At 73.7% G+C, this 57,671-nt stretch carries 46 protein-coding genes (2 of these 46 cut by a window edge); 28 read left to right on the forward strand and 18 right to left on the reverse strand.

Annotated features, from left to right (window positions below):
• Positions 1–448 carry the 5' portion of a hypothetical protein gene (locus ABZW14_RS18225; protein WP_355347427.1) on the reverse strand. It extends 152 nt beyond the left edge of the window, so the window shows 448 of its 600 coding nt (coding positions 1–448); its start codon is at positions 446–448; the stop codon falls past the left edge of the window.
• A 119-nt stretch (positions 449–567) separates the two neighbouring features.
• Between ABZW14_RS18225 and trmB the strand changes: the two genes are divergently transcribed.
• Positions 568–1,272 (forward strand): tRNA (guanosine(46)-N7)-methyltransferase TrmB, encoded by a 705-nt coding sequence (gene trmB / locus ABZW14_RS18230; protein ID WP_355347430.1) that lies wholly within the window; start codon positions 568–570, stop codon positions 1,270–1,272.
• Between the two features lie 46 nt (positions 1,273–1,318).
• On the forward strand, positions 1,319–3,823 hold the full coding sequence (locus ABZW14_RS18235) for a DUF3516 domain-containing protein (protein ID WP_355347433.1): 2,505 nt from the start codon (positions 1,319–1,321) through the stop codon (positions 3,821–3,823).
• Between the two features lie 60 nt (positions 3,824–3,883).
• Here ABZW14_RS18235 and ABZW14_RS18240 read toward each other — a convergent pair whose 3' ends face one another.
• Positions 3,884–5,512 carry an LPXTG cell wall anchor domain-containing protein gene (locus ABZW14_RS18240; RefSeq protein ID WP_355347436.1) on the reverse strand — a complete coding sequence of 543 codons (1,629 nt, stop codon included), beginning with the start codon at positions 5,510–5,512 and terminating at the stop codon, positions 3,884–3,886.
• A 158-nt stretch (positions 5,513–5,670) separates the two neighbouring features.
• Here ABZW14_RS18240 and ABZW14_RS18245 point away from each other — a divergent pair, with 158 nt between their 5' ends.
• From ABZW14_RS18245 to ABZW14_RS18255, 3 genes are all read left to right on the forward strand, one after another.
• Positions 5,671–6,318: a hypothetical protein gene (locus ABZW14_RS18245; protein ID WP_355347439.1), complete on the forward strand. Its 648-nt coding sequence runs from the start codon at positions 5,671–5,673 to the stop codon at positions 6,316–6,318.
• A 138-nt stretch (positions 6,319–6,456) separates the two neighbouring features.
• Positions 6,457–6,696 (forward strand): hypothetical protein, encoded by a 240-nt coding sequence (locus ABZW14_RS18250; RefSeq protein ID WP_355347442.1) that lies wholly within the window; start codon positions 6,457–6,459, stop codon positions 6,694–6,696.
• A gap of 26 nt (positions 6,697–6,722) precedes the next feature.
• On the forward strand, positions 6,723–7,982 hold the full coding sequence (locus ABZW14_RS18255) for an Nramp family divalent metal transporter (RefSeq protein ID WP_355347445.1): 1,260 nt from the start codon (positions 6,723–6,725) through the stop codon (positions 7,980–7,982).
• A gap of 161 nt (positions 7,983–8,143) precedes the next feature.
• On the opposite strand, the gene ABZW14_RS18260 is transcribed toward ABZW14_RS18255, so the two are convergent.
• The 5 genes from ABZW14_RS18260 to ABZW14_RS18280 all read right to left on the reverse strand — a co-directional run bounded on the left by ABZW14_RS18260 (position 8,144) and on the right by ABZW14_RS18280 (position 14,194).
• On the reverse strand, positions 8,144–9,916 hold the full coding sequence (locus ABZW14_RS18260) for an IucA/IucC family siderophore biosynthesis protein (RefSeq protein ID WP_355347448.1): 1,773 nt from the start codon (positions 9,914–9,916) through the stop codon (positions 8,144–8,146).
• Positions 9,917–9,928: 12 nt separating this feature from the next.
• The gene (locus ABZW14_RS18265; protein ID WP_355347451.1) at positions 9,929–10,486 is read right to left on the reverse strand and encodes a GNAT family N-acetyltransferase; all 558 of its coding nucleotides are present in this window, start codon (positions 10,484–10,486) and stop codon (positions 9,929–9,931) included.
• Positions 10,483–11,775: a SidA/IucD/PvdA family monooxygenase gene (locus ABZW14_RS18270; RefSeq protein WP_355347454.1), complete on the reverse strand. Its 1,293-nt coding sequence runs from the start codon at positions 11,773–11,775 to the stop codon at positions 10,483–10,485. Before ABZW14_RS18270 ends, ABZW14_RS18265 begins: the two co-directional genes overlap by 4 nt.
• 20 nt (positions 11,776–11,795) lie before the next feature.
• Positions 11,796–13,331: an aspartate aminotransferase family protein gene (locus ABZW14_RS18275; protein WP_355347457.1), complete on the reverse strand. Its 1,536-nt coding sequence runs from the start codon at positions 13,329–13,331 to the stop codon at positions 11,796–11,798.
• A 152-nt stretch (positions 13,332–13,483) separates the two neighbouring features.
• A complete protein-coding gene (locus ABZW14_RS18280) occupies positions 13,484–14,194 on the reverse strand; it encodes a siderophore-interacting protein (RefSeq protein ID WP_355347460.1) in 711 nt (236 codons plus the stop codon).
• 99 nt (positions 14,195–14,293) lie between these two features.
• Here ABZW14_RS18280 and ABZW14_RS18285 point away from each other — a divergent pair, with 99 nt between their 5' ends.
• Both ABZW14_RS18285 and ABZW14_RS18290 read left to right on the forward strand, forming a co-directional pair.
• Positions 14,294–16,348 carry a penicillin acylase family protein gene (locus ABZW14_RS18285; protein ID WP_355347463.1) on the forward strand — a complete coding sequence of 685 codons (2,055 nt, stop codon included), beginning with the start codon at positions 14,294–14,296 and terminating at the stop codon, positions 16,346–16,348.
• The gene (locus tag ABZW14_RS18290; RefSeq protein WP_355347466.1) at positions 16,345–16,896 is read left to right on the forward strand and encodes a GNAT family N-acetyltransferase; all 552 of its coding nucleotides are present in this window, start codon (positions 16,345–16,347) and stop codon (positions 16,894–16,896) included. The genes ABZW14_RS18285 and ABZW14_RS18290 overlap by 4 nt, the downstream gene beginning before the upstream one ends.
• A gap of 54 nt (positions 16,897–16,950) precedes the next feature.
• On the opposite strand, the gene ABZW14_RS18295 is transcribed toward ABZW14_RS18290, so the two are convergent.
• The 4 genes from ABZW14_RS18295 to ABZW14_RS18310 are packed head-to-tail and all read right to left on the reverse strand — an operon-like array spanning position 16,951 to position 20,865.
• A complete protein-coding gene (locus ABZW14_RS18295) occupies positions 16,951–17,895 on the reverse strand; it encodes an iron-siderophore ABC transporter substrate-binding protein (RefSeq protein WP_355347469.1) in 945 nt (314 codons plus the stop codon).
• A 41-nt stretch (positions 17,896–17,936) separates the two neighbouring features.
• Positions 17,937–18,770: an ABC transporter ATP-binding protein gene (locus tag ABZW14_RS18300; protein WP_355347710.1), complete on the reverse strand. Its 834-nt coding sequence runs from the start codon at positions 18,768–18,770 to the stop codon at positions 17,937–17,939.
• 5 nt (positions 18,771–18,775) lie between these two features.
• On the reverse strand, positions 18,776–19,822 hold the full coding sequence (locus tag ABZW14_RS18305; RefSeq protein WP_355347472.1) for an iron ABC transporter permease: 1,047 nt from the start codon (positions 19,820–19,822) through the stop codon (positions 18,776–18,778).
• The gene (locus tag ABZW14_RS18310) at positions 19,819–20,865 is read right to left on the reverse strand and encodes an iron ABC transporter permease (protein ID WP_355347475.1); all 1,047 of its coding nucleotides are present in this window, start codon (positions 20,863–20,865) and stop codon (positions 19,819–19,821) included. Before ABZW14_RS18310 ends, ABZW14_RS18305 begins: the two co-directional genes overlap by 4 nt.
• A 124-nt stretch (positions 20,866–20,989) precedes the next feature.
• On the opposite strand from ABZW14_RS18310, the gene ABZW14_RS18315 reads away from it, so the two are divergent.
• Together ABZW14_RS18315 and ABZW14_RS18320 are read left to right on the forward strand one after the other, a co-directional pair.
• Positions 20,990–21,922: a MerR family transcriptional regulator gene (locus ABZW14_RS18315; RefSeq protein ID WP_355347478.1), complete on the forward strand. Its 933-nt coding sequence runs from the start codon at positions 20,990–20,992 to the stop codon at positions 21,920–21,922.
• 4 nt (positions 21,923–21,926) lie between these two features.
• Positions 21,927–22,286, forward strand: coding sequence for a YciI family protein (locus ABZW14_RS18320; protein ID WP_355347481.1), 360 nt, complete (start codon positions 21,927–21,929; stop codon positions 22,284–22,286).
• 26 nt (positions 22,287–22,312) lie between these two features.
• Here ABZW14_RS18320 and ABZW14_RS18325 read toward each other — a convergent pair whose 3' ends face one another.
• A complete protein-coding gene (locus ABZW14_RS18325) occupies positions 22,313–22,783 on the reverse strand; it encodes a cytidine deaminase (protein WP_355347484.1) in 471 nt (156 codons plus the stop codon).
• A gap of 143 nt (positions 22,784–22,926) precedes the next feature.
• Between ABZW14_RS18325 and hrpA the strand changes: the two genes are divergently transcribed.
• Positions 22,927–26,922, forward strand: coding sequence for an ATP-dependent RNA helicase HrpA (gene hrpA / locus ABZW14_RS18330; protein ID WP_355347486.1), 3,996 nt, complete (start codon positions 22,927–22,929; stop codon positions 26,920–26,922).
• Here the strand turns inward: hrpA and ABZW14_RS18335 are convergent.
• Positions 26,889–28,271, reverse strand: a complete 1,383-nt coding sequence (locus ABZW14_RS18335) for an FAD-dependent monooxygenase (RefSeq protein WP_355347489.1) — start codon at positions 28,269–28,271, stop codon at positions 26,889–26,891. The two genes, hrpA and ABZW14_RS18335, sit on opposite strands and share 34 nt — an antisense overlap.
• A 61-nt stretch (positions 28,272–28,332) precedes the next feature.
• Complete coding sequence (locus ABZW14_RS18340; protein WP_355347713.1) at positions 28,333–29,268, reverse strand: LysR family transcriptional regulator; 936 nt, start codon at positions 29,266–29,268, stop codon at positions 28,333–28,335.
• Between the two features lie 29 nt (positions 29,269–29,297).
• Here ABZW14_RS18340 and ABZW14_RS18345 point away from each other — a divergent pair, with 29 nt between their 5' ends.
• From ABZW14_RS18345 to ABZW14_RS18370, 6 genes are all read left to right on the forward strand, one after another.
• A complete protein-coding gene (locus ABZW14_RS18345) occupies positions 29,298–30,029 on the forward strand; it encodes a succinate dehydrogenase cytochrome b subunit (RefSeq protein WP_355347491.1) in 732 nt (243 codons plus the stop codon).
• 1 nt (position 30,030) lies between these two features.
• On the forward strand, positions 30,031–31,965 hold the full coding sequence (locus ABZW14_RS18350; RefSeq protein WP_355347494.1) for a fumarate reductase/succinate dehydrogenase flavoprotein subunit: 1,935 nt from the start codon (positions 30,031–30,033) through the stop codon (positions 31,963–31,965).
• Positions 31,962–32,723, forward strand: a complete 762-nt coding sequence (locus ABZW14_RS18355) for a succinate dehydrogenase/fumarate reductase iron-sulfur subunit (protein ID WP_355347497.1) — start codon at positions 31,962–31,964, stop codon at positions 32,721–32,723. The genes ABZW14_RS18350 and ABZW14_RS18355 overlap by 4 nt, the downstream gene beginning before the upstream one ends.
• 154 nt (positions 32,724–32,877) lie before the next feature.
• Positions 32,878–34,062 (forward strand): zinc-dependent alcohol dehydrogenase, encoded by a 1,185-nt coding sequence (locus ABZW14_RS18360; RefSeq protein WP_355347500.1) that lies wholly within the window; start codon positions 32,878–32,880, stop codon positions 34,060–34,062.
• On the forward strand, positions 34,059–35,003 hold the full coding sequence (locus ABZW14_RS18365; protein WP_355347503.1) for an SDR family NAD(P)-dependent oxidoreductase: 945 nt from the start codon (positions 34,059–34,061) through the stop codon (positions 35,001–35,003). Before ABZW14_RS18360 ends, ABZW14_RS18365 begins: the two co-directional genes overlap by 4 nt.
• An 88-nt stretch (positions 35,004–35,091) precedes the next feature.
• A complete protein-coding gene (locus ABZW14_RS18370) occupies positions 35,092–36,243 on the forward strand; it encodes an MBL fold metallo-hydrolase (protein ID WP_355347506.1) in 1,152 nt (383 codons plus the stop codon).
• Positions 36,244–36,252: 9 nt separating this feature from the next.
• Here ABZW14_RS18370 and dgt read toward each other — a convergent pair whose 3' ends face one another.
• A complete protein-coding gene (gene dgt / locus ABZW14_RS18375; RefSeq protein ID WP_355347509.1) occupies positions 36,253–37,764 on the reverse strand; it encodes a dGTP triphosphohydrolase in 1,512 nt (503 codons plus the stop codon).
• Between the two features lie 154 nt (positions 37,765–37,918).
• Here dgt and ABZW14_RS18380 point away from each other — a divergent pair, with 154 nt between their 5' ends.
• Positions 37,919–40,357 (forward strand): Tex family protein, encoded by a 2,439-nt coding sequence (locus tag ABZW14_RS18380; RefSeq protein ID WP_355347512.1) that lies wholly within the window; start codon positions 37,919–37,921, stop codon positions 40,355–40,357.
• A 96-nt stretch (positions 40,358–40,453) separates the two neighbouring features.
• Positions 40,454–40,888, forward strand: coding sequence for a hypothetical protein (locus tag ABZW14_RS18385; RefSeq protein WP_355347515.1), 435 nt, complete (start codon positions 40,454–40,456; stop codon positions 40,886–40,888).
• Here the strand turns inward: ABZW14_RS18385 and ABZW14_RS18390 are convergent.
• Positions 40,851–41,858: a DUF389 domain-containing protein gene (locus ABZW14_RS18390; protein ID WP_355347518.1), complete on the reverse strand. Its 1,008-nt coding sequence runs from the start codon at positions 41,856–41,858 to the stop codon at positions 40,851–40,853. The genes ABZW14_RS18385 and ABZW14_RS18390 overlap by 38 nt on opposite strands.
• A 209-nt stretch (positions 41,859–42,067) precedes the next feature.
• Here ABZW14_RS18390 and ABZW14_RS18395 point away from each other — a divergent pair, with 209 nt between their 5' ends.
• The 10 genes from ABZW14_RS18395 to ABZW14_RS18440 all read left to right on the forward strand — a co-directional run bounded on the left by ABZW14_RS18395 (position 42,068) and on the right by ABZW14_RS18440 (position 55,141).
• Positions 42,068–43,324 carry an aminotransferase class I/II-fold pyridoxal phosphate-dependent enzyme gene (locus ABZW14_RS18395; protein ID WP_355347521.1) on the forward strand — a complete coding sequence of 419 codons (1,257 nt, stop codon included), beginning with the start codon at positions 42,068–42,070 and terminating at the stop codon, positions 43,322–43,324.
• A gap of 51 nt (positions 43,325–43,375) precedes the next feature.
• Complete coding sequence (locus ABZW14_RS18400) at positions 43,376–44,587, forward strand: glycosyltransferase family 4 protein (protein ID WP_355347524.1); 1,212 nt, start codon at positions 43,376–43,378, stop codon at positions 44,585–44,587.
• Positions 44,588–44,685: 98 nt separating this feature from the next.
• On the forward strand, positions 44,686–46,548 hold the full coding sequence (locus ABZW14_RS18405; RefSeq protein WP_355347527.1) for a nucleoside-diphosphate sugar epimerase/dehydratase: 1,863 nt from the start codon (positions 44,686–44,688) through the stop codon (positions 46,546–46,548).
• A gap of 64 nt (positions 46,549–46,612) precedes the next feature.
• On the forward strand, positions 46,613–47,296 hold the full coding sequence (locus ABZW14_RS18410) for a sugar transferase (protein WP_355347530.1): 684 nt from the start codon (positions 46,613–46,615) through the stop codon (positions 47,294–47,296).
• Between the two features lie 146 nt (positions 47,297–47,442).
• The gene (locus ABZW14_RS18415) at positions 47,443–48,090 is read left to right on the forward strand and encodes an acetyltransferase (RefSeq protein ID WP_355347533.1); all 648 of its coding nucleotides are present in this window, start codon (positions 47,443–47,445) and stop codon (positions 48,088–48,090) included.
• Positions 48,087–50,849, forward strand: a complete 2,763-nt coding sequence (locus ABZW14_RS18420) for an O-antigen ligase family protein (protein ID WP_355347536.1) — start codon at positions 48,087–48,089, stop codon at positions 50,847–50,849. The genes ABZW14_RS18415 and ABZW14_RS18420 overlap by 4 nt, the downstream gene beginning before the upstream one ends.
• On the forward strand, positions 50,846–52,042 hold the full coding sequence (locus ABZW14_RS18425) for a glycosyltransferase family 4 protein (RefSeq protein WP_355347539.1): 1,197 nt from the start codon (positions 50,846–50,848) through the stop codon (positions 52,040–52,042). Before ABZW14_RS18420 ends, ABZW14_RS18425 begins: the two co-directional genes overlap by 4 nt.
• The gene (locus ABZW14_RS18430) at positions 52,039–52,953 is read left to right on the forward strand and encodes a D-glucuronyl C5-epimerase family protein (RefSeq protein ID WP_355347542.1); all 915 of its coding nucleotides are present in this window, start codon (positions 52,039–52,041) and stop codon (positions 52,951–52,953) included. The genes ABZW14_RS18425 and ABZW14_RS18430 overlap by 4 nt, the downstream gene beginning before the upstream one ends.
• The gene (locus ABZW14_RS18435; protein ID WP_355347545.1) at positions 52,946–54,208 is read left to right on the forward strand and encodes a glycosyltransferase family 4 protein; all 1,263 of its coding nucleotides are present in this window, start codon (positions 52,946–52,948) and stop codon (positions 54,206–54,208) included. Before ABZW14_RS18430 ends, ABZW14_RS18435 begins: the two co-directional genes overlap by 8 nt.
• 18 nt (positions 54,209–54,226) lie before the next feature.
• Entirely contained in the window at positions 54,227–55,141 is a 915-nt protein-coding gene (locus tag ABZW14_RS18440; protein ID WP_355347548.1) for an NAD(+)/NADH kinase, read from the forward strand.
• A 9-nt stretch (positions 55,142–55,150) separates the two neighbouring features.
• Here ABZW14_RS18440 and pgm read toward each other — a convergent pair whose 3' ends face one another.
• Both pgm and glgC read right to left on the reverse strand, forming a co-directional pair.
• A complete protein-coding gene (gene pgm / locus ABZW14_RS18445) occupies positions 55,151–56,794 on the reverse strand; it encodes a phosphoglucomutase (alpha-D-glucose-1,6-bisphosphate-dependent) (protein ID WP_355347551.1) in 1,644 nt (547 codons plus the stop codon).
• A 31-nt stretch (positions 56,795–56,825) separates the two neighbouring features.
• Positions 56,826–57,671: the 3' portion of a glucose-1-phosphate adenylyltransferase gene (glgC, locus tag ABZW14_RS18450; protein WP_355347554.1), read on the reverse strand. It continues 387 nt past the right edge of the window; only the last 846 of its 1,233 coding nucleotides appear in the window; the start codon falls outside the window, past its right edge; it ends in the stop codon at positions 56,826–56,828.

Raw genomic sequence — 57,671 nt, forward strand, 5'->3', positions numbered from 1 at the left:
CGCGGCTCGGCTGCACCCGCTCGACCACCTGGAGCATGGTCGACGCGGTCTGCCCGGCAGGGCACTCCAGCTTGACCCGGTAGTTGCCGGGACGGGTGCGGTCCCGGACCATCGGCGAGGCGGTGAGCAGGCCGTGCTGCGGCTGCACCTGGATCCGGCCGAACGCGTCGGAGACGACGGTGGCCGGCACCGAGTTGTCCCGGCAGCTCGCCCGGATGCCGACCAGGAAGCCCGCCTCGACGGTGCTCGGGGTGACCTCCACGAAGATGACGTCGGCGGGCGACGGCTGCGTCTCCGGCTGGCCCGGCACCGGCTCGGCGGCGGGCAGAAAGGCAGCGGGCAGGTAGGCGGCGGGCGGGCCGGCCTGGGCGGGCACCGCGCCGACCAGCGGGGCGGTGCACGCGGCGGCCGCGGCCAGCAGCGCCGCACGTCCCGTGACTGACACCATGCCCCCTCCCGGCCTCAGCGGTGGCGCGCCACCCGTCCTGCCGTACGGGATGAATCCTCTCACCCCGGGCCGCCCATCACATCCGATCCGCTCCGGCGGTCGCGTACGCTCGGATCGCTGTGACCACCACCGACTTCAGCGCCGCGCCGCCGGCCCACGCCGCCCGTATCCGCACCTTCCACCCGCGTCGCGGGCGGATGAGCGACCGGCAGCGCGACGCGCTGGCCCGGCTCTGGCCCGCGTACGGCCTGGAGATCGACGACCTGGACGGGCCGTGCGATCCGGCGGCGCTGTTCGGACGGCGGGCGCCGCTGGTGCTGGAGATCGGCTCCGGCATGGGCGACGCCACCGCGGCCATGGCGGCCGCCGACCCGGACCGACACTATCTGGCGGTTGAGGTGCACACGCCCGGAATCGCCAACCTGCTCGAACTGGTCGAACGGCACGATCTGGGCAACGTGCGGGTGGCCAAGGGCGACGCGCTGGACCTGGTCCGGGCCATGCCGGAGGGCTGCCTGGACGCGGTGCACGTCTTCTTCCCGGACCCGTGGCCGAAGGCCCGCCACCACAAGCGGCGGATCATCCAGCCGGCGCACGTGGCGTTGCTGCGCTCCCGGCTGGTCCCCGGCGGGACGCTGCACTGCGCGACGGACTGGGCCGAGTACGCCGAGTCGATGCGGGAGACGCTGACCGCCGACCCGGAGCTTGTCGACGTGCACGGCGGCTGGGCGCCCCGTCCGGCGCACCGGCCGGTGACCAAGTTCGAGCGGCGGGCGCTGACCGCCGGGCGGGAGATCTTCGACCTGGTCCATCGGCGGCGCTGAACCCGGTTGGCGCGGCGGCCCATGATCCAGGCACGATGGGAGCGCCATGACTCTCACCGCCGCGCTGCCGAAGAGCGCCGACCCCGACACCCTCTACGACGCGTTCGCCGGCTGGGCGTCCGAGCGCGGTCTCGACCTCTACCCCCACCAGGAGGAGGCGGTCATCGAGATCGTCTCCGGCGCGAATTTGATCATGAATACGCCGACCGGCTCGGGCAAGAGCCTGGTGGCGATCGCCGCGCACTTCGCCGCGCTGGCCGACGACCGGACCACCTTCTACACCGCGCCGATCAAGGCGCTGGTCTCGGAGAAGTTCTTCGCCCTCTGCGAGGTCTTCGGCGCCGAGAACGTCGGCATGCTCACCGGCGACGCCAGCGTCAACGCCGACGCCCCGATCATCTGCTGCACCGCGGAGATCCTGGCCAACCTGGCGCTGCGTGAGGGCGCCCGGGCCGACGTCGGCCAGGTGATCATGGACGAGTTCCACTTCTACGCCGAGCCGGACCGGGGCTGGGCCTGGCAGGTGCCGCTCATCGAGCTGCCGCAGGCCCAGTTCATCCTGATGTCCGCGACGCTCGGCGACACCACCCGCTTCGTCGACGACCTGACCCGGCGCACTGGGCGGCCGACCGCCGTCGTGCGCTCGGCCGAGCGGCCGGTCCCGCTCCTCTTCTCGTACGCGATGACGCCGCTGCACGAGACCCTCGAGGAGCTGCTGGCCACCAAGCAGGCCCCGGTCTACGTCGTGCACTTCACCCAGGCCGCCGCGCTGGAGCGCGCGCAGGCGTTGATGAGCGTGAACGTCTGCACCCGGGCCGAGAAGGACATGATCGCCCAGGCGATCGGCAACTTCCGGTTCACCTCGGGCTTCGGCAGGACGTTGTCCCGGCTGGTCCGGCACGGCATCGGCGTGCACCACGCCGGCATGCTGCCCAAGTACCGCCGTCTCGTGGAGACCCTGGCCCAGGCGGGGCTGCTCAAGGTCATCTGCGGCACCGACACCCTCGGCGTCGGCATCAACGTGCCGATCCGCACCGTGCTCTTCACCGGCCTGTCGAAGTACGACGGCACCCGGACCCGGCTGCTCAAGGCCCGCGAGTTCCACCAGATCGCCGGCCGGGCCGGGCGGGCCGGCTTCGACACCCTGGGCCGGGTCGTCGTGCAGGCCCCCGAGCACGTCATCGAGAACGAGAAGGCCCTCGCCAAGGCGGGCGACGACCCGAAGAAGCGCCGCAAGGTGGTGAAGAAGAAGCCGCCGGAGGGCTCGATCGGCTGGGGGGAACCGACCTTCCAGCGCCTCGTCGAGGCCGAACCGGAGCCGCTGACCTCCAGCTTCCAGGTCAGCCACTCGATGCTGCTCAACGTCATCGGCCGCCCCGGCGACGCGTTCGCCTCGATGCGGCACCTGCTCACCGACAACCACGAGGACCCGGCCGCCCAGCGCCGGCACATCCGCCGGGCCATCGCCATCTACCGGGCGCTGCGGGCCGGCGGCGTGGTCGAGGAGCTGCCCGAGCCGGACGAGCAGGGCCGGCGGGTCCGGCTCACCGTCGACCTCCAGCTCGATTTCGCGCTCAACCAGCCGCTCTCCCCGCTCGCCCTGGCCACCGTCGAGCTGCTCGACCGGGAGTCCCCGTCGTACGCGCTCGACGTGCTCAGCGTGATCGAGTCGATCCTGGACGACCCGCGCCAGGTGCTCTCCGCGCAGCAGTTCAAGGCCCGCGGCGAGGCGGTCGCCGCCATGAAGGCCGAGGGCATCGAGTACGAGGCCCGCCTGGAACTCCTCGACGAGGTGACCTGGCCGAAGCCCCTGGCGGAGCTGCTGGAGTCGGCGTACGAGATGTACCGGCAGGGCCACCCCTGGGTCGCCGACCACCAGCTCTCCCCCAAGTCCGTGGTCCGCGACATGTACGAGCGCGCCATGACGTTCACCGAGTACGTCCAGTTCTACGGGCTCTCCCGCTCCGAGGGGCTGGTGCTGCGGTACCTCGCGGACGCGTACAAGGCGCTGCGGCAGACGGTCCCCGAGGACGCCCGGACCGAGGAACTGACCGACCTCATCGAGTGGCTGGGCGAACTGGTGCGCCAGGTCGACTCCAGCCTGATCGACGAGTGGGAGCGGCTGCGCAACCCGTCCGACGTCGCCGAGGTGGCCGCCTCGCTGGACGACCGGCCGCCGGCGGTCACCCGCAACGCCCGGGCGTTCCGGGTGCTCGTGCGCAACGCGCTGTTCCGCCGGGTCGAGCTGGCCGCGCTGCGCCGCTGGGACCTGCTCGGGGAGCTCGACGGCGAGAACGGCTGGCACGCCGACGCGTGGGCGGACGCGCTGGAGCCGTACTTCGAGGCGTACGACTCGATCGGGGTGGGGCCGGACGCGCGCGGGCCGGCGCTGCTGATGATCGAGCAGGGCCGGGAGCGGTGGACCGTACGCCAGATCCTGGACGACCCGGAGGGCGACCACGACTGGGGCATCAGCGCCGAGATCGACCTCGCCGCCTCCGACGAGACGGGGGCGGCGGCCGTCCGGATCACCGACGTCGGACAGCTCTGAGTCCGTACACGACGCGGGGGTGGTCCGGGGAAACCGGTCCACCCCCGCGTCGTCGGCGGATCAGTCGCGCGGGGCCTGGAAGGCGACGCGGCGACGGCGGAACATGACGAACAGCACCGCGCCGGCCGCGAGCACGGCGGCGCCGACACCGGCGAGCGCGACGGCCGGGGCGCCGGTGACCGGCAGGCCGCCACCGGAGCCACCGCTGCCGTCACCGGAGCCGCCCTCGGCACCGGTGATGACGATGCGGGCGGTGTTGTTCGCCGGGTTGGACTCGGTGGAGGAGGTGGCACCGTTGACCACGATCGTCCCGTCGGTGCCCGGAGCTGACTTGATCTTCAGCTTGACGGTGGACTTGATCCGGCCGTAGCCGGACGCGACGCTGGGGAACTCGCTCTCGAAGTTGCAGCGCAGCTTCGCCGATTCCGGCAACTGCTTGCCCGGGGTGCCGTCGGTGTAGCACCACTCGGCGGGCAGCAGCACCGTGCCGCTCGGCGCGGTGATGACGACGCCGGGGCCGCCGCCGTCCGACGGGCCGTTGTTCACGACCTCGTAGGCGAGGTCGACCGTCTGCCCGACGGTGCCCTTCACCGGCGGGGCGGTGACGGCGACGTCGAGCGTGTTCTTCTTGGTCCAGAACTGGACGTCGGCGTAGTTGTCGGACTCGTCGAGCTCACGCTCCACGACGGACCGCTTGGCGAGGCCCGCCGCCACGGCCTTGGCGTGCAGCTTCTCGGCGGCGGCGGCGAACGACGGGCCGGTGCCCTTGGTGGCGGCGACCTTCTTCGCCGCCTCCGCCTCGCCGGCGAGGGCCGTGCTGAAGGCGGCGTAGTTCTCGGCCGGACCGGGCAGGTTGCGGCCGAACGTGATGTTGAACAGCGACGCGCCGGTCTCGTCGTCGAACAGCAGCAGCCCCTCGCCGGGCTTGAGCGTCAGCGGCACCGTGCAGGTGACCTGGCTCGGCCCGTACACGTAGGGCGCGCCGATGTCCTTCGGGTAGTAGTCGACGTAGGTGCAGTCGCTGTACCGCTCGACGAAGGTGGCGCCGGTGGGCAGGTCGACCCGGACCGTGAAGTCCGTCGCGGGGCTGTCGCCCTCGTTCAGGACACCGCTGTAGAGCGGGACGCGGTCGCCCGCGCCGACCGGGTGCGCCTTGTCGTTCAGATTGTCGGCGGCGGCGACCAGGTCGGGGCCCGACGCGACCACGGTGACCGGGAACGAGGTGGTGTTGTCGCCGGGGTTGGCGTCGTCCTCCGCGCCGGCGATGGTGACCGTGACCGAGCCCGCGTCGCCCGGCGTGGCGCCCGTGCGGCTGGCCAGCGACACCGGGTAGACGTTGGTGACCTGCCCGGCCGCGAGGCTGCCGACCGCGCAGGTGACCTTTGCGTCGGCGAGCTTGCAGGTGTCGTCCCAGTCCGACACGGAGGCGGTGACCGCGTCGGACAGCTTGCTCAGGTCGAGGGTGACGGTCACCGCGGTGGCGTCGGCCTCGCCGTAGTTGTACACGTACATGCCGATGGTGGTGCCGCTGTTGTCGACCTCCGCGACCGGGTCACGGTCGAACGAGACGGAGAGATCGGGCAGCGCGTCCGCCGCGTGCGCCGGGGCGGAGAAACCGAACAGCGCGGTCGTCGCCAGCAGCGCCGCGCCGACGGCGAGGCGGGGCCAACGGGCCGTGAGGGATGTCATGTGTGCTCCGGAGAAGAACGAAGGAAGCACGCACTCTAATTGATGATCAGCAACCGCGATGTCCCGTCTGAAGAGGCGGCTCCGGACCCCTGGGCGATGTCAGACCCGTCGATTAGAATGTATGTACTAATCGAGCTGCTTGACCTGGGAGGATGCTCGTGACCGCGCCCACCTCCGCCACCCCTGTCACCCCCTACGCGACCCTCCTCGGGTTCACCCGCTACGTGGACCGCACCGGGCCCACGAAGGCCACCTTCGTGGGCGGCCTGCGCAGGCAGCGGGCGAGCCGGCACGGGTTCAATCCGCACGGCCAGTTCGTCAAGGCGCTCAAGGCCGACGTCGCCTTCCACACCGGCGGCACGCACCTGGCCCAGGTGGCCGACCTGGTCAAGCCGCGCTGGCGCCCGCTCTACGAGGCGCTGGTGCCCGGTGCGACCACGTGGCTGCACTCGCTCGGCGAGCCGGCCGGCGTCGACCTGGCGCAGACCCGCGACGCGCTGGCCATGCTGGGTGACCTGCCCGTGAAGATCAACCCCCAGTTCGGCGTGCGCTACGCCGACGGCCACGCCGAGGCGATCCGGCTGCACTTCGACGAGGCCCCGCCCAGCGAGGAGACCACCCTGGCCACGTTGCACCTGATGACCCGGCACATGGACGCGGTCCTGCCGCACGCCGAGCCGGTGCTCGTCGACGTCCGGCGCGGCGAGTCCCACCGGATGCCGGCCGACGTCAAGCCGGAGCAGGTCGAGCAGTGGCTGGCCGGCGAGGCCGCGGCGTTCCGCGCCATCTGGTCCACGGCCGCCTGACCCGACCCGCACCCCCAACGAGCGGCTGCCCCTCCCCGGGCAGCCGCTCGTTCGTGTGCAGGCGGCGCAAGTCACCTGTTCCTCCCTCTTTCGGGAAGATACGGGGCGTATGTGAGCGAATGTCGGGAAGCTTGGTTCATGAGAGTGCCTCGCGCCACGGCACGGCCGACCGCCGGCATGTCCACCGCCAACCGCGCTCGGCTGGCCGTCTTCGCCCTGCTCACGGTCGCGGCTGCGGGCGTCGGCACGCCGCTGCCCGCGGTCCTCGCGCTCGCCGCCGTCACGGCGCTGATCCCGGTCGCCGACGCGCTGGACCGGGCTCCGGTTCCCGAGCCGGAGCGCCGGTGGGAACCCGAGCGCGAGCGCGAGGCCGCCTGATCCGTCCGCCCGCCAGGGAGCACACCGTGGTCACGAACGACATCACCATCGCGTCACCGCTGCAGACCGCCCGTGCCCGCGGCCGGCTGCGGGGCCGCCTCATCCTGCTCGGACCGGCCTTCGTGGCCGCGGTCGCCTACGTCGACCCGGGCAACTTCGCCACCAACTCCACGGCCGGCGCGCGCTACGGCTACCTGCTCGTCTGGGTCGTCGTGGCGGCGAACCTGGCCGCCATGCTGGTGCAGACGCTCACCGCCAAGCTCGGCCTGGCCACCGGACGCAGCCTGCCCGAGCTGTGCCGCGAGCACCTGCCCCGGCCGGTCAACCGGATCATGTGGGTCCAGGCCGAACTGGTGGCCATGGCCACCGACCTGGCCGAGGTGATCGGTGGCGCGGTCGCCCTGCACCTGCTCTTCGGCATCCCGCTGCTGGCCGGCGGCCTGATCGTCGGCGCGGCCGCGTTCGCCGTCCTGGCGCTGCGCTCGCGCGGCTTCCGGGCCTTCGAGATCGCCATCGCCGTGCTGCTCGGCGTGATCGTCCTGGCCTTCGCCGTCAACCTGCTCAGCGCGCAGCCCGACGTGTCCGCCGCGGCCGGCGGGCTGCTGCCCCGGATGCACAGCACCGACAGCATGCTGCTGGCCGCCGGCATCCTCGGCGCGACGGTGATGCCACACGTCATCTACGTGCACTCCGCGCTGACCCCGAACCGCATCCCGGCGGCCGACGAGGCCGAGCGGCGGGTCGTGGCGAAGGGCCTGCGTACCGACGTGCTGCTCGCCCTGAGCACCGCCGGGGCGGTGAACCTCGCCATGCTGCTCGTCGCGGCGGCCACCTTCCACGGCAGCGCGATCCCCGGCACCGACACCCTGGAGGGCGTCCACGCCGGGCTGGCCGGCGCCCTCGGCGCGGTGGCGGCGCTCGGCTTCGCGGTGGCGCTGCTGCTCTCCGGGCTGGCCTCGACCAGCGTCGGCACCTACGCCGGCGAGGTCATCATGCAGGGCTTCCTGCGCCGCCGCGTCCCCCTCGCGGTGCGCCGGCTGGTCACCCTGCTGCCGGCGCTGCTGGTGCTCGCCGTCGGCGTGGACCCGACCCGGGCCCTGGTGCTGTCGCAGGTGGTGCTGAGCTTCGGCATCCCGTTCGCGCTGATTCCCGTGGTGGCCTTCACCCGCCGCCGGGACCTGATGGGCGGCCTGGTCAACCGCCCGGCCACCACCGCCGCCGCGTCGGTGATCACCGCCCTGGTGGTGGCGCTCAACCTGTTCCTGCTCTGGCAACTCGTCGCCTGACCCGGCGAGGTCGCGCCGGTGGCCCGACGGCGAAGCCGAGCGCGCTCGTCGCCGCCCAACGGTGTTGTCGAGCACCACGGTCACCTGGGCCAGGCAGAGCACGGCCAGGAGCCACCAGCGGTACCGCAGGACGGCCGGCGCGACCGGGGCCGCGAGGACGCTCATCGGGCGTACGGCGCGAGGGGGTTGGTCAGCGTCCCGACGAACTGGAGCGCCGCCGACGGGTCCGCCAGGTCGACCATCTGCTGGTTGTTGCGCAGTTGCAGCCGGTTGAGGCAGGAAAGCGCGAACTCCGGGGCGAACAGGTCGTGCCGGCCGGCCAGGTGCGGCACCGACTCCGTGTAGGCGCGGACGCACCTGGCCACGGTCCGCCAGAAGGTCTCCTCGTCGAGGATCCCCTCGGTGGCGAGGATCGCGTTGAGGTGGCGCAGGAACGAGTCGAACACGTCGGTGAAGACGCAGAGCACCTTCTCGTCCTCGGGCACGGCGGCGCGGATCCGGCGCACCGCCTCCGGCAGGTCGGCCGCCGGGTCCATCACCACGATCTCCTCGGCGATGTCCTTGAAGATCACCCGCTCCACCACGTCGCCGTGGAGCACCAGGATGACGTTCTCGCCGTGCGGCATGAACGCCAGGTCGTACGCGTGCAGCGCGTGCAGCACCGGCACCAGGTAGGCGTCCAGATAGCGGCGCAGCCAGTCGGCCGGGTCCAGCCCGGAGCCGGCGATGAGGGTACCGGCGAACGAGCGACCGGCGCGGTCGACGTGCAGCAGCGACGCCATGGTGGCCAGTCGCCGGCCCGGCTGGAGCCCGGGCACGGGGCTCTCCCGCCAGAGCGCGGCGAGCATCTTCCGGTAGGGCGAGTACCGGTCGGTGGCCGCCTCGAACTGCCGGTGCCGGTAGCCGATGGCGGCCCGCTCGCGGATGATCGACAACCCGGTACGCGCGAACACCGGGTCGGCGGCGATCAGGCCGGCCAGCCAGTCGTTGATGGCCGGGGTGTGCTCCATGTACGCGGCGGACAGCCCGCGCATGAAGCCCATGTTGAGCACCGACAGCGCGGTCTTCACGTAGTGCCGGTTCGGGTCGGTGACGTTGAAGAAGGTGCGCACCGACTGCTGGGCCAGGTGCTCGTCCGGCCCCTCCCCGAGCGGCACCAGGTGCCGGCGGGCCACCTCGCCGGCGAAGGTGACCGCCAGCTTGTGCCACCACTGCCACGGGTGCACGGGCAGCAGCAGGTAGTCGCCCGGGTCGAGGCCGAGCCCGGTGAGGGTGCGGGCGAACCCGGCCAGGGTCTCGTCGCCGAGTTCGGCCCGGACGTGGGTGTCGTAGTCCAGGTCGGCGGCGCAGGTGAACATGGTGTGGTCGCGGTGGGCGGCGAGCCAGAGCAGCCGGACCGGCCGGCCGGCCTCCGGGGCGTACCGGTGGTGGTCGTGCACGCCCCAGCCGATCCGGCCGCTGTTGGCCACGAAGCACGGGTGGCCCTCGGTCATCGCCGTCTCGATCTGCTGGAAGTCGGCATCGACCAGCTCGGCTGCCGTCGGCTCGGGCCGGGCCAGCTTGTAGGCGAGCCCGGCCAGCGTGGAGGTGATCTCCTCCAGGTAGACCGGCAGGACGGCCTCGGTGAGGCCGAGGGCGCCGCGCAGCTCCAGGCAGAGGTCGACCGCGTCCAGCGGCGCCTCCCGCCCGTCGACGTGCCGGGTCAGGCCGGCGGGGTCGATCCACCAGTGGTTCAGGCTGAGCCGCCGGGCGGCGAAGCGGTACTCGACGGCGCCGTCGTCGTCGCGTACCCGGTAGTGGCCGGAGCCCAGGGGCTCGGGGGTGATGAGCCGTTCGTGGGCGAACTCGGCCAGGGCCTTGCGGACCAGCCGGCGGTTGGCGGCGGCCCAGAGGTCGGGGGTGAGGTGGTCGACGGCGGCGGAGGGGGTGGTCACGCGGCGTACCTCTCAACGGGTGGCGAGGAACTGCTCTCGGGTGCAGACGCTGAGCAGGGCGGTCTTCTCGGGCTTGGCGATCGGGCCGACGACGCGGAAGCCGACGGCCGCGTTCAACGCGTGCACGGCGGTGTTGCGCACGTCGGGTTCGACCACCACCCGGCGGGTGGCCGGATCGGCGAAGAGCCAGTCCAGCACCGTGGTGATCACGGCGAGGGTGAAGCCGTGCACGGGCGTCTCGGCGGGCGCGCAGAGGAAGTGCATCCCGACGTCGCCCTCGGCCGCGTCGTAGAGGCCGGCCAGCTCGACCCGGGCCGGGTCGTAGCGCTCGGCCAGGAACGCGGGCCGGCCCCGCCAGCACCCGAGGTACGCTTCGTGGTGCGGGTTCTTGGCGATCCGCCGGTACTCCTCGGTCACCCGGGCCACGTCGGCGTCCTGCATCATCCAGAACACCGCCTTCGGGTGGGTGACCCAGCCGTGCAGCAGCGCGGCGTCAGCGTCCGGGCCGAGCGGGCGGAGGCTGAACTCACCGAGGCGCGGGTCGACCCGGCGGTACGGGGCCGCAGTCACGAGGCCACCCCGGCCGGCGCGCCGAACTCCTGGAAGGCGATGCTCTTCTCGATCGGGTAGTGCTCGCGGCCGGTCAGCTCGCGGATGATCCACGAGTTGCGGTAGGGGCCCATGCCCAGGTCGGGCGAGGTGACGCTGTGGGTGTGGGTGCCGGCGTTCTGGAGGAAGACGCCGCGCCCCGTGTGGTCGACGCTGTAGTTGCGGGCCACGTCGAAGCGCCCGTGGCCGTCGAAGCGGAGTCGGTCGCGGATCGGGTCGAGGAAGGCGGGCACCCGGTAGCGGTAGCCGGTGGCCAGCACCAGCCCCTCCGTCTCCAGGGCGAAGTCGCGGCCCTGCTCGACGTGGCGCAACCCCAGCGTGTACGTCCCGCGCGCCGGGTCGTACGCGGCGTCGGTCAGCTCGGTGTTGGTGAGCAGGCGGGTGGGCACCGGACCGCCGACGCTCTTCACGTAGAGCAGGTCGAAGATCGCGTTGATCAGCTCGGCGTCGATGCCCTTGAACAGCCCCTTCTGATCCGCCTCGAGGCGGTAGCGGGTGGGCTCGGGCAGGGCGTGGAAGTAGTCCACGTAGTCCGGGGAGGTCATCTCCAGGGTGAGCTTCGTGTATTCGAGCGGGAAGAAGCGCGGCGAGCGGGTGACCCAGTTCAGCCGGTAGCCGTGGGTGCCCATGTCGGCGAGCAGGTCGTGGTAGATCTCGGCGGCGCTCTGCCCGCTGCCGACCACGGTGATGCTCCGCTTGCCGCGCAACGCCGCCCGGTGCTCCCGGTACCGCGAGTTGTGGATCATGTCGCCGCCCAGCCCCGCGCAGGCCGGTGGGACGTGTGGCGGGGTGCCGGTGCCGAGCACCAGCCGGCGGGCCCGGTGGGTGACCTCGCGGCCGCCGACCCGGGCGTGCACCACGTACCGGTCGTCCGTGGGGTCGTGCTCGACGGCGGTGACCTCGTGTCCGAACCGGACGCTCGGCAGCCTCGCGGCGGCCCACCGGCAGTACGCGTCGAACTCGCTGCGCAGCGGAAAGAAGCTCTCCCGGATGTAGAACGGGTAGAGCCGGCCGGTCTCCTTGAGGTAGCTGAGGAAGGAGTACGGCGAGGTCGGGTCGGCCAGCGTGACCAGGTCGGCGAGGAACGGCGTCTGCAGGTGGGCGGTCTCCAGCAGCATGCCGGGATGCCAGTCGACGTCGTCGCGGGCCTCCAGGAAGAGGCCGTCGAGGTCGGCGATCGGGGCGGTCAGGCAGGCCAGGCCGAGGTTGTACGGGCCCAGCCCGACGGCGATGAAGTCGTGGGTCGACATGGGTTCTCCAGGGCGGGCGGTCAGCCGACCGGGCAGGTCAGCTCGTCGGCGGTGCGGGTGCGGGCGTACCAGCCGGCGTGTCCGGCGATCAGGTCGAGGACCGCGGCGACGTCGTCCCCGGTGGTCTCGGGGTTGAGCAGGGTGAACTTCAGGTGGTGGGCGTCGTCGACCCGGGTGCCGGCGACGAGCGCGGCGCCGGAGGCGGCGAGCGCCTCGCGGGCGTACAGGTTGGCGTCGTCCACGAGGTCGGCGGCCAGGCCGGCGGGGCGCCAGCGGAACACCAGGGTGCTCAGCGCCGGCCGGGTCACCACCTCGAAGCGTGGGTCGGCGTCGAGCAGGCGCCAGGCCTCGCCGGCCCGGTCGACCACCTCGTCGAAGAGCGCGCCGACCGCGTCCGCGCCCATGATCCGGAGGGTGAGCCAGAGCTTCAGGGCGTCGAAGCGGCGGGTGGTCTGGAGGCTCTTGTCGACCTGGTTGGGGATGCGCTGCTCGACGGCGCGCGCCGGGTTCAGGTAGTCGGCGTGCCAGGTGGCGTGCCGCAGCGTCCGGCCGTCGCGCACGAGCACGGCGCTGGAGCTGACCGGCTGGAAGAAGGACTTGTGGTAGTCGACGGTCACCGAGTCGGCCCGCTCGATGCCGTCGAGCAGGTGCCGGCGGGTCGGTGAGACCAGCAGCCCGCACCCGTACGCGGCGTCGACGTGCAGCCACACGCCGGCCGCCGCGCAGATGTCGGCGACCTGCGGCAGCGGGTCGATGCTGCCGAAGTCGGTGGTGCCGGCGGTCGCGACGACGGCCATCACCAGCAGCCCGTCCGCCCGGCAGCGGGCGATCTCGCGGGCGAGCGCGTCGGGGCGCATCCGCCGCTGCGCGTCGGTGTCGACGGTGCGCACCGCGTCCGGGCCGAGGCCGAGCAGGCGGGCCGCCTTCTGCACGCTGAAGTGGCCGGCGGCCGAGGTGAGCACCCGGAGCCGGGACAGCGCCTCGGGTCCGGGGCGCAGGCCGGCGCGCATCCGGGCCTCCTCCCGGGCCAGCAGCAGCGCCTGAAGGTTGGAGTGCGTCCCGCCGCTGGTGAACACCCCGTCGGCGGCGGCTCCGAGCCCGATCCGCCCGGCCGTCCAGTCGATGAGCCGGCGCTCGATGAGCGTGCCGCCGGCGCTCTGGTCCCAGGTGTCCAGCGAGGAGTTGACCGCGCTGAGCACCGCCTCGCCGAGCAGCGCCGGGATCACGACCGGGCAGTTCAGGTGGGCCAGGTAGCGGGGATGGTGGAAGTAGACGGCGTCGCGCAGGTAGACGTCGTGCAGTTCGTCGAGGGCCGCGCCGGGGTCGCCGAGCGGCCGGTCGAGGTCGACGGCCGCGACGCGCGGGGCGAGGTCGTCCGGGCCGATCCCGGTGAACGGCCGGTCCGCGGTCGCCACCCGGTGGGCCACCCGCTCGATGCCCTCGGCCAGCACGGCGCGGTAGCGGTCCAGCGAGCGGGCGGTGAACAGGTGATCCCGGGCGGCGGCCGGGCCGGCGCCGGCCGAGGGGGCCGGAACGGTTGCTCCGGGCAGGCTCATGGGCAGTCCTCAGTGGTCGGAATCGGACACGGCGGCGACGTGCGAGGGCACGGGCGGTCCGGAGTTGATCGCAGTTTAGGTTAGCCTAACCTAACTTGCCAGGTCGACAGCTCGGGTGACGTAGAGCGTGGTCAGCGCGCCCAGGCGGCCGGTCACCGGGCGCTCCAGTAGCCCAGCGAGGTCACCTGGCGCTTCCCCACACCCAGGGTGCGGCGCAGGTGCCGGGTGATGTCCCGGGTGCTCGCCGCCTCGGCGGCCACCCAGTAGTGCGCGTCGCCGGCGGCCGGCAGCGCGTCCCGGACGGTCTGCACCAGGCTCTCGCCGTCGGCGCCGCGCGGGATCCAGGTGACCTCGTGGTGATCCCGGGCGCGCGGCGCCAGCGCCCGCTCGCCGTCGTGGGCGTACTCCAGCCAGACCGTGGCCGGCACCTCGGCGGCGGCGTCGAGCAGGCTGTTCACCGCCGGCAGCGAGGCGGCGTCGCCGACCAGGTAGAGGTGGTGCGGGGCGGGCTCGGGCAGGGCGAACCCGCTGCCCTGCATCGTGGCCTCGATGGTGTCGCCGGCGGACGCGGCCTCGGCCCAGCGGGCCGCGCACCCGTCATGCAGGGCGAACTCCAGGTGGAACCGGCCGGTGGCGGGATCGGGGTCGACCAGGGTGTACGCCCGCTGGTGCGGCTTGCCGTCGTTGTCGAACCAGAGCCGGATCCACATGGTCGGGTGCACGCCGCAGGCGTCCAGCAGGCCGCCGCCGTCCAACAACAGTCGCCGGTACCGGTCGCCGACCGGCTCGGTGTCGAGCACGGTGAGCGGGAAGTTCCGCCCGCCCATGGCCCGGAGCACCAGTGCTTCCCAGTTCCGCTTCACCCTGACCCCTCCAGTAAGGTTTGCCTTAGTTAGGGGAGGGTAACCTAAGTTGATGTTCACGATGTGGCCGGCCGATGACGTGTCCGCGACGGCCCGCCCGTGACCGGCATCCGGCGTGACGCCTGGGGTGTACCCCAGCTGTGGGGGAACACCGTCGACGAACTGGCCCGGCTCCAGGGCCGGGCGGCCGCGCTGGACCGGGCCTGGCAGATCGAGGTCGAACGCTGGCGCGCCGAGGGCCGGCTGGCCGAACACCTCGGCCCCGCCGAGCTGGGCTGGGACCGGTTCGCCCGGCGGGCCCGCCTCGCCGACACCGCCGCCCGCTGCTTCCGGCGGCTCTCCCCCGCCACCAGGCGCTGGGTCACCGCGTACGCCGACGGGGTGAACACCGGGCTCGCCGAGGGCGCGGCGGGCGGACCCGAGTTCGCGGCGACCGGCTGTGCCCCCGGCCGGTGGCGGCCGTGGTCGCCGCTGGGCGTCTTCCTGGTCCAGCACATCCTCTTCGGCACCTTCCCCAACAAGCTCTGGCGGGCCCACGTCGAGGCCACCCTGGGCCCGGCGGTGAGCGGCCTGTTCGCGGTCGAGGGAGCGGGCGGCTCGGGCAGCAACGCCTGGGTGGTGCCCGGCGACCCGGCCGCCGGTCGCGGGCCGGTGCTGGCCGGCGACCCGCACCGGGTGCTGGAGCTGCCCGGCATCTACCAGCAGGTCCGGCTGGCCTGCCCCGAGTTCGACGTGCTCGGGTTCGCCTTCCCCGGCGTGCCGGGACTGCCGCACTTCGGCCACGCCGGCGAGGTGGCCTGGGCGGTCACCAACGCGATGGCCGACTACCAGGACGTCTACCGCGAACGGCTGCGCCGCGAGGGCGGGCGGGTGCTGGTCCGGGACGCCGACGGCTGGTTGCCCGCGCGCCACCACGTCGAGCGGATCCGGGTGCGCGGCGCCGCCCCCGAGCGCGTCGAGGTGATCGAGACCCCGCGCGGTCCGGTGGTCGACCACGACCGGCACACCGGTGAGGCACTGAGCCTGCGGGTCCCCGCCCGGGTCGAGGCGGACCTCGGCTTCGACGCGCTGCTGCCGCTGCTGCGGGCGCGGACCGCGGACGACGTCACCGAGGCACTGCGCGGCTGGGTCGAGCCGGTCAACAGCGTGCTGGTGGCCGACCGGCACGGCGGCGTACGCCAGCTCGTCGCCGGGCTGGTGCCGCTGCGCGACGACCGCTGCCGGTGGGTGCCGGTGCCCGGCTGGGAGCCGCGCTACCGGTGGTCCGGCCGGTACGCCGAGACCAAGCCGGTCGACGTGGCCGGGATCGCGGTGTGCGCCAACGACCGCCGCGACGACGTGGCCGACCTCGGGATCGACTTCGCGCCCCCGCACCGCGCCGCCCGGATCGGGGACCTGCTCGCCGCGGGTGTGCCGTCGGACGCCGTGCACGTCGACACCCGGCTGGCGGCCGGCCCGCTGCGGGCGGTGCTCGACCGGCTCGACCCGGCGGCACTCGACCCGGCCACGCGGGCACTGCGACGACGGCTGCTCGCCTGGGACGGCCGGATGACCGCCGACAGCACCGACGCGGGCGCCTGGGCCGCCTGGCGGACCGCGCTGGTCCGCCGGCTGCACGACCACCCCCGGCTGCGCCCGCTGCGCACCCCCGGCCGGTACGACGAACTGTTCGCGCCGTGGACCGACCCCCTCGCGCGGCTCGGCCACGCCCTCGACGGGCTGGTCAGCGGGGCGGACCGGCTCGGGGTGGACGTCGACGCGGCCGCCGCGGCGGCGCTGGCCGAGGTCGCGGCGGCCGGGCCGGTCCCGGCCTGGGGCACGCGGCACCGGCTGCACCCCGTGCACCTCGGCGCGGCGCCCGAGGTCGACGCCGCCGCGGCCGCGATGCGCGACCGGGTCGCCCTCGGTGGCGACACCGACTGCGTGCTGGCCACCTCCAGCATCCCCGGGGTCTCCGACGCCTGCCGGCGCGGCCCGGTGGCCCGCTACGTCTGGGACCTCACCGACCGCTCTCGCAGCCGCTGGGTGGTGCCGTTCGGCGCGTCCGGCCGCCCGGGCGACCCGCACTTCGACGACCAACTGCCGCGCTGGGCGGCCGGCGAGCTGATCCCGGTGCCCGGCGCGGACCTCACGCGAGAAGGAGACCCGTCATGACGTACCAGGAGAAGCTGCCCGACCTCGGCGAGCTGCGGCTCGTCCCGGTCGATCCGGCGGCGGACGCGGCGCTGCTGCACGGCTGGGTGACCCAGCCGTGGGCCCGGTTCTGGGGCATGGGCGGGCACACCGAGGCGGAGGTGCGGGAGGTCTACGTGTTCCTCGACCGGCTGGCCACGCACCACGCGTACCTGATCAGTCTGGACGGCACGCCGGTCGGCCTGTTCCAGACCTACCGGCCCGAGGCCGACCCGGTCGGCGAGCGCTACCCGGTACGCGCCGGCGACGTCGGGATGCACCTGCTGATCGCGCCCGGCCGGCAGCTCCCGGGCCTCACCTCGGCGGTCGGGCCGGCCCTGGCGCGCTTCCTCTTCACCGACCCGACGCGACTGCGCATCGTCGTCGAGCCGGACGTGCGCAACGAGCGCGCGCTGCGCCGGTTGGAGCGGGAGGGCTTCACCTTCGCCGCCGAGATCGAGATGCCGGACAAGCGGGCCCAGCTCGCCTTCCTCAGCCGCGAGCGGTTCGAGGCCGACCACCCGGCCTGACGACGGCAGCGCCCGCCCGGCACGGGGCCGGGCGGGCGCGGACGGTCGGTCGGCTCAGGCGGCCAGGTACTTCTCCAGGTCGTCCAGGATCTTGTTGGCGGCGCCGACGCCGATGCCGGTCATCCAGATCTCGTCGGAGACCACGTGCGCCTTGCCGGCCTGCACCGCGGACAGGCCCTTCCAGAGGCTGCCGGCCGTGACCTTCGCCTGCTCGGCGGCGGCCTTCTCGCCGTACGCGGTCACGAAGACCACGTCGCCGTCGACCTCGTTGACCCGCTCGGCGCTGACCAGGTCGAAGCGCTTGTCCTCCTTGCCCTCCAGCAGCTGCCGCTGGGGGCGGCCCAGGCCGGTGTCACCGATCACGATGCCGGAGAACGAGTCCGGGCCGTAGACCCGGATGTTGCCCGGGATGAAGCGCACGATGGACACCTTCCGCGACGAGGCGTCGCCGAGCTTCGCGCCGAAGTCCTTGGCCCGCTTCTCGTACGCGGCCAGCAGGTCCTTGGCCTGCTGCTCCCTGCCGAGCGCCTGGCCGTCGAGGAGGAAGTTCTCCTTCCAGGTGATGCCCACCTTCTCCGTGAACACGGTCGGGGCGATGGCGGACAGCTCGTCGTAGAACTTCTCCTGGCGGAACTTGCTGCCGAGGATCAGGTCCGGCTTGAGCGCGTTGATCGCCTCCAGGTCGGGCTCGGTGAGCACCCCGACCTCCTTGATGCCGGCGAGCTTGTCCTCGCCGAAGTAGGTGGGCCAGCTCTTCGCCTCGCCGGCGGTGGCCGCGCCGACCGGGGTGACGCCCAGCGACAGCGCGGTGTCGATCTTGTCGGTGTCGAGCACCACCACGCGCTTCGGCTCGGCGGGCACCTTGGTGGTGCCCATCGCGTGGGTGATCTCCCGGGTCTCCCCGGCGCTGGTGCCGGCGACGGGATCGCTCTCCCCGCAGGCGGTGAGGCCCACGCCGAGGGCGAGGGCCGCGGTGAGAGCGGCGGCGAGACGACGCATCAAGAGGGTCCTTTCAGTGACGGGTACGGGCCGGCGCGCGGTCAGGCGTCGCCGGCGGAGGCGCCGGCCGGGGCCGGCGTGGCGGCCGGAGCGGCCGTGGTGTGGGTGAGGGCGGGCACCACGAGCGGTGCGCCGGTGACCGGGCAGGGCACGACCACGCAGTCCAGCCCGAAGACGTCGCGGACCAGGTCGGCGGTGAGGATCTCGCGCGGCGGGCCGGCCGCGACCACCGCGCCGGCGCGCATGGCGACCAGGTGGTCGGCGTAGCGGGCGGCCTGGTTGAGATCGTGCAGCACGGCGACGACGGTCCGGCCGCGCTCGGCGCGCAGCCGGTGCAGCAGGTCCAGCACCTCGACCTGGTGCGCCAGGTCGAGGAAGGTGGTCGGCTCGTCCAGCAGCAGCGCCTCGGTGTCCTGGGCCAGGGTCATGGCGATCCAGACCCGCTGCCGCTGCCCGCCGGAGAGCGTGTCGACCGGCCGGTCGGCGAGCTCGGCCACGTCGGCCATCGCCATGGCCTCCTCGACGGCCCGGCCGTCCTCCGCGGACCACTGCCGCCACCACCGCTGGTAGGGCTGGCGGCCCCGGCCGACCAGGTCGGCCACGGTGATCCCCTCGGGCACCAGCGGGCTCTGCGGCAGCACGCCGAGCCGCCGGGCCACCTCGCGGGTGGGCAGGTCACGGATCGCCGTGCCGTCGAGCAGCACCGCGCCGCGGCGCGGGGTGAGCAACCGGGCCATGGTGCGCAGCAGGGTGGACTTGCCGCACGCGTTCGGGCCGACGATCACCGTGAACGCGTCGGCGGGCAGGTCGAGGTCCAGCCCGTCCAGCACGGTCCGGGCCTCGTAGCCGACGACCAGGTCGCGGGTGGACAGCATGGCGGTCACGACCGCCTCCCTCGGGTCCGCAGCAGCAGGAAGATCAGGTAGGGGCCGCCGATCGCCGCCGTGAGCACGCCGGCCGGGAGCTGGGTGGGGGCGAACAGCCGGCGGCCCGCCAGGTCGGCCAGCACCAGCAGCAGCGCCCCGAGCAGGGCGGCGCAGAGCAGCGGCGGCCGCTCCGCGCGGACCAGCCGCCGGGCCACCTGCGGGGCGACCAGCGCCACGAAGTCCACGGCGCCGACCTGGGCGGTGACAGTGGCGGCGGCCAGCACGCCGGTGGCGGCCAGCACGACCCGGCGGGCCACCGGGCGCAACCCGATGCCGCGGGCCGTGTCGTCGTCCAGCGCGGTGCTGCGCAGCGCCCAGCCGGCCCAGAGCAGCACGGGCAGCAGCGCAGCGAGCGTACCGGCGATCCAGGCCGCCTCGGTCCAGCCCTTGCCGGCCAGGGTGCCGATCAGCCAGAGCTGGGCGCGCAGCCCGTCGATCGGGTCGGCGGAGAGCATGACGACCTCGGTCAGCGCCCGGAGCGCGAACGCCACCGCCACGCCGGCCAGCACGAACCGCTGCGCGGCCAGGCCGTGCCGCGCGCCGAGGGCGAAGACCAGGACGGCCGCCACCAGGCCGCCGAGCAGCGCGGCCGGCGCCACCAGAACCGCTGCCGCGCCGCTGGTCAGCGCCACCGTGGCGGCCAGGCCCGCGCCCTGGGTGACGCCGATGACGTCGGGGCTGGCGAGCGGGTTGCGGGCCACACTCTGGATGAGGGTGCCGGCCACGCCGAAGGCCGCCCCGGCCAGCGCCGCGAGCACCGCGCGGGGCAGCCGCAGGTCGAGCACCACGAGGTCGTACGGGGTGCCGGCGCCGGAGAGCGCGCGCAGCACGTCGACCGGTGCCACGTAGGGCGTACCGAGCGAGAGACTGAGCACCACGGCGGCGGCGAGCAGCACGAGCAGCACGCCCGCGACCACCACCGGCCGCCGGCGCACCGGCACATGGAGCGGCCCGACCCGCAGCAGCGACCGCCCGGGCAGGGCGGTGGAGGAGGCGGTCATGCGGTCACGACCTTGGCGCGGCGGACCAGGAAGGCGAGCAGCGGGGCGCCGACCAGGGCGGTGATGATGCCGGCCGGGATCTCGCCGGGCGGGGCGACCAGCCGGCCGGCCACGTCGGCCCCGAGCACCAGAGCCGGCCCGAGCAGCCCGGCGACCAGCAGGGTCCACCGGTGGTCGGCGCCGACCAGGGCCCGGGCCAGGTGCGGCACGGCCAGCCCGACGAAGGCGATCGGCCCGGCGGCGGCCACCGCGGCGCCGGTGAGCAGCACCCCGCCGACCCCGGCGGCGAGGCGGACCAGGGCGATCCGGTGGCCGAGGCCGCGGGCGACGTCGTCGCCGAGCGCGAGCGCGTCCAGCCCGCGGGCGGCCAGCGCCGCGAGGGCCGTGCCGGCGAGGACGAACGGGAGCACCTGCCCGGCGACGCCGACGTCCCGGCCGGTGAGGCCGCCGACCACCCAGAACCGGTACTCCTCGAAGGTGCGGGCGTCGATGCTGAGCAGCGCGTACACGACGGCGCCGAGACCGGCGTCGAGCGCCGCGCCGACCAGCGCGAGGGTGACCGGGCTGGCGCCCTCGCGGGTGCGGTTGGCGACGGCGAAGACCAGCAGCCCGGCGAGCAGCGCGCCGGCGATGCCGAACCAGACGTACCCGGTGAGCGTGCTCACGCCGAAGACGGCGATGGCCAGCACCACCCCGAGGGACGCCCCGGCGCTGACCCCGAGGATGCGCGGCTCGGCGAGCGGGTTGCGGGTGACGGCCTGGAAGAGCACCCCGGCCAGGGCCAGGGCGACCCCGACGACCAGCCCCAGGGCGGTGCGTGGCAGCCGCAGCTCGCGGACCACGGTGGTGGCGTCGCCGCCGTCCGGTGAGACCAGGGCGTGCCACACCTGGTCGACGGGGAGGTGGCGGCTGCCGAGCGCCAGGCTGGCCAGCAGCGCGACGACGAGGAGGAGCGCCGCCGCCAGGGTGACCGCGAGGCGGCGGGTCGCGCCGCGGCGGGTGGGGGCGTCGGCCCGGGCGGGCCGGACGGCGACGGTGGTCACAGGGGTTGCTCGCCTCTCGGATTAGGTACGCCTTACCTTAACCGAGCTGGTTAGGCACGCCTAACTCGGCTTTGTCGATGTGCGGCTTGCAGCTCCGCCGGGGGGAGGCGGCAGGGTGGGCGGCATGGACGGTGCGACGCACTACTCGATCGGCGACCTGGCCCGGCGGACCGGGTTGCCGGTGAAGACGATCCGCTTCTGGTCCGACCGCGGGATCGTGCCGCCGACCGGCCGCGGCCCGACCGGGCACCGCCGCTACGGCACCGCCGCGCTGGCCCGCCTGGAGCTGGTCCGGACCCTGCGTGAGCTGGGCGTCGACCTGCCGACGGTGCGCCGGGTGGTGGAGCGGGAGGTCGGGCTGCCCGAGGTCGCCGCGGCGCACGCCGACGCGCTGGCCACCCAGATCCGGGTGCTGCGCCTGCGCCGCGCCGTGCTGACCGTGGTGGCCCGGCGCGGGTCCACCGCCGCCCAGGCCGAACTCCTGCACCGGCTGGCCGGGCTCGCCGAGGCGGAGCGGCGGCGGCTGGTCGACGGGTTCCTGGACGGGGCGTTCGGCGGCCTGACCGATCCGTCGTTCCCGGGGATCCGCCGGTCGCTCACCCCCGAGCTGCCCGACGACCCGAGCGACGAGCAGGTCGAGGCCTGGGTGGAGCTGGCCGAGCTGACCCTGGACCCGGACTTCCGGGCCGGCCTGCGGCGGCTGGCGGAGCAGCACGCGGCCGACCGGGCGGGCGGGCCGGGTGTCCGGCGCGACGCGGTCGCCGTGGTCCGGGAGGAGGTCATGCCGGCGCTGGCGGACGGCGTCGACCCGGCCTCGCCCCGGGCCGACGGCGTCGTCGCGGCGGCCATCGGCCGGTACGCGCGGCTCTGCGGCCGCCCGGACGACGCCGACCTGCGGCGGCGGTTGCTGGACCGGCTGGAGGCCGCCGACGATCCGCGCCGGGAGCGCTACCTGCGCCTGCTCTCGGTGGTCAACGGCTGGCCACCGGCGGAGAGCCTGGCCCCGGTGCTCGACTGGTCGATCCGGGCGCTGCGGGCCCGGCAGCCCCTACCCTGAGGGCATGCGATTCGACCAGCACACCGTGGTGCTCCTGGTCCGGCCGGACGACGCGCCCGACCTGCCTCAGGACGCGCTCGACCGGCTCCAGGACGCGCACCTGGCCCACCAGGCCGGGCTGGTGGAGCAGGGCGCCGTGCTCGCGGCCGGGCCGTTCCTCGGCGGCGACGACGAGCGGATCCGCGGGATCGCCGTGCTCTCGGTCGACCCGCAGATGGCCCGCGAGCTCTACGCCAACGACCCCGCCGTCCGCGCCGGGCGGCTGGAGGCGCAGGTGCTGAGCTGGATGGTGCCGGAGGGCAACGTCCGCTTCGAGCAGGTGCCGGTGCCCCGCTCGATGCTGGAGGCCGCCGCAGGCGACTGACCGCCCGTGATCGGTGTGCGGGGTCGTCAGTCCTCGGCCGCCTGGCGGCTGCCCGGCACCACGGGCATCGGCCACACGCCGGTGCGCGGCGGTCCGGCCGGGACCTCGACCTGGTGGTCCGACCAGACGTACGTCTCGGGCAGCAGGTCGGTCACGGGGACCGCGCGCAGGGCGTCCGGGGGGCCGACGATCACCCGGATCGACGGGAAGTAGTCGAGGAGCACCTGCCGGCACCGGCCGCAGGGCGGGATGACACCCCGCCCCCGGTCCCCCACCGCGACGATGGTCTCCAGGTCTCCCGCGCCCTGGGTGGCGGCGGCGCCGACGGCCACCACCTCGGCACACGGGCCGCCGGTGAAGTGGTAGACGTTCACGCCGGTGAAGATCCGGCCGTCGGTGGTGCGCGCGGCAGCCGCCACGGTGTGGTTCTCGCTGCGGCAGCGCAGCTTCGCGACAGCGGTGGCGGCCTGCACCAGCGCCCGGTCGGTGTCCCGCATGATCATCCCGTCCGTCGTCGACCTCGGCTCGGCGGAAACTCTATCCGGGCCCCCGCCGCCGACCGGTGAGGGCGCGCGGGCGGCGGCGGCCGCCGGTAACCCGGGAGCGCTCGGCCGGGCGCCTGCCTATCCTTGGCGTCGACATGCAGAATCCAGCCGTACCCGCCGCACCCGAGACCGTCCGCGACCTGCACCGCCGCCTCCCCGCCCTGATGTTCCGCGACCAGCGCCGGCTCCAGCGCCGGCTGGACGGGGTGCGGAAGCTGCGCGACCCGCAGCGGCGGGAGTCGGCGCTCGCCGAGATCGCGGCCGAGGTGGCCCGGGCCGAGGCACGGCTGGCCGCCCGGCGGGCCGCCGTGCCGGCGATCACCTATCCGGCGCAGCTGCCGGTCAGCGAGCGCAAGGACGACATCGCCGCCGCCATCCGCGACCACCAGGTGGTGATCGTGGCCGGCGAGACGGGCTCCGGCAAGACCACCCAGCTGCCCAAGATCTGCCTGGAGCTGGGCCGCGGCGTCACCGGGCTGATCGGCCACACCCAGCCGCGCCGGCTCGCGGCGCGGACGGTGGCGGACCGGATCGCCGAGGAGCTGGGCACCGAGCTGGGCGACGTGGTCGGCTACAAGGTGCGCTTCACCGACCAGGTCGGCGACAACAGCCTGGTCAAGCTGATGACCGACGGCATCCTGCTGGCCGAGTTGCAGACCGACCGGATGCTGCGCCAGTACGACACCTTGATCATCGACGAGGCGCACGAGCGCAGCCTCAACATCGACTTCATCCTCGGCTACCTCCGGCAGCTCCTCCCCCGCCGCCCCGACCTCAAGGTGGTCATCACCTCGGCGACCATCGAGACCGACCGGTTCGCGAAGCACTTCGCCGACGCCGAGGGCAACCCCGCGCCGGTGGTCGAGGTGTCCGGCCGGACCTATCCGGTGGAGGTGCGCTACCGGCCGCTGGTCGAGGTCACCGAGGCCGAGGAGGAGGACGAGGCCGACGAGGAGAACGTCCGGGACCAGATCCAGGCCATCGGCGACGCGGTCGAGGAACTGGCCGCCGAGGGCCCCGGCGACATCCTCGTCTTCCTCAGCGGCGAACGGGAGATCCGGGACACCGCCGACGCGCTCGGCAAGCTCGTGCAGAAGAAACGGTCACTGCTCGGCACCGAGATCCTCCCCCTCTACGCCCGGCTGTCGACGGCCGAGCAGCACCGGGTCTTCGCCCCGCACGCCGGGCGCCGGGTGGTGCTCGCCACCAACGTCGCGGAGACCTCGCTGACCGTCCCCGGCATCAAGTACGTGGTGGACCCCGGCACGGCCCGGATCTCCCGCTACTCCAGCCGGCTCAAGGTGCAGCGGCTGCCGATCGAGCCGGTCTCCCAGGCGTCGGCCAACCAGCGCAAGGGGCGCTGCGGGCGCACCTCGGACGGCATCTGCATCCGCCTCTACGACGAGCAGGACTTCGAGAACCGGCCCGAGTTCACCGACCCGGAGATCCTGCGCACCAACCTGGCCTCGGTCATCCTCCAGATGACCTCGATCGGGCTGGGCGACGTCGCCGCGTTCCCGTTCATCGACCCGCCGGACCGGCGCAACGTCACCGACGGCGTCAACCTGCTGCACGAGCTGGGCGCGCTGGACCCGGCCGAGACCGACCCGGCGAAGCGGCTTACCACGCTCGGCCGCCGGCTGGCCCAGCTCCCGGTCGACCCCCGCCTGGCCCGGATGGTCGTGGAGGGTGAGCGCAACGGCTGTGCCACCGAGGTGATCGTGATCGCCGCCGCGCTCTCCATCCAGGACCCGCGCGAGCGGCCGGTGGACAAGCAGGCCCAGGCCGACCAGGCGCACGCCCGGTTCGCCGACAAGGAGTCGGACTTCGTCGCGTACCTGAACCTGTGGCGCTACCTGCGCGAGCAGCAGCGGGAGCTGTCCTCCAGCGCCTTCCGGCGGATGTGCAAGGCCGAGTACCTGAACTACCTGCGGGTACGCGAGTGGCAGGACATCGTCAGCCAGCTGCGCCAGGTGCTGCGTACCTCGGACAAGGGCGACGGCCGGCGCGGGGCCGGCGCGGACCTGCCCGAGGAGATCGACACCCCGAAGGTGCACCAGTCCCTGCTGCCCGGCCTGCTCTCCCACCTCGGGCTCAAGGACGCGCAGAAGCACGAGTACCTGGGGGCGCGCGGTGCGAAGTTCGCGGTCTTCCCGGGCTCGGCCCTGTTCAGGAAGCCGCCCCGCTGGGTGATGGCCGCCGAGCTGGTGGAGACCTCGCGACTCTGGGGCCGGGTGGCCGGCCGGGTCGAGCCCGAGTGGGTCGAACCGCTCGCCCAGCACCTCGTGAAGCGCAGCTACAGCGAGCCGCACTGGGAGAAGAAGCAGGCCGCCGTGATGGCCTACGAGAAGGTCACCCTGTACGGCATCCCGATCGTCACCTCCCGCAAGGTCAATTTCGGCCGGATCGACCCGGCGTTGAGCCGCGAGCTGTTCATCCGGCACGCCCTCGTGGAGGGCGACTGGCAGACCCACCACCAGTTCTGGCGGGACAACCAGCGGCTGCTGACCGAGGTGGAGGAGCTGGAGAACCGGGCCCGGCGGCGGGACATCCTGGTCGACGACGAGACGATCTTCCACTTCTACGACCAGCGGATCCCCGCCGACGTGGTCTCCGGCCGGCACTTCGACACCTGGTGGAAGAAGACCCGCCGGGAGCAGCCGGAGCTGCTGACCTTCACCCGCGAGCTGCTGATCAATTCCGGGCGCGGCGGCGTCGACGAGAGCGACTACCCGGACGAGTGGCGGGCCGACGGCGTCGCCCTGCCGCTCACCTACACCTTCGACCCGGGCACGCCGACCGACGGCGTCACCGTGGACATCCCGCTGCCGCTGCTGAACCAGGTGCCCGCGGAGAGCTTCGACTGGCAGGTGCCCGGCCTGCGCGAGGAACTGGTGATCGCGCTGATCCGGTCGCTGCCGAAGTCGATCCGGCGCAACTTCGTGCCGGTGCCGGACTACGCCCGGGCGGCGCTTGCGCAGATGCCGGCCGGCGAGGAGCCGCTGCTCGACGCGCTGGCCCGGCAGCTGCGCCGGATGACCGGGGTGACCGTGCCGCCGGACGCCTGGGACCTCAGCAGGCTGCCGCCGCACCTGCGGGTCACCTTCCGGGTGCTCGGCGAGGACGACAAGCCGGTCGCCGAGGGCAAGGACCTGCCGGCCCTGCAACGCGAGCTGCGCCAGGAGGTACGCCAGGTCGTCGCCGCCGCCGCGCCGGACGTGGCCCGCACCGGACTGACCGGCTGGGACATCGGCACCCTGCCGCGCACCATCGAGCAGGTCCGCGCCGGCTACGCGGTGACCGCGTACCCGGCCCTCGTCGACGAGGGCACGACCGTCGGGGTGAAGGTGTTCGACTCCCCCGCCGAGCAGGAGGCCGCGCACTGGGCCGGCACCCGCCGGCTGCTCCGGCTGGCCGTGCCCTCCCCGGCCAAGTTCCTCCAGGGACGGCTCAGCAACGAGGCCAAGCTGGCGCTGTCCCGCAACCCGCACGGCGGGGTGCCGGCGCTGATCGAGGACGCGGCCGGCGCGGCCATCGACAAGCTCATGGCGGACGCGGGCGGTCCGGCCTGGGACGCCGACGGCTTCGCCGCGCTGCGGGAGCGGGTCCGCGCCGACCTGGTCGACACCGTGGTCGAGGTGATGGGCCGGGTACGGCAGGTGCTGGCCGCCGCGTACGCCGTCGAGCAGCGGCTGGGCGCCACGAGGAACCTGGCCGTGGTGGCCGCCCTGGCCGACATCCGCAACCAGCTCGGCGGCCTGGTGCACAAGGGCTTCATCACCGAGGCCGGGTACGCCCGCCTGCCCGACCTGCTGCGCTACCTGACCGCGATCGAACGGCGGCTGGACCGGCTGCCGGGCAACCCGCAGCGGGACAAGTCCCAGCAGGACCGGGTTGCCGTGGTGCAGAAGGAGTACCAGGACATGCTGGCCGCGCTGCCGCCGGCGAGGCGGCAGTCCGTGGCGGTCCGGCAGATCCGCTGGATGATCGAGGAACTGCGGGTGAACGTGTTCGCGCAGGCGCTCGGCACCCCGTACCCGGTGTCGGAGCAGCGGATCTACCGGGCCATGGACGACGCCGAGGGCCGCTGACCGTCGGCCCGTCCCGCCGGCGCGACCGTCGGGGCGGGCCGGGGGCCGCGCAGCACCCGGAGCGCGACGCGGGGGGCGAGCAGCCGCGCGGGCGGGTCGATCAGGTTGAGCACTTTCAGGAACGCGGCACCGAGGGCGGGGTCGCCGGTGGCGGCGGCGTGCAGCCGGTGGACGTACGCGTTGACGAACCGCACGGCGGGGGTGCGCCGGCCGGTCACCCCGGGGAACCGCAGGTCGGAGCCGACGGAGATCGACCACGGTCCGTCGATGACGCGGGCCGCGCGGCGGAAGAACCGCCGGGCCAGCCGGTCGTCGCCGCGGCGCAGCAGCGTGCGCAGCAGGTGCGCCTCCAGCGCGGCCACCGTGATGCCCTGGCCGTACACGGGGTTGAAGCTGCACAGGGCGTCGCCCATCACCAGGTAGCCGGCGGGGAACCGGCGCAGCCGTTCGTACCGGCGGCGCACGCTGGCCGGGAAGCGCATCCGGGCCGGCTCGCCCGCCGGGGTGGCGGTGCGCAGCAGCTCCGCGATCTGCGGGGCGGGAAGCGTGGCGGCGAAGGCGGTCATGCCCCGGTCGTCGGTGGGTGGCTGCTCGCCGAGCATGCCGCTGAGCGCCACGGCGAACCGGTTCCCCTCCTGCGGCGCGACGATCCCGCCCCTGGGTTGGCCGGGCATGGCGTTGGCGAGCGCGCCGAGCAGCCCGTCGAGCTGGCCCGGCTCGCGCCGGTAGCTCCGGGTCACGTAGGTCACCCCGACGTCGACGCGGTCCTCGGCGGCGGGCCGGTAGCCCAGGCCGGTGAGCCACCGGGGACTGCGGCTCCCCCGTCCGCCGGTGTCCACCACGAGGTCCGCGGCGAGCGCCCCGGCCGCGCCGTCGCCGAGCCGGGTACGGACGCCGGTGACCCGCCGGTGGTCGTCGGTGGCGGTCAGGCCGGTCACCTCGACCTCCGTGACGATCCGCACCCCCGGCAGCGCGGTGACCCGCTCGCGGACGGCGTCCTCCAGCAGTGGCCGGCTCATCCCGAACGCGTGCAGCGTCGACGGCGCCCGGCGCATCCGGTGCCCGTCGTTGTACCAGTGCACCTCGCCGTGCAGGTCCACCGCCGGGGCTCCCCGGCCGGACAGGTCCGCGCCGAGGCCGGGGAACAGCTCCTCCAGCACCTGCCGGCCGCGGGCCAGCAACACGTGCAGCTGGCGGCCCTGGGGGACGCCGCGGCGGGCGGCCGGCCCGGTCGGGAGGCGGTCGCGGTCCAGCAGGACCACCTCGGCGTACGTCTCGCTCAGCGCCCGGGCGGCCAGCAGGCCACCGATGCTCGCCCCGACCACGACGGCCCGTCCGGCAACTGCCATGGCATCGAGCGTAGGGAGGCGGCCCCGGCTCACGCCTCTTCGAGGATGCGCAGTCCCGGGCCTACAGCGGCTCCACGCCGGCGGGCAACTGGTCGGCGGCGGTGGCGTCGTGCACGTACTCCAGCAGGATGCGGCGCAGCTCGCGGCCGGCGTGGGTGGGCACCACGTCGCGGCGGCGGGCGACCGCGATGGTCCGGCGGACGCCGGGCGGGGCGAGCCGGGTGACCCGGATGCCGGGCCGGCGGGTGACCGCGATGCCGGGCACCAGGGCCGCGCCGAGCCCGGCCTCGACGAAGCTGAGCACGGCGTCCAGTTCCCCTCCGTCGACCGAGAGGGTCGGCTCGAAGCCGGCCTCCCGGCACGCCTGGAGGGTGGCGTCGCGCAGGTCGTAGCCCTGGCGGAACATCACCAGGGGCTGGTCGCGCAGGTCGGTGATGCGCACCTCGCCCCGCTCGGCGGCGGCCGGCAGCGGGTCGACCGAGGCGACCACCAGGCTCTCCCGCAGGATCGGGTCGGCGCGCAGGCCCGGGTCGGTGCCGGCCGAGGGCATGATGATCAGCGCCAGGTCCAGGTCGCCGCGGAGCAGGTCGCGGACCAGGTCCTGCGAGCCGCCCTCCTCCACCCGCAGGTCGACGGTGGGGTGGGCGTCGCGGAACCGGCGCAGCACCGGGGGCGCCAGCGAGGTGGCCAGGCTGGGCGTGGCGCCGAGCCGGACCCGGCCCCGGCGCAGCCCGACCAGCTCCTGCACCTCGCGGGTGGCGGTGTCCACGTCGGCGAGGATCCGCTTGGCCAGCGGCAGCAGCACCTCACCGGCCGCGGTGAGGGCGATGTTGCCCCTTACCCGCTCGAAGAGCGGGGCCCCCAGGTCGGTCTCCAGCGCGTGAATTTGCTTACTCAAGGAGGGCTGTGTGATGCCCACCAGGTCGGCAGCTTGGGTGAAATGTCGTACTTCTGCGACCGCGACGAAGTACCGGAGCTGATGGAGCTGCATCTCTATAGCTTATGGCTATCAAGACTACGAGGTCGATGCATTGGACGACTGATCAAACTGCTCCTAGCGTCGGTCTCGTGGTAATCACGAAAACTCGGTCGCCCATCCGCTCCAATGTCGGCCTGAAGGCCGTCATGGCGGTGACGGGCATCATCCTGGTGCTGTTCCTGATCGCGCACATGCTCGGCAACCTGAAGATCTTCACGGGCGAGACCTCGTTCGACCACTACGCGCACTGGCTCCGAGAGATCGGGACGCCGCTGCTGCCGTCGACCTGGTACCTGTGGATCCAGCGCACCGTGCTCGCCGTGGCCGTCGTGGCGCACATCGTCTCGGCCACCGTGCTCGCCGTGCGCGCCCGGGCCGCCCGCCCGGTGGCGTACGCGCACCGCAGGAAGATCCACGTGAACTACGCGGCCCGGACGATGCGCTGGGGTGGTGTGATCATCCTGCTCTTCGTGATCTACCACATCCTGGACCTGACCACCGGTCACCTGAACCCGCAGGGCGACCCGGCCAACCCGTACGGGAACGTGGTCCAGGACTTCGCGGCGGACCGCTGGTACGTCACGCTCTTCTACACCCTGGCGATCGTCACGCTCGGCTTCCACCTGAGGCACGGCGCCTTCAGCGCGTTCCGCAGCCTCGGCCAGCAGACCCCGAAGGGCGAGCGCCGGGCGCGCTCCGCGGCCCTCGTCTTCGCCGTCGCGCTCTGCGCCGGCTACCTGGTGGTCCCGTTCGCCGTACTCACCGGATTGGTGGCCTGACATGGATCTCTTCACCACCGGCGACCCGATCGCCGACACCAAGGCTCCGGACGGCCCCATCGAGACCCGCTGGGACCGCCACCGGTTCGAGATGAAGCTGGTCAACCCGGCCAACCGCCGGAAGCTGACCGTGATCGTGGTCGGCACCGGCCTGGCCGGCGGCTCCGCCGCGGCGACCCTGGCCGAGCAGGGCTACCACGTGAAGTCCTACTGCTACCAGGACAGCCCGCGCCGGGCCCACTCGATCGCGGCGCAGGGCGGCATCAACGCCGCCAAGAACTACCGCAACGACGGCGACTCGGTGCACCGGCTCTTCTACGACACCGTCAAGGGTGGCGACTTCCGCTCCCGCGAGTCGAACGTGCACCGGCTGGCCGAGGTCTCGGTCAACATCATCGACCAGTGCGTCGCCCAGGGTGTCCCGTTCGCCCGCGAGTACGGCGGCCTCCTCGACACCCGCTCCTTCGGCGGCGCGCAGGTGCAGCGCACCTTCTACGCCCGGGGCCAGACGGGCCAGCAGCTGCTGCTCGGCGCGTACCAGGCGCTCGAGCGGCAGATCGGCCTGGGCAACGTGGAGATGAACGCCCGGCACGAGATGCTCGAACTGGTGATCGTCGACGGCCGGGCCCGCGGCATCGTGGTCCGCGACCTGGTCACCGGCGAGATCAGCACCGAGATGGCCGACGCGGTCGTGCTCGCCTCCGGCGGCTACGGCAACGTCTTCTACCTCTCCACCAACGCCAAGGGCTGCAACGTCACCGCCTCCTGGCGGGCGCACCGCAAGGGCGCGTACTTCGCGAACCCCTGCTACACGCAGATCCACCCGACCTGCATCCCGGTCTCCGGCGACCACCAGTCGAAGCTGACCCTGATGAGCGAGTCGCTGCGCAACGACGGCCGGGTGTGGGTGCCCAAGGCCAAGGGCGACACCCGCAGCCCGAAGGACATCCCCGAGGACGAGCGGGACTACTACCTGGAGCGGATCTACCCCTCCTTCGGCAACCTGGTCCCCCGGGACATCGCCTCCCGCGCCGCCAAGAACGTCTGCGACGAGGGCCGCGGCGTCGGCCCGGGCGGTCTCGGCGTCTACCTCGACTTCGCCGACGCGATCAACCGGCTCGGCCGCAAGGCCATCGAGGCGAAGTACGGCAACCTCTTCGAGATGTACGAGCGGATCACCGGCGAGGACCCGTACGAGGTCCCGATGCGGATCTACCCCGCCGTGCACTACACGATGGGCGGCCTCTGGGTCGACTACGACCTCCAGTCGACCATCCCGGGCCTGTTCGTGATCGGCGAGGCGAACTTCTCCGACCACGGCGCGAACCGGCTCGGCGCCTCGGCGCTGATGCAGGGCCTGGCCGACGGCTACTTCGTGCTGCCGAACACCATCGCGAACTACCTGGCCTCCGGGGCGCTGGAGAAGGTCGACGCCAGCCACCCCGAGGCGGTGGCCGCGCGGACCGAGGTCGAGGAGCGGCTCCAGCGGCTGCTCGCGATCAACGGTGACCGCACGGTGGACTCGTTCCACCGGGAGCTGGGCCAGATCATGTGGGAGCACTGCGGCATGGAGCGCTCCGAGGCCGGGCTGCGCAAGGCGATCGACGAGATCCGCACCCTGCGCGACGAGTTCTGGCAGCGGGTCCGCGTGCCGGGCGACGGCGAGGGGCTCAACCAGTCGCTGGAGAAGGCCGGCCGGGTGGCCGACTTCTTCGAGCTGGCCGAGCTCATGTGCATCGACGCCCTGCACCGCGAGGAGTCCTGCGGCGGCCACTTCCGGGCCGAGCACCAGACCCCCGACGGTGAGGCGCAGCGCGACGACGACCGGTTCTCCTACGTCGCGGCGTGGGAGTACACCGGCGCCGGCCAGCCCGTGCTGCACAAGGAAGACCTGACCTTCGAATACGTCCACCCCACGCAGCGGAGCTACAAGTGAACCTGACCCTGCGCATCTGGCGCCAGAAGGGCCCCGAGGACAAGGGTCAGATGGTGACCTACCCGGTGCAGGACGTGTCCCCGGACATGTCCTTCCTGGAGATGCTCGACGTGCTCAACGAGCGGCTGATCCTCGACGGCGAGGAGCCGGTCGCGTTCGACCACGACTGCCGCGAGGGCATCTGCGGCATGTGCAGCCTCATGATCAACGGTGAGGCGCACGGCCCGCAGCGCGGCACCACCGCCTGCCAGCTGCACATGCGGCAGTTCTCCGACGGCGACACGATCGACATCGAGCCGTGGCGCGCCCGGGCCTTCCCGGTCGTCAAGGACCTCGTGGTCAACCGCAACGCCTTCGACCAGATCATCGCCGCCGGCGGGTACGTCACCGCGCCGACCGGCAGCGCCCCGGAGGCCCACTCCACGCCGGTGGCCAAGGCGAACGCGGACGCCGCCTTCGAGTCGGCCGCCTGCATCGGCTGCGGCGCCTGCGTGGCGGCCTGCCCGAACGGCTCCGGCATGCTGTTCACCGCCGCCAAGATCACCCAGCTCTCGCTGCTGCCGCAGGGCCAGCCCGAGCGGTACACCCGGGTGATCGGCATGGTGGACGCGCACGATGAGGCCGGCTTCGGCGGCTGCACCAACATCGGCGAGTGCGCGGCGGCCTGCCCGAAGGGCATCCCGCTGAACACCATCGGCCGGCTCAACCGGGACTACCTCAAGGCGACGTCCAAGCGCGCCGGCACCCCGGGGTCCTGAGCCCCGCCGTCCGACCCACGCGACCGCCGCGCCCCGCACCCGGGGCGCGGCGGTCGCCCGTTTCCGGGGTACGCGAGGACGCCCCGCCGCCGGTTCAACCCCTCCACCGCGGGTAGCAGTCCCATGGACGGCACCGAAGAGGGGACATTCAGGTATGAAGGCACTGACCTGGCAGGGCAAGCGTGACGTCCGCGTCGACGACGTACCGGACCCCCGGATCGAGGAGCCGACCGACGCGATCATCCGGATCACCTCGACCGCCATCTGCGGCTCCGACCTGCACCTGTACGAGGTGCTCGGGCCGTACCTGAAGCCCGGCGACGTGCTCGGGCACGAGCCGATGGGCATCGTCGAGGAGGTCGGCCCGGGGGTCACCCGGCTCAAGCCCGGCGACCGGGTGGTCGTCCCGTTCAACATCGCCTGCGGCTCGTGCTGGATGTGCGACCGCCAGCTCTACGCTCAGTGCGAGACCACCCAGGTGACCAGCGAGGGCAAGGGCGCCGCGCTGTTCGGCTACACCTCGCTCTACGGCTCCGTCCCGGGCGGCCAGGCCGAGTACCTGCGGGTGCCTCAGGCCCAGTTCGGCCCCGTGAAGCTCCCGGCGACCGGGCCCGACGAGCGCTGGCTCTACCTCTCCGACATCCTCCCCACCGCCTGGCAGGCGGTGAAGTACGCGGACACCCCGCCCGGCGGCACCCTGGCCGTGTTCGGGCTCGGCCCGGTCGGGCAGTTCTGCGCCCGGATCGGCCGGCACCTCGGCGCGGGCCGGGTGATCGGGCTGGACCTGGTGCCGGAGCGGCTGGAGATGGCCCGCCGGCACGGCATCGAGGTACTCGACGTCAGCGAACTCGACGACGTGCCGGGGGCGCTGATCGACCTGGTCGACGCGCGCGGCCCGGACGCCGTGATCGACGCGGTCGGCATGGAGGCGCACGGCGCGCCCCTGGGCAAGATCGCCCAGACCGCGGCCGGGCTGCTGCCCGACAAGCTGGCCCAGACCATGACCGACAAGGCCGGCGTGGACCGGCTCGCGGTGCTGCACGCCGCCCTCAAGGCGGTCCGGCGCGGCGGCACCGTGTCGATCTCCGGCGTGTACGGCGGCGAGCAGGACCCGATGCCGCTCATGGAGATGTTCGACCGGGGCGTCCAGCTGCGCATGGGGCAGTGCCACGTGAAGCGCTGGATCGACGACATCATGCCGCTGCTCGCCGGCGACGACGACCCGCTCGGCGTCGAGGACCTGCGGACCCACCGGCTGCCGCTCGCACGGGCGCCGCAGGCGTACGAGATGTTCCAGAAGAAGCAGGACGGCTGCGTGAAGGTCGTGCTCGAACCGTGAGCCGCACGGTGGTCGTCACCGGCGCGACCAGCGGGATCGGCCGGGCGGCGGCCCGGGAGTTCGCCGGTCGCGGGGACCGTCTGGTCCTCGCGGCCCGCTCCCCCGCCACCCTGGCCGAGGTCCGCGACGAGTGCCGGGCGGCGGGCGCCGAGGTGCTGACCGTACCCATGGACGTCGCCGAGCCCGGCGCGGTGGCCGCGCTGGCCGACGCCGCCGAGGCGGAGTTCGGCGGCATCGACGTCTGGGTGCACACGGCCGCCGTGATGGCCTACGGCCGCTTCGACGAGACCCCCGCCGAGGTCTTCGACCAGGTGGTCCGCACCGACCTGCTGGCCGCGGCCGAGGTGGCGCGGGTCGCGCTGCGCCGCTTCCGGGCCGCCTCGGGCGGCACGCTGGTCCTCACCGGCTCGGTCCTGGGGCACATCACGGCGCCCTACATGAGCGGCTACGTGGCGGCCAAGTGGGGCCTCCAGGGACTCACCCGGGCACTCCAGCAGGAGGCCCGGGAGACCCCCGGCGTGCGGATCTGCCTGGTCAACCCGGGCAGCGTCGACACGCCGGTCTACCGGCAGGCGGCCAACTACCTGGGCCGGGCCGGCCGCCCGCCGCCGCCCGTCACCACGCCCGAGCGGGTGGCCCGGGCCATGGCCGGCTGCGTCGACCGGCCCCGCCGCGAGGTCTCGGTGGGGCGGCTCAACGTCGTGATGCGGTTCGGCTTCACCCTGCTCCCCGGGGTGTACGACGTGCTGGTGGGGCCGCTGATGCGGCGCGGCGGGCTGACCGACCGGCCGGTCGCGCCGCACCCGGGCATCGTCTTCGCGCCGAACCCCGCCGGCGAGGCGGTCCGGGGCGGGTGGCTGCCCGACGTGTCGCGGGCGGTCCGGTCGGTGGGCAACGTGACCGCGGCGGCCGGCTCGGCGCTGCTGCGCCGGCTCCGCTGAGGGGGTGCGGGCCGGGTGGGTCGTCGCCCGCGCGGGGTGGCGGGCGGGTGGCTACCGTGTACTGCGGGACACGGCGGAGGGACGGGACATGCGGGAACCGGACGAGCGGGCACTGGACCGCGCAGTCGGCGGGCGGCTGTGGCGGATGGCGGGGCTGGCCGCGGTGGCCGGGCTGGCCTGGGCGGCGCGCGACGTGCCCGCCCAGCTCGGCGGCCGGCTCGCCGGCGCCCGCGCGGAACGGGCGGCGCGCTCGCCGCGCTTCCGCGACGGCACCTTCCACAACCCGTCGGGCACCCGCAGCACGATGGTCGCCGACCCCGGTCGCAACCTGGTCAAGGAGCTGATCTTCGGCAAGCAGAAGCGGCGGCCCGCCGCGGCGGTCCCGCTGCTGCGCCCGGCCGAGGTGGCGCTCAGCGGCGACGACGCGCACACCGAGCTGAGCGTCGTCTGGTACGGGCACGCCTCCACGCTGGTCGAGATCGAGGGGCACCGGGTGCTGCTCGACCCCGTGTGGAGCGACCGCTGCTCCCCGTCGGCGCTGGTCGGCCCGCGCCGCATCCACGAGCCGCCGGTCCGCCTCGACGAGCTGCCCCGGCTCGACGCCATCCTCATCTCGCACGACCACTACGACCACCTGGACATGGCCACCGTGCGCGGGCTGCTCGAACACCAGTCCGCGCCGTTCCTGGTGCCGCTCGGCGTCGGCGCCCACCTGGACCGGTGGGGCGTGCCGGAGCACCGGATCGTCGAGCTGGACTGGGCGGAGAGCCACGATGTCGGCGGGCTGACCATCACCGCGACCGCCGCCCAGCACTTCTCCGGACGTGGGCTGCGCCGCGACGGCACGCTCTGGAGCTCCTGGGTGATCGCCGGGGCGCACCGCAAGGTCTTCTACACCGGCGACTCCGGCTACTTCGACGGCTACGCCGGGATCGGCGCGGAGCACGGCCCGTTCGACGTGACGCTCATGCAGATCGGCGCGTACGACCGGGCGTGGCCGACCATCCACATGTTTCCCGAGGAGGCGGTCGCCGCCCACCTCGACCTGCGCGGCGGGCTGTTCGTCCCGGTGCACTGGGCCACCTTCAACCTGGCCCTGCACGACTGGTCCGAGCCGGTGGACCGGCTCTGGGCCGAGGCGAAGGCCCGGGACGTCCGGCTGGCCGTGCCGCGCCCCGGCGAGCGCGTGGTGGTGGACGAGCCGCCGGCGGTCGACGGCTGGTGGCAGGCCGTCGCCTGACCCCGCGCCTCAGAGCACGAAGGCGTCCGTCCAGAGGGCGCCGGAGCGGCCGGAGAGCGCGTCCAGCATGGCCACCGCCTGCCCGTCGGTGAGCTGCGCGACGAAGTCGACGATCGCCCGGCCGCGGGCCCGGCCGATCCGGTCCGGCGTACGCGGGTGCAGCTCCGCCTCGGCCAGCTCGACCAGGTCGTGCAGGCGGCGGGGCAACCGGGACTCCTCCTCCGGGTCGAGCAGCCACTCCCACAGCGCCTCCACCAGCGTGCCGAGCAGCCGCGCCTGGCCCCGCTGGTGCAGGGCCAGGTCCGGGCGGGCCAGCACGAACCGGTGGTGCACGAACTTGAGCACCTGCACCTCGTGCCACTGCGGCTTGGCCAGCAGCACGTACCCGGCGCGGACGTCCGGCTCCGGGGTCACCGTGATGGCGTCGACGAACCGGGTGGACCAGCGGGCGGAGAACCGGGCCACGTACTGCTCGGCCTCGATCGAGCCGTCGAAGGGCAGCGCCAGCAGCCCCTCCACCAGCTCCTCGCGGACGTGCTCGACGGCGGCGGCGAACGCCTCGTCGTCGGCGATCCAGGCGTCCTTGCGGTGCAGCTGCCGGCGCAGCCGCTCGATCGCCGCACCGGGCCGCCGGCCCGCCGCGGCCAGCGCCGAAGCGGTGATCGCCCGGAAGTGCCCGCACTCGCGCTGCCAGGCCATCAGCTCGGCGGCGACGGCGCCCTGCTGGAGCACACCGACCCGGTAGAAGTCCTCCACGTCGTGGATCGCGTACGCGATGTCGTCGGCGGTGTCCATGATCGACGCCTCGGGCGTCTGCTGCCAGTCCGGGATCCGGCCGGCGAACGGCTCCCGGGCCTGCCGCAGGTCGTCCAGCTCGGTCCGGTACGCGCCGAACTTCGCCGACCCGCTCTCCGGGTCGTCGGGCGGGACGGCCGCGCCGCGCGGCGCCGGGTCCAGGTGCCGCGGGTGCGGGTCGGGGTGGTCCAGCCGGGTCCACGGGTACTTCAGCATGGCCGCCCGGACCGCCGCGGTCAGGTCCAGGCCGGTGGTCGCCGCGCCGCGGATCTCGGTGCTGGTGACGATCCGGTACGACTGGGCGTTGCCCTCGAAGCCGTCGGCCAGCCCGAGCCGTTGCCGGGCCAGCCGGTCCAGCACCCGCTCCCCCAGGTGCCCGAACGGCGGGTGGCCGAGGTCGTGGGCGAGCGCGGCGGCCTCCACCACGTCCGGGTCGCAGCCGCCCAGCTTCTCCAGCAGGTCGCGGTGCGCCGGGTCGGCGGTCAGCCGCTCGGCGACCGCGCGCGCCACCTGGGCCACCTTCAGGCTGTGGGTGAGCCGGTTGTGCACGAGCAACCCCGACCCGCCCGGGCTGATCACCTGGGTCACCCCGTTCAACCGGGCGAAGAAGGGTGACGCCACGATGCGGTCCCGGTCCGCCCGGAACGGGCTGACGGCGAGGTCACCGAGGGCCCGGGCGCTGCCGCCGAAGAGCCGTCGTGCCCGCGGGTCCGCCGGTTGTTCCATGATCGCCACGCTAGCGCAGCGTGCCGCGGGTCGCGATGCTCCTGTCGGCTCCTGGGGCCGCTGTGCCGGACGGGGTCCGGCGGGTGCCGCGCGCCCGGCCACGGCGGCACCGGCACAATGGCTGCCGAACCCACCCGAGAAGGCGGATCAGATCGTGACCCAGTCTGTGCACCAGCGGATCGCCGAGGAACTCGGCGTCGCCGAACGTCAGGTGCGGGCGGCCGTCGAGCTGCTCGACGGCGGCGCCACCGTGCCGTTCATCGCCCGCTACCGCAAGGAGGCCACCGGCCTGCTCGACGACGCGCAACTGCGCACCCTGGAGGAGCGCCTGCGCTACCTGCGCGAGCTGGACGAGCGGCGCGCCGCGGTGCTGGAGTCCATCCGCGGCCAGGGCAAGCTCGACGAGGCCCTGGAAGCGCAGATCATGGCGGCCGACTCGAAGTCCCGGCTCGAGGACATCTACCTGCCCTACAAGCCGAAGCGGCGCACCCGGGCCCAGATCGCCCGCGAGGCGGGGCTGGAGCCGCTCGCCGACACGCTGCTGGCCGACCCGGCGCGCGATCCCCGGGAGACCGCCGCCGGCTTCGTCGACGCCGACAAGGGGGTCGCCGACGCCGCCGCCGCGCTCGACGGCGCCCGGGCCATCCTCGTCGAGCGCTTCGCCGAGGACGCCGACCTCATCGGCACGCTGCGGGAGCAGATGTGGTCGCGGGGCCGGCTGGTCTCCCGGGTACGCGAGGGTCAGGAGACGGCCGGCGCCAAGTTCGCCGACTACTTCGACTTCGCCGAGCCGTACCCGAAGCTCCCGTCGCACCGGATCCTCGCCATGTTCCGGGGCGAGAAGGAGGGCGTGCTCGACCTGACCATGGACCCGGAGGCCGAGGGCGACTCCGACGCCGTGGTCACCGGCCCCACCCGCTACGAGGCGGCCATCGCGGGCCGGTTCGGGGTCAGCGACCAGGGCCGGCCCGCCGATCGGTGGCTGACCGACACGGTGCGCTGGGCCTGGCGTACCCGGATCCTCATCCACCTCGGCGCGGACCTGCGGCTGCGGCTCTGGCAGGCGGCCGAGGAGGAGGCCGTCCGGGTCTTCGCCACCAACCTGCGCGACCTGCTGCTCGCCGCGCCGGCCGGCGCCCGCCCCACCATGGGCCTCGACCCGGGCCTGCGTACCGGCGTGAAGGTGGCCGTGGTCGACGCCACCGGCAAGGTGGTCGCCACCGACACGATCTACCCGCACGAGCCGCGACGGCAGTGGGACGCCTCCCTGCACACGCTGGCCACCCTGGCCGCGGCGCACGGCGTCGAGCTGGTCGCCATCGGCAACGGCACCGCCAGCCGGGAGACCGACAAGCTCGCCGGCGACCTGATCAAGCGGCACCCGGAGCTGAAGCTGACCAAGGTGGTCGTCTCCGAGGCCGGCGCGTCGGTCTACTCCGCGTCCGCGTACGCCTCGCAGGAGCTGCCCGGGCTGGACGTCTCGCTGCGCGGCGCGGTCTCCATCGCCCGCCGCCTCCAGGACCCGCTCGCCGAGCTGGTGAAGATCGACCCGCGCTCGATCGGCGTGGGGCAGTACCAGCACGACCTGTCCGAGGTGAAGCTGTCCCGCTCCCTCGACGCGGTGGTCGAGGACTGCGTCAACGCGGTCGGCGTCGACGTCAACACCGCCTCGGCCCCGCTGCTCACCCGGGTCTCCGGCATCGGCGCCGGGCTGGCCGAGAACATCGTGCTGCACCGGGACGCCAACGGCCCCTTCCGCACCCGCGGGGAGCTGAAGAAGGTGGCCCGGCTCGGGCCGAAGGCGTTCGAGCAGTGCGCCGGCTTCCTGCGCATCCCGGGCGGTGACGACCCGCTCGACTCCTCCAGCGTGCACCCCGAGGCGTACCCGGTGGTGCGGCGGATCCTCGCCCACACCGGGCAGGACCTGCGCGCGCTGATCGGGAAGTCGGCAGTCCTGCGCGGCCTCCGGGCGACCGAGTTCGTCGACGACACCTTCGGCCTGCCCACCGTCACCGACATCCTGGCCGAGCTGGAGAAGCCCGGCCGGGACCCGCGCCCGGAGTTCCGGACGGCCACCTTCGTGGAGGGGGTCGAGAAGATCAGCGACCTCACGCCGGGGATGGTGCTGGAGGGTGTCGTCACCAACGTGGCCGCGTTCGGCGCGTTCGTCGACGTGGGCGTGCACCAGGACGGCCTGGTCCACGTCTCCGCCATGTCGCACACCTTCGTGAAGGACCCGCGCGACGTGGTGAAGTCCGGCGACGTGGTCCGGGTCCGGGTGCTCGACGTCGACGTGCCCCGCAAGCGGATCTCGCTGACCCTGCGGCTGGACGACGAGGCACCGGCCGGGGGCGGGCGCCCGCAGGGCGGCGAGGGCCGACGCGACCGGGGCCAGGGCGGCGGCAGCGGCCAGGGTGGCGGTCAGCGCGGCGGCCAGCGCGGCGGCCAGGGCGGCCAGGGCGGCGGCGGTCAGCGCGGTGACCGGGGTGGCTCGCGCGGTGGGCCGCAGCAGCGGCAGGGGCGCGGCGGTGGAGCCCCGGCACCGGCCAACAGCGAGATGGCGGAGGCGCTGCGCCGCGCCGGTCTGGCCTGAGGCACGGGGCGCTGTCGAGCTGACGTCACGAACGACTCGGCCCGGCAGCGCCCTCGTCCCGGGCGGCGGCGCGGCGCGGCGCGTACCCTCGCGGGCGTGGGTGGGGACGACGGCCTGGAGTGGCGGGAGCGGCAGCGCCGCGCAGTGCGGGCCCACGCGGCGGCCGACGCCCGGCAGCGCGCCGCCGAGCAGGCGGAGGCCGCGGAGCTGGTGGCCCGGTTCGCCGCCGAGGCGCTGCGGCGCGGGTTGCGTACCGAGCGGCTGACGGCGGCCGGCTACGACGGGCGCGGTCGCTACCGCACCCGGATCACCGGCTGGTACGTGGACCGGGCGCACAGCCGGGCCGTGGACACCGAGGGCCGCTTCTACCTGCTCACCGTGCCGCCGAGCCTGCGGTCGCGGCTGTTCGGGGCCGACCCGGAGCCCGCTCCGCCACCGCTGGTGGTCGAGCGGGGTGGCCGGGACGGCGAGTCGCTACCCCTCGCGACGCTGCTCAGCCTGCGTCTCGAGGCGGGCGACGACTGGCGCTGACCCGCGCCGGCCGGTCGGCCCGCTGCCGCGGCACGCCCCGCGGGGACCGCCGCTCCACCCGCCGCCACCAGCAGAGCTGCACGACAAGGGTGAGCAGCCCGGCCAGCACGATGGCGGCCAGGTTGATCACGAGTTGGAGGGCGGAGCCCGCCGCCTCGGGCCAGACCCCGTAGGCCGCCGCCACCGCCACGTTCGCCGCCGCCGGCACGGTGGTCACCGAGATCAGCACACCGACCAGCGAGCCGGACTTCTTCGAGGTCAGCGACAGCATGCCGGCGATGCCGGCGAGCACGCCGACCACCCAGGAGAGGGCGTCCGGGCGCCAGATGAAGTCGGTGAGCGGCCGTTCGGCCAGCAGCATGTCCCGGCTGACCAGCCCGGCGGCGGTGAGCGCCCAGGTGCTCAGCACGGTGACCAGCATGGCGGCGAGGAAGCCGACCGCCAGGGCCTGCAGCGAGCGGCCGATGACGTGCGGCTGCCGGCGCAGCAGTGCCACACAGAGCGCGGCGAGCGGGCCGAACTCCGGGCCGACCACCATCGCGCCGACGATGAGGATGGGCTGGTCGAGCAGCACGCCGATGCCGGCGATCATGGTGGCCACGATGATCAGCGCCAGGAAGGTGCCGGTCAGCACCGTCTGCTCGCCGGTCTTCGCGGCGATCTCGTCCCAGACCACGGCGTCCTCGCCGTGCCCGGGGGCGTCGGCCGCGGCCTTGTCGGCCGCGGCGGACAGGGTCAGCTCGACGTCGTCGGCGGCGATCGCCCCGTGGGCCTCGACGCCCAACTCCTGGAGCCTGCGCAGCACGCCGTCGGCGCTCTCCCGCACCACGTCACAGGTGACGTAGTCACCCGCCGGCTGGCGGGCGGCTCCGGCCAGCACGACGAGGTGGGTGACGCCGGGGTCGGCCGTCAGCAGGTCGACGACCGCGCTCGATCGATCCGCGGGCGCGATCACCCTCAGGTGCAGCACCGGCCACCTCCCCTTCGTCCCGGCGCCCCAGCGCCGCCAGCCGACGCACTCTACCGGCCCGGCCCAGGCTCCGGCGCCGCCGGCCGAAGCGGACCAGTAAGGCGAAAGGGATCTTCGTTTGTATTAGGGCAACACCGGCGATCAGGTGCCTCGTTGACCTTCCCGGAGACACGCGGGGCGACGCCCGTCGACAGACCTGGGGGCCGAGCATGGCGGTAGACGGACAGGACGACACTCAGCGGCCGGCCGGCAGCGGGCACGAGCGCGTACTGCTCTCGCCGCCCGACGTCGGGCCGCTGGAGGAGTCCTACCTGCTCCGCGCACTGCGCTCCGGCTGGGTGGCGCCGGTCGGCCCCGAGATCGACGCCTTCGAACGCGAGGTCGCCGAGCGGGTGGGCACCGCCCACGCGGTCGCGCTGGCCTCCGGCACCGCCGCGCTGCACCTGGCCCTGATGGCCGTGGACGTCCGGCCCGGAGACGCCGTGATCGTCCCCACGTTGACCTTCGTGGCGACCGCCAACGCGGTGGTCTACACCGGCGCCGAGCCGGTCTTCGTCGACTGCGAGCCCGAATCCGGCAACCTGGACCCCGAGCTGCTCGACCGCGCCCTGCGGGAGCTACGTCGCGCCGGCCGGCGGGTCGCCGCGGTCCTACCCGTGGACATGTTCGGCTCCTGCGCCGACTACGGCAGGATCCAGCCGATCTGCGCCGCCGCCGGCGTGCCGGTGGTGGAGGACGCCGCCGAGGCACTGGGCGCCACCCTCGACGGCCGGCCCGCCGGGTCGTTCGGCCGGGCCGGGATCCTGTCCTTCAACGGCAACAAGATCATCACCACCTCCGGCGGTGGCATGCTGGTCTCCGACGACGGCGCCCTGGTCGACCGCTGCCGCTACCTGTCGACCCAGGCCCGCCAGCCGGTGCCGCACTACGAGCACACCGACACCGGCTACAACTACCGGCTCAGCAATCTGCTGGCCGCCGTCGGCCGCGCCCAGCTGCGCCGGCTGGACTCGATGATGGCGCGACGGCGGGCCCACCGGTCGCGCTACGCCGAGCTCTTCGCACCGACCGCGGGGGTACGCCTGCTCGGCGCCGGAGACCCGGCCGCCAACTGCTGGCTGACCAGCATCGTCGTCGACCCGGAGGCGACCGGCTGGCAGGCCGCGGAGCTGGCGGCCCACCTGGCCGCGGCGGACATCGAGACCCGGCCGGTGTGGAAGCCGATGCACCTCCAGCCCGTCTTCGCCGGCGCCCGCACGCTGCTGACCGGCACGGCCGAACGGCTCTTCGCGACCGGCCTGACCCTGCCCAGTGGATCCGGCATGAGCCGGCAGCAGCTGGACCGGGTCTGCGCGCGGATCGACGACTTCCTGCGCCGGTCGCCGAGGGGTACCGACCACGACCTGCCGGAGGTCCGGCGGGCCCACGACACCGAGTCGGTCGGCGCCGCGGTCTTCACCTCCTGAGCGCCCAGGGCCGCGTTCACCACCGTCTTCGCCTGGACCCGGAGGTCTGCCATGGACATCCAGCACCGCCGTCGGCGGGTGGTCGTCCTCAACCAGTACGCCCAGCCCCTGTCACGCGCCGGCGGCACCCGGCACGTGGAGTTGTTCAGCCGTCTGCGCGACTGGGACTGGTCCATCGTCGCGGCGTCCTGGGACCACTTCAGCCACAGCGATGTCGCCGCCGACGACCCGCACTTCGTCACGGTGCCGGTGACCCGCTACAGCGGAAACGACCACCGGCGCGTGCTGAGCTGGCTCACCTACGCCCGCAACGCGTGCCGGGTGGTCCTGCGCGGGCCGCGCCCCGACGTCGTGTACGCCTCCTCACCGCACCTGCTCACCCCGGTGGCCGGGTGGCTGGCGGCCCGGCTGCGCCGGTCCCGGTTCGTGCTCGAGATCCGCGACCTGTGGCCCGAGGCCATGGTCAGCACCGGCTTCCTGCGCCGGAACTCGACGACCCACCGGCTGCTCCGGGCGCTGGAACGCTGGCTCTACCGGCGGGCCGACCGGATCGTCATCGTGGCCGCCGGTTGGCGCGCGTACCTCGACGCCGCCGGCGTGCCGGCCGCGAAGCTGGAGTGGGTGAGCAACGGCGCGGAGCCGGAGGACTTCGACCTCCGCCCCGACCGGTACCAGCCACTGCGCCGGCGGGTGCCGGTACGGGGTCGCCTGCTGGTGTTCGCCGGCTCGCACGGGGCGATCAACGGGCTGCACCGGCTGCTCGACGCCGTCGCCGAGGTGCCGGAGCACACCTTCGTCCTCATCGGCGACGGCCTGGAGAAGCCCGAACTCGTGGCCCGGGCGGCGGCCGAGGGGCTGACCAACGTGCACTTCCTCGACCGGGTCCCGAAGCAGGAGCTGAGGGGCATCCTCGGCGACGCCGACATCGGCATCCACGTGCTCGCGCACAGCCCCGTGTACGACCTCGGTGCCAGCCCCAACAAGCTGTACGACTACCTGGCGGCCGGCCTGCCCGTGGTGAACAACTGCCCGGGTGAGCCCGAGGACATCCTGCGGGCCGCCGACGCCGGACTCAGCGTCCCGACCGCCGATCTCGCCGCCGGCCTGCGCGAACTCGCCGCCATGGAGCCGGAGAAGCTCGCCGCGATGGGCCGGCGCGGACGCCGGTACGTCGAGGAGAACCGGTCCCGCACGGTCATGGCGGCAAAGCTGCAGCGCCTGCTGGACACGCTGGCGGAGGAACCCCCGGACATTCGTCCCTGAATACGTGAAATATCACGTCAAGGCCTGTCTGTCCGTTTATAACGGGTGGGGCGTCCATCGCCGCCGCTCGTACCCGAAGCCCTCAGCAAGGAGCCTCCATGCAGCTCAGCGCCGATACCTCCGCCCCGGCCACGGCCACCGCCGGCAGGTGGCCGGACGGAGCCGCCGGCTTCGCCGTGGCCGACGTCGCGGCGTGGCTGCTCGGCGTCACGGTCGCCACGTGGGCCCGCTACGAGTTCGACCTGACCGCGGCACAGCTCCTCGGGGCAGCCGGCTTCGGGCTGCTGCTCGCCGTGTTGCACCAGGGATTCGGGTGGTACCGGCGGCTGCGATGGGGTCGCCACCCGGTCGGCAGCCTGGAGGAGGCCCGGTCGCTGGCCCTCCTCGCCGGGGCCGTCGCCCTGGTCGGGGCCCTGGTGGACCAGACGCTGCCCGGGCGCCCGGTGCCGGCCAGCGCGCCGCTCCTGGGCGCCGCCGTCGCGCTGGTGGGCATGTTGACCGCGCGCTGGGCACACCGGCACCGCCGCGACCGCACCCTTCGCCCCGACCCGCAGTCGGCCACACCGGTGCTGCTGTTCGGGGCCGGCGAGGCGGGACACGCACTGCTCCGGGCGATGCTCAGCGACCCACAGAGCCGCTACCTGCCGGTGGGCCTGCTGGACGACGACCCGGCCAAGCGCGGCCTGCACGTCATGGGCGTACGGATGCTGGGCGACCGGAAGGACATCGGGACGGCCGTGCGCCGCACCGGTGCCACCACAGTGATCTTCTCGGTGGCGACGGCCAGCGCCGAGGAGATCCGCGAGGTCCGGGCCCTGACCGTCGCCACCGGCGCCGACTTCAAGGTCCTCCCGCCCGTACGCGAACTGGTCGACCACCGCATCACCGTCACGGACGTCCGCAGCCCGGACATCGCGGACCTGCTCGGCCGCCGGCAGGTGGTCGCCGACCTGGCCACCGACGGGGGCCTGCGCGGCCAGCGGGTTCTCGTCACCGGCGCCGGGGGCTCGATCGGCTCGGAGCTGTGCCGGCAGATCATGCGGGCGGAGCCGGGCGAGCTGATGATGCTGGACCGCGACGAATCCGCCCTGCACGCCCTGCAACTGTCCCTGAACGGCCGGGCGCTGCTCGACGGCAACGAACTGATCCTCGCCGACCTGCGCGACGACGAGGGCATCCGGCGGATCATCCGGGAACGGCGTCCCGACGTCATCTTCCACGCCGCCGCGCTCAAGCACCTGCCGCTGCTGCAGCGTCATCCCGGAGAGGCGGTCAAGACCAACATCTGGGGCACGCTGTCCGTCCTGGACGCCTGCCAGGACGTCGCCAAGTTCGTCAACATCTCCACCGACAAGGCCGCCGACCCGGTCAGCGTGCTCGGGTACTCGAAGCGGATCACCGAACGCCTGACCGCGCACGCGGCCCAGTCGTACCCCGGCACCTTCCTCAGCGTCCGGTTCGGCAACGTGCTGAGCAGCCGGGGTTCGGTGGTCACGGCCTTCCGGGCCCAGGTCGAGGCCGGTCTCCCCATCACGGTGACCCACCCGGAGGTCACCCGGTACCTGATGACCGTGCAGGAGGCCGTACACCTGGTCCTGCAGGCCGCCGCCATCGGGCGGGACGGCGAGGCGCTCGTGCTCGACATGGGCGAGCCCGTCCGCATCGACGACCTCGCACGCCAGATCGCCGCCCAGTCCGCCGGGGAGGCCCGGATCGTCTACACCGGCCTGCGGCCCGGCGAGAAGCTGCACGAGGACCTGCTGGGCCGGGACGAGACGGACGTCCGGCCGCTGCACCCACTGATCTCCCACGTGACGGTGCCGCCGCTGGACCCGGCCGAGACATCCACGCTCGACCCGTACGACGACCCGGACAAGACCATCGAGCGGCTGGTCTGGCTCTGCCAGCAGCCGGCCGGCAGCCCGGCGGAGTTCGAGAGCGTCACGCTCAGCACCCGTTGACGTCCCGGCCCGGCGGCCCGCCCGCCGGCCACAGCCCGCGACCCATCATCCGGAGGTTCTGACGATGATGCCCTCGACCGCCGTCCTGGCAGGGATCCCCGTCGACCGTGCCGCCCGCTACGAACGGCGCAAACGACTCTTCGACGTGCTCGTCGCGGCGGTGCTGCTGGTCCTGCTGGCGCCCCTCGTGGCGCTGGTCGCGGCGCTGGTCGCCCTGCGGCTCGGCCGGCCGGTGCTGTTCCGCCAGATCCGCCCGGGGCGGCACGGACGGCCGTTTCTCATGGTCAAGTTCCGGACCATGCGGATCGACGGCTCGGCCGCCGGACCGAGCGGGGACGAGCAGCGGCTGACCCCGTTCGGGCAGCTGCTCCGCTCCACCAGCCTGGATGAGCTGCCCTCGCTCTGGAACGTGCTCAAGGGCGACATGAGCCTGGTCGGACCACGACCGCTGCTCACCGAATACCTCGACCGTTACTCACCGGAACAGGCCCGGCGCCACGACGTACGGCCGGGCATCACCGGGCTGGCCCAGGTCAGCGGCCGCAACGCGGTGAGCTGGGAGGAGAAGTTCGCCTACGACACCTGGTACGTCGACAACCGCTCCTTCCGGCTGGACCTGCGGATCCTGCTGGCCACCGTCGCCACCGTGCTGACCCGTCGCGGCATCGCCGCCGCCGGCACCCGGACGGCCCACGAGTTCCACGGTTCGGGTTCGTCGGCACGCCGGCTGGAGGGCGTCTCCCGCTGACCCGGCCGGCTGCCGCCGACCCTCACCACACCGCCCGGAAGAAGGCTGATGTCCGCACTCGCGAAACTCCTGGTCCGCCCCGGTCACCCCTCGGCCGGTCGCGCCGTACCGCCGCCGTCGGCTCACGGATGGGAGGGCCTGCCGGCATGAGCACGGATGTCGTGATCGTGGGTTGCTCGGGCCACGGACGGGAGGTGTTCAGCATCGTCCAGGCGGTCAACGAGGCCGGCGGCGACCGGGAGCCGGTCCGCGTGCTCGGCTTCGTCGACGACGCACCGTCCGAACGCAACCTCAAGCTCGTGCAGCGCCTGGACGTGGCGTACCTGGGGCGGATCGACTGGCTGCGGGCCGCCCCCACGGGAACCCACGTGCTGCTCGGCCTCGGCCACCCGGCGGTCCGGCGGCGGCTCGGCCGGCGGATCGACGGATACGGGCTGCCCGCGTTCAGCGTCGTCCACCCGGACGCCACCGTCGGGCGGGACCTGGTGCACGGTGAGGGGCTCGTCGTGTTCCCCGGCGCGCGGGTCACGACGAACGTCACCCTGGGCCGGCACGTCCATCTCAACCAGAACGCCACGGTCGGCCACGACTCGGTGCTGGACGACTACGTGTCGGTCAACCCGTCGGCGGCCGTCTCCGGCGACTGCCACCTGGGCGAGGCGGTGCTGGTGGGCACGTGTGCCGCCGTCCTTCAGGGTCGTCGGGTCGGCCCGGGCGCCACCGTCGGGGCGAGCGCCTGCGTGGTCCGGGACGTGCCGCCCGGAACGGTGGTAAAGGGGGTACCGGCCCGATGAGCACCGGATCCGCCGGCGCGCTCGGCGGCATCCCCGGGCGGGTCCGCCGCGCCGTGCTCCCCGCTGTCCCGACGACCACGCCGGCCGACGGGCGCGCCGACGGCGGGTCCCGCGCGCGAGCCCTGATCAGCGCCACCGCGGGCACGGCCGGCACCCGTATCGGCACGCTCCTGGTCAGCCTCGTCGCGGGGGTGCTCGCGGCGCGCGCCCTCGGCCCGCACGACCGGGGACTGCTGGCGGTGGCCATCGCCTCGTCCGCGGTGTTCAGCACGATGTTCGCGCTCGGCATCGACACGGCGAACCTCCGGTTGGCCGGTCGCTCGGCCGAACTGCACCGGTACGCGGCCCTGACCAGCGTCCGCTACGCGCTGCCGCTCGGCGTGGTGGCGGGCGCCGTGTGGGGCCTGGTCGGCTACCTGGGTGGTCCACCGGCACGGCTCGGACTCGACCCCGCCACCTTCCGGTTGACCCTGGCGCTCTGCCCGGTGGTCCTGCTGGCTGCGTTGCTGGGCGCCGCGGAGATCGGCCGGGGACGGGCCGCCACCTACAACCTCACCGTCATCGGCTCGCTCGTGGCGTACCTGGCCGTGCTCGTGGTGTTGGTGACGGCGGACCGCGCCGGCCCCGCCACGGTGCTCGGCGCCTACCTGCTCGGCCAGGTCGGGGGGCTGGTGGTGCTGCTGCGGCAGGTCGTCGGCGGCCGGCGCCTGGCCCGCCCCGACACGACGACCCGCCGCGAATACTGGTCGTCGGCGCGCCGGGGCTTCGCCCCCAACGTCGCCCACTTCAGCATGGTGCGGGTGCAGGTGCCGCTGACACAGGTGCTGGTCGGGGCGAGTGCGGTCGGCGTCTACTCGGTGGCCCTCGCGCTCGCCGAGACGCTGCTCATCGTGCCGATCGCGCTGAGTCTGATCCTGGTCCCCACCGTGGCCAACGGGCATGCCGACTGGCATCAGGTCGCCCGCCTCGCCGGGCGCTCGCTGATCGTCACGGTCCTCAGCGCCGCGGCACTGGCCGCCGCCGGTCCCCTGCTCATCGACACCCTGTACGGCGACCGTTTCGCCCCCGCGGTGCCCGTCCTGTGGGCGCTGCTGCCGGGGGTCGTCATCTTCGCCCTGGCCCGGGTGGCACAGAGCTACCTGACCGCGACCGACCGGCCCGCCGGCACCCTGGTGGCCGCCGTGGCCGCATCGCTCGCCGGGTCCGGGCTGATGGTCGCGCTGGTGCCGCGATCCGGCCCGGTGGGTGCCGGGGTGGCCGCCTCGGCGGGGTTCGTCGTCTACGCGATGGTCATCGCGGCGGTCTTCCTTCGGCTGAACCCCGCCCGCCGCGCGGTGACGGCGACGGCCCCGGGCACGGGCCTGGGTGGGGCCGGCTCCACCGGCGGACGTTCGCCCCGCCCGGGTGCGACACCGCCGGGTGGCTCCTGGGACGGGTGGACCCTGGCGCTGCTGCTGGCCGTCGGGGGCGGGGCCCTCGCGGGAGTCGCCGTGTCCTTCGGGCCCGGCCTGCCGCTCTCGACCGTGCAGCTCGCGGGCGCCGTCGTGGTCGCCGTTCTCGCGACCCTCCTTCCTGGCGCCGGCCTGTACGGGCTGGCGCTGCTCGCGCCGCTGAGCCAGGTGCCCGCGCTTCCGCTGCCGGCCGTCCCCGCCATGCTGCTGTGTGGCCTGTGCTGCCTGTGCGGCACGGTGCTGCGGCGGCGGCTGCCGGTCCGCAACCGCACCGGGGCTGCGCTCCTCGCCGCTCTGGTCAGCTGGCTGCTGATCAGCGTCACCCTGGTCAACCCCGACGTCACGCTGCCCCGGGCCTTCTCGGTGGTGGCGGTGGTGGCGCTGCCGCTGGTGGTGCTCCCGCTGGTGGCCCTCGGTGGTGACGCGGGCGGGCGGTTGCTGCTCGCCTTCGCGTTCGCGACGGCCGGTGTCGGGTTGATCCGGCTGGTGACGGGCGCCCGCGAGGGCGAACTCGCCTCGGCCGGCCCGTTGGCCGAGGACGCGTCCACGTACAACCACAACGCCTGGGGTTGCCTCCTGGTGATCGCCCTTGCGGTACTGCTGGCCCGGCTCGCCGGGACGAGCCGCCCACCGCTGCGCGCCCTGACGGCCGCCGCGGCCGTGCTGACACTCGTCTCGATCGGCTACTCGTACAGCAGGTCCGCCTATCTGGGGGCGCTGGCCGTGCTGCTGTGCTTCGCGGTGCGCCGCCCGGCACGCAGCGTCGCGTGGGCGGGCCTGGTGACGGCCGCCACGCTCGCCCTCGGGGTGACCAGTGCGTTGCTGCCGTCCACCGTCGTGGACCGGATCACCGGCACCGCCACCGGCGACACCCTCGACCTCTCCTCGTCGATCCGGATCGACCTGTGGACGGCGGCGGCGCGGATGGCGGCCGACCACCCGGTGTTCGGAGTCGGTTACCTCAACTTCAACACCCGGCTGGCCGATTACTTCGTCCCCACCCAGACCGACGCGCACGCCTACACCGGCCTGGAGTGGAGCCAGCTCGCCCACCCGCACAACCAGTACCTGATGCTCCTGACGGAGACCGGCCTGGTCGGCACGCTGCTCGTCGGTGGCCTTCTCGTCCTCACCGTGCGGTCGGTCTGGCGCCGCTATCGCGCCCGTGTCGAGTGGACGGCCGAAGCGGCGCTGCTCGCCCTGCTGGGAGTCGGTATCGCCAGTCTGACCGGCGAGCCGTTGCTGGCGCCGGCGGTCCTCGTCCCGTTCGTGCTGCTGCTCACCACCGCTACCCGGAGTACGCCATGACGACCCGAGAACCGGCCGACGAACGGCCCCTCCGCATCCTCCAGGTCACCACCACGCCCACCGGCGGCGACTGGTTCCTCGACCAGGTGACCGGGTTGCGCGACCGCGGGCACGACGTGCTGGCCGTGGTGCCCGGCGAGGGTCCGCTCGCCACCCGGCTCCGGCAGGCGCGCGTACCGCTGCGGATCGTTCCGCTCGCCGGCTGGCACCCGCACAAGCTGCCCCGGGTCGCCGCGGCGGAGCTGCGGCTCGTCCGGCTGATCCGGCGGTTCCGGCCCGACGTGGTGCACGCTCACCTGCTCAAGGCCAACGTCGCCTGCCGGGTGGCCAGCCTGCTCGCCGGACGGCCGCTGCACGTCAACCAGGTCACCGGCATGATCCATCTGCACAGCCCGTGGCTGCGCCGGATCGACGTGACGACGCTCTCCCGCGCCGATGTGCTGATCACCTCGTGCCGCGCGTTCGCCGAGCGGTACCGGACCCTCGGGGCCCAGGAGGTCGCGGTCAGCTACTACGGCTGCGACGTGCACGCACTCGACCCGGCCGCCTCCGGGGAGCCGTTCCGCAAGGAGTTCGGCCTCGCTGCGGACACCCCGACGGTCGGGATGGTGGCGCACATGTACCCGAGCCGGATCCGGGCGTACCGCGAGATCGGGGTGAAGGGCCACGAGGTGCTCATCGACGCGGTGCCCGAAATGCTGTCCCGCGTGCCCGACCTGCACGTCTTCGTGATCGGCGACCAGCTGGTGGGGGACGGGGCCTACCGACGGTCGCTCGAGGAACGCGCCCGGCGGCGGGGCGTGGACGGCCGGGTGCACTTCACCGGCCACCGCGCCGACAAGCAGCACGTCATCGCGGGGCTGGACGTGCTGGTCAGCCCGTCGCTGGAGGAGTCGGCCTGCTACGCGATGGTGGAGGCGCTGCTGATGGAGAAGGGCGCGGTGGCCAGTGACGTCGGCGGGCTGCCGGACACGGTGCAGCACGGAGAGACCGGGCTGCTCGTACCGCCGGCCGACCCGCACGCCCTGGCCACGGCGGTGGCGGAGCTGGTGTCGGACCCGGACCGGCGGCGGAGGATGGGGCGGCTCGGCCGCACCCGCTGTCTGGCCCGGTTCGACATCTCGCAGACGGTGGCCCAGGTGGAGCGCATCTACCGGTCCGCGCTCGCCGGGTCGGCGGGGGCCGGCCGATGAGCGGGCTGCGGAACCTTGTCGCCAGCGGCCTGCGCGACCTGCAGGTCCGGGACTATCCGGTGGCCGCCGACGCCCGGCCCGACGGACGTGGACCATATCCGCTGTTCTGGGACCACCTGCCGCACGGCACCCGGCTGGACGCGACGGGCGTCGTGCAGGCGGCGCGCCCGGACGGCGGTTGGTATCCGAATCCGGTCTCGATGTGCCTGTACGCCCTCGGCCGGCACAACCGCGTGGTCGCCGCGCGGCGGCCCGAGCCGCGGGCCGACGGGCCGCTGCTCACCCAGGCGGCCTGGCTGCGCGCCCAGCAGGACGGCGCGGGTGGCTGGCGCTACCCGGTCCCGGCCCCCCGGTACGGTGTGGCCGCCGGCTGGTACTCGGGGATGGCCCAGGGCATGGCGGCCTCGGTGCTGCTGCGGGCCGCCGACCTGACCGGGGAGCGCTCCTATCTGGACGCCGCCGACGGGGCGGTCGACCTGCTGCTGCGCCCCGTGAGCGCGGGCGGCTGCGCGCACTACGACGGGACGGGCCGGCCGTTCCTGGAGGAGTGCCCGGCCGAGCCGCCGAATCACATCCTCAACGGCGCTGTCTTCGCGCTCTTCGGCCTCATCGAGCACCAGCACCGGCGGGGCGGCTCCGCCCACCTGGCCGCCGAGGCCCGGCTCGCCGAGGAACTCCCCGGGTTCGACCTCGGCTACTGGTCCCGCTACGACCTGCGCTGGCCGTGGCCGGCGACGGTCAACTACCACGCGCTGCACGTTTCCCTGCTGTCCGCGCTGGGCCGGCTGACGGCGACTCCGGCCTTCACCGACCTGTCGGCGCGCTGGGCGCGGGCACTGCGCAACCCCCGGCACCGGATGCGGGCCCGGCTGGTCAAGGCCACCGGCATCTGGCGGCATCACCGTGGCTGACCGGACGGCGGTGGGCGACCCTCGTACGGTCGTGCTGCTCGGCGCCGGGCATTCCGTGCACGTACGCCGCTGGGCCACCGCCCTCGCCGCCCGCGGTCACCGGGTGGTGGTCACCACCTGGTTGCCGGCCGATCCGCTGCCGGAGGTGGACATCCGCAGCCCCGGCACCACGGCCGGGATCGGCGGCCTGGCCGGGCGGGTCTGGCGGATGCTGCGCACCGCCCGGTGGCTGCGTCGGGAGATCCGCCGGATCGCGCCGGAGGTCGTCCACGTCCACTCGGTGGGGCGGGCCGGACTGCTCTCCCTGGCGATCCCCCGGGCCGGGGCTCGGGTCGTCACGCCCTGGGGCAGTGAGCTGCGGTTCGCCTCGCGGTCCCGGTGGCGCGCCTGGGTGGCCGGGAGCGCGCTGCGGCGAGCCGCCCTGGTGGTGCCCACCTCCCGGTCGGTCACCCGGGAGGTGGTCGACACGTACCGGGTTCCGGCCAGCCGGGCGGTGACGGTGTCCTGGGGGGTGGACGACGACCTCCTGCGGATGCGGGACGCGGTCGACCCGGCGGCGGTGCGGGCGGGCCTGGGTGTGCCGCCGGACGCGCGGGTGGTTCTCTCGATGCGGGGCGCCGGTCAGGTCTACCGGACCGACGAGATCCTGCGGGCCTTCGCCACCACCGCAGCCGACCAGCCGGATCTGCACCTTGTCGTCCTCGCCGGCCACGAGCCGGCCGACGCGGCGGCGGCCGCGGCCCGGGCGGAATGCCTGAGCCGGATCAGGGCGGCGGTGGCCGCGCTGCCGGGCCGGATCACCCTGGTCGACCGCACGCTGCCACCCGCCGACGTGTTCCGGTTGATGCGCGCCGCCGCGGTCGCCGTCTCGACGCCGAGGTGGGACCAGCGCAGCTCGGCCGTGCTGGAGGCGGCCCTGGCCGGTTGCCGGCTGCTCCTGGCCGACCTGCCGCCCTACCGGGAGATGATCGCCGACGGGCTGGTCGCGGAACTGCTCGGCGAGCCGCTGGCCGACCGTCTCGCCGATCGGCTGCGCACCGCCGGGCCGCTGTCGCCCGAGGAGCAGCGGCGCAACCGGTCCTTCATCGAGGAGTCCGAGCTGTGGTCGCGCCAGGTCGAGGTGATGCGGGGGCTCTACCGGGTGGTCGCCGGGGACGGGACACGCGGTGAGCAGGCGTTCGAGGGGGGCTCGGCGGTGATCTCCCCGCCGGTGTGCCTGCCCGTACGGCCCGCCGACCGGCCTCGCATGTGGTGAGCTGTACGGGTGGCGGGGATGGGTCTGGTGCTGCACCCCACCCGGGACGTCTCCGAGGTGGTCGGGATCATCGAGCGGTGGGCGTCGCGCCACCGCAAGACGCTGCTGGTCCGCGCCGAGGACGAGCACCGGGTGCCGTCCTGCGTCGAGCCGGTCCCCGCGGACGAGCTGGCCGTCCGCGCCGACGCCCTGATCAGCATCGGCGGTGACGGGACCATGCTGGGCGCGCTGCGCATGGCGGTGCGCGACCCGAAGCCGGTGCTCGGCGTGCACCTGGGCCGGCTCGGTTTCCTCGTGGAGGTCGAGCCTCCGGACCTGCCGGACGCGCTGAGCCGGCTGGCGGCGAAGGACTTCACCGTCGAGTCGCACGCCTGCCTCGCCTGCGACGTGTGCGGCGACGACGTGGTGGCCTTCAACGACATCGCGCTGGTCCGCCAGCCCGGCTCCGGGTTCGTCACCGCCACCCTGGCCGTCGATGGCCAGCGGTACGGCTACTACCGCTGCGACGCCCTGGTGGTCAGCACGCCGACCGGATCGACCGCGTACAGCTACGCGGCGGGCGGGCCGCTGATCTCGCCGGCCGCGGACGCCGTGGTGGTGACCCCGTCGGCGCCGATGGCGGGCATCTCCCGGGCGGTGGTGCTCGCTCCCGAGGAGAGCATCCGGCTGGAGCTCCGGCCGGACACGGCGGCGGTCGCCGTCGAGATGGACGGGCTGGTGATCAAGGACGCGGCGACCGAGGGCACGGTGCTGATCCGCTACCGCCGGGACGCCGGCCGGGTGGTCCGCTTCGACCCGCGGCGCTACCAGGAGCGCAACCAGTTGAAGCTGAGCCTGCTCGACCTGCCGTTCCTGCCGGACCAGCTCCGCGAGCTGCTGCCCGAGGAGCTGCGGCGGGAACGCGACCAGCGGGAGCTGGAACCGCCCTGCTGACCGGCGGGGTCAGGCCTGGCCGAGCACCTCGGAGACCAGCGCCCGCGCCTCCTCCTGGATGCGGGTGAGGTGTTCCGGGCCCCGGAACGACTCGGCGTAGATCTTGTAGACGTCCTCGGTGCCGGACGGCCGGGCGGCGAACCAGCCGGACTCGGTGGTCACCTTGAGACCTCCGATGGGCGCGCCGTTGCCCGGCGCGGTGGTCAGGGTCGCGGTGATCGGCTCGCCGGCCAGCTCGGTCGCGGTGACCTGCTCGGGCGACAGCTTGGCCAGCACGGCCTTCTCCTCGCGGCTGGCCGGTGCGTCGATGCGGGCGTACGCGGGCGCGCCGAAACGCTCGGCCAGCTCGGCCCAGTGCTCGCTGGGCGTCCTCCCGGTCGTGGCGACGATCTCCGAGGCGAGCAGGCAGAGCAGGATGCCGTCCTTGTCGGTGGTCCAGGTGCCGCCGTCGCGGCGCAGGAAGGAGGCGCCCGCACTCTCCTCGCCGCCGAAGCCGACCGCCCCGTCGAGCAGACCGGGCACGAACCACTTGAAGCCGACCGGCACCTCCAGCAGGGGGCGGCCCAGGTCGGCGGCCACCCGGTCGATCATCGAGGAGGAGACCAGGGTCTTGCCGACGGCCGCCGCCGGCCCCCACTGCTCCCGGGTGCGGAAGAGGTGGCCGATGGCCACGGCCAGGTAGTGGTTCGGGTTCATGAGGCCGCCGTCGGGCGTGACAATGCCGTGCCGGTCGGCGTCGGCGTCGTTGCCCGTGGAGATCTGGAACCGGTCGCGGGCGGCGATCAGCGAGGCCATGGCGTTCGGCGAGGAGCAGTCCATCCGGATCTTGCCGTCGCCGTCGAGGGTCATGAACCGCCAGGTCGGGTCGACCGTCGGGTTGATCACCGTGAGGTCGAGGCGGTGCCGCTCGGCGATCTCCCCCCAGTACGCCACGCTCGCCCCGCCCATCGGGTCGGCGCCGATGCGCACCCCGGCGTCCCGGATCGCGGCGATGTCCAGCGCGGCGGGCAGGTCGTCGACGTAGCGGGCGAGGAAGTCGTACTCCCCCGTGGTGTCGGCGGCGCGCGCCCGCGCGTACGGGATGCGCTTCACCTCCTTGAGCCCGGCGGCGAGGATGCTGTTCGCGCGGTCCTGGATCCACTTCGTGACGTCGCTGTCGGCGGGCCCGCCGTGGGTGGGGTTGTACTTGAAGCCGCCGTCGTCGGGCGGGTTGTGCGACGGGGTGATCACGATGCCGTCGGCCAGCCCGGCGGTGCGGCCCCGGTTGTGGGTGAGAACGGCGTGCGAGAGCGCCGGGGTGGGGGTGTAGCCGTCGCGGCTGTCCACCAGCACGGTGACGTCGTTGGCGGCGAGCACCTCCAGCGCGCTGGCCTCGGCCGGCGCAGAGAGCGCGTGGGTGTCGCGGGCCAGGAAGAGCGGGCCGGAAAGGCCCTGCTCCCGCCGGTAGTCGCAGAGGGCCTGGGTGACGGCGAGGATGTGGTCCTCGTTGAAGGCGTTGCGCAGGCTCGACCCGCGGTGCCCGGACGTGCCGAAGGAGACCTGCTGCGCCGGGTCGCTCGGATCCGGGTGCCCGGCGTAGTAGGCGGTGACCAGCCGGGGCACGTCGACGAGGTCGGCGGGCTCGGCGGGCTGGCCGGCACGGGGATGGGCCACGGTGGGAACCTCCTGAGCTGGTGCGGGTGGATCAGGCCTCGACGCGCTGGCCCTTGCCGATGACGACGATGCCGTTGTCGGAGACGGTGTACCGCTGGCGGTCCTTCTCCAGGTCGACGCCGATCTCGGCGCCCTCCGGAACGTAGACGTTCTTGTCCAGGATGGCCCGCCGGACCACCGCGTGCCGGCCGATCTCGACACCCTCCATGAGCACGGCGCCGTCGACGTGCGCCCAGGAGTGCACCTTCACCCGCGGGGCCACGATCGAGTTCTCCACCAGCGAGCCGGAGATCACCGAGCCGGGCGACACCATCGAGCTGACCGCGCGGCCGACCCGCTCGCCCCAGGCGTGCACGAACTTCGCCGGCGGGTACGGCGGCTGGTTGCTGTAGATCGGCCAGTCGAAGTTGTAGAGGTTGAACACCGGGTGCACGTTGATGAGGTCCATGTGGGCGTCGTAGAAGGAGTCGAGCGTCCCCACGTCCCGCCAGTAGCCCCGGTCCCGGTCGGTGCTGCCGGGCACCTCGTTGTCCTTGAAGTCGTAGACGTTGGCCTCGCCCCGCTCGACAAGCATGGGGATGATGCTGCCGCCCATGTCGTGCTTGCTGGTCTTGTCCTCGGCGTCGCGCTCGACGGCCTCGCAGAGGGCCTTCGTGCTGAAGACGTAGTTGCCCATGGAGGCGTAGATCTGGTCGGGCGCGTCGGGCAGCCCCACCGCGTCGGTGGGCTTCTCGCGGAACGCCCGGATCCGCCGGCCGTCCTCGCCGACCTCGATGACGCCGAACTGGTCGGCCATCGACAGCGGCTGGCGGATGCCGGCCACGGTGACGGCGGCGCCGGAGGCGATATGGTCCTCCACCATCTGCCGCGGGTCCAT

The sequence above is a fragment of the Micromonospora sp. NPDC004551 genome, assembly GCF_040609975.1.
In the GTDB taxonomy this organism is placed as follows: domain Bacteria; phylum Actinomycetota; class Actinomycetes; order Mycobacteriales; family Micromonosporaceae; genus Micromonospora.

Bases quoted from the DNA above. Each gene is read 5' to 3' on its own strand.
- ABZW14_RS18290 (WP_355347466.1), top strand. From the start codon at position 16,345: ATGACGTACCAGGAGAAGCTGCCCGACCTCGGCGAGCTGCGGCTCGTC.
- hrpA (WP_355347486.1), top strand. From the start codon at position 22,927: ATGCAGAATCCAGCCGTACCCGCCGCACCCGAGACCGTCCGCGACCTG.
- ABZW14_RS18440 (WP_355347548.1), top strand. From the start codon at position 54,227: ATGGGTCTGGTGCTGCACCCCACCCGGGACGTCTCCGAGGTGGTCGGG.
- ABZW14_RS18270 (WP_355347454.1), bottom strand. From the start codon at position 11,775: ATGTCGACCCACGACTTCATCGCCGTCGGGCTGGGCCCGTACAACCTC.
- ABZW14_RS18350 (WP_355347494.1), top strand. From the start codon at position 30,031: ATGGATCTCTTCACCACCGGCGACCCGATCGCCGACACCAAGGCTCCG.
- ABZW14_RS18315 (WP_355347478.1), top strand. From the start codon at position 20,990: ATGGACGGTGCGACGCACTACTCGATCGGCGACCTGGCCCGGCGGACC.
- ABZW14_RS18420 (WP_355347536.1), top strand. From the start codon at position 48,087: ATGAGCACCGGATCCGCCGGCGCGCTCGGCGGCATCCCCGGGCGGGTC.
- ABZW14_RS18235 (WP_355347433.1), top strand. From the start codon at position 1,319: ATGACTCTCACCGCCGCGCTGCCGAAGAGCGCCGACCCCGACACCCTC.
- ABZW14_RS18325 (WP_355347484.1), bottom strand. From the start codon at position 22,783: ATGCGGGACACCGACCGGGCGCTGGTGCAGGCCGCCACCGCTGTCGCG.
- ABZW14_RS18305 (WP_355347472.1), bottom strand. From the start codon at position 19,822: ATGACCGCCTCCTCCACCGCCCTGCCCGGGCGGTCGCTGCTGCGGGTC.
- ABZW14_RS18430 (WP_355347542.1), top strand. From the start codon at position 52,039: ATGAGCGGGCTGCGGAACCTTGTCGCCAGCGGCCTGCGCGACCTGCAG.
- ABZW14_RS18425 (WP_355347539.1), top strand. From the start codon at position 50,846: ATGACGACCCGAGAACCGGCCGACGAACGGCCCCTCCGCATCCTCCAG.
- ABZW14_RS18360 (WP_355347500.1), top strand. From the start codon at position 32,878: ATGAAGGCACTGACCTGGCAGGGCAAGCGTGACGTCCGCGTCGACGAC.
- ABZW14_RS18335 (WP_355347489.1), bottom strand. From the start codon at position 28,271: ATGGCAGTTGCCGGACGGGCCGTCGTGGTCGGGGCGAGCATCGGTGGC.
- ABZW14_RS18400 (WP_355347524.1), top strand. From the start codon at position 43,376: ATGGACATCCAGCACCGCCGTCGGCGGGTGGTCGTCCTCAACCAGTAC.
- ABZW14_RS18320 (WP_355347481.1), top strand. From the start codon at position 21,927: ATGCGATTCGACCAGCACACCGTGGTGCTCCTGGTCCGGCCGGACGAC.
- ABZW14_RS18240 (WP_355347436.1), bottom strand. From the start codon at position 5,512: ATGACATCCCTCACGGCCCGTTGGCCCCGCCTCGCCGTCGGCGCGGCG.
- ABZW14_RS18275 (WP_355347457.1), bottom strand. From the start codon at position 13,331: ATGAGCCTGCCCGGAGCAACCGTTCCGGCCCCCTCGGCCGGCGCCGGC.
- ABZW14_RS18295 (WP_355347469.1), bottom strand. From the start codon at position 17,895: ATGCGTCGTCTCGCCGCCGCTCTCACCGCGGCCCTCGCCCTCGGCGTG.
- ABZW14_RS18300 (WP_355347710.1), bottom strand. From the start codon at position 18,770: ATGCTGTCCACCCGCGACCTGGTCGTCGGCTACGAGGCCCGGACCGTG.
- ABZW14_RS18415 (WP_355347533.1), top strand. From the start codon at position 47,443: ATGAGCACGGATGTCGTGATCGTGGGTTGCTCGGGCCACGGACGGGAG.
- ABZW14_RS18410 (WP_355347530.1), top strand. From the start codon at position 46,613: ATGATGCCCTCGACCGCCGTCCTGGCAGGGATCCCCGTCGACCGTGCC.
- ABZW14_RS18370 (WP_355347506.1), top strand. From the start codon at position 35,092: ATGCGGGAACCGGACGAGCGGGCACTGGACCGCGCAGTCGGCGGGCGG.
- ABZW14_RS18395 (WP_355347521.1), top strand. From the start codon at position 42,068: ATGGCGGTAGACGGACAGGACGACACTCAGCGGCCGGCCGGCAGCGGG.
- ABZW14_RS18345 (WP_355347491.1), top strand. From the start codon at position 29,298: ATGCATTGGACGACTGATCAAACTGCTCCTAGCGTCGGTCTCGTGGTA.
- ABZW14_RS18250 (WP_355347442.1), top strand. From the start codon at position 6,457: ATGAGAGTGCCTCGCGCCACGGCACGGCCGACCGCCGGCATGTCCACC.
- dgt (WP_355347509.1), bottom strand. From the start codon at position 37,764: ATGGAACAACCGGCGGACCCGCGGGCACGACGGCTCTTCGGCGGCAGC.
- ABZW14_RS18405 (WP_355347527.1), top strand. From the start codon at position 44,686: ATGCAGCTCAGCGCCGATACCTCCGCCCCGGCCACGGCCACCGCCGGC.